The following is a 57,375-nucleotide window of genomic DNA, read 5'->3' as shown; positions in this document are numbered from 1 at the left end:
GCGCGTTCCTTGAGCACGTCGGGCAACACCGTGCTGGCGCCCAGGTCGAAGGACACCTCGGCGCGGCTGTCCGTGGTGTTCACCGACTGCCCGCCGGGTCCGGAGGAACGGGAGAACCGCCACGACAGCTCGGCGGCGGGTATCAGCACGCCGCGAATGTCGAGATCTGTCGTCATACGCACATGATCCCGCGTCGGACCGGCCCGGGTCGACCCGGTTTTCGAGGGTCTTGCCGGATGCTTTCCCGGCGCCGGGCGGCGAGGATCGTGGGATGAGTGCCGACATGAACACGGAAGAGACCCACACCCACGGTTCCTGGCCCTCGCCGATCACGGCCGAGCGGCTCGTGGAGGGGGCCGCCAGTCCCGGCGGGATCCGGGCCGACGGGGACGAGGTGTGGTGGTCGGAGGCCCGGCCGGCGGAGGGCGGGCGGATCCAACTGGTCCGGCTGCGGCCGGGCGGCCCGCCGCAGGACGTGCTGCCCGAGGGCTTCTCGGCGCGCACCCGGGTGCACGAGTACGGCGGGGCCGCCTGGACGGTGCGGGCCGGCGTATTGGTGTTCGCGAACTGGACGGATCAGCGGCTGTATCGGCTCGCCCCCGACGACCCGGCGCCGGTCGCGATCAGCGCCGAGCCGCAGGTCGAGGCGGGCCTGCGCTACGCCGACGCGACGATCGTGCCGGCCGGGCAGTGGGGGGCGGGGCAGTGGCTGGTCGCGGTGCGCGAGAGCCATGAGCCGGCCGCGGTCAAGGCGCACGGGGAGGCGGTCAACGAGATCGTCGCGCTGCCCCTGGACGGGTCGGGCGACGAGGTGGTCCTGGTCACCGGGCCGGACTTCGTCTCCTCGCCGCGCCCCGCCGCGGACGGCTCGGCGCTGGCCTGGACCCAGTGGTCGCACCCGGACATGCCGTGGGACGCGGCCGAGTTGATGGTCGCCGCGATCGAGGCGGGGCCGCGCCCGACCGGCGCGCAGGCGGTCGCGGGCGGCGGGCGCGAGTCGGTGGTCCAGCCCGAGTGGGGGCCCGACGGCGCGCTGTGGTTCGGCTCGGACCGCACCGGGTGGTGGAACCTGTACCGGGTCGGCGCGGGTGGCCAGGTGGAGGCGGTCGCGCCGATCGAGGCGGAGATCGGCGGCCCGCAGTGGGTCTTCGGCGAGCGCTTCTACACCTTCCTCGACGACGGCCGGATCGCCTGCTCGGTCAACACCGGCGGCTTCATCCACCTGGGCATCGTCGATCCGACCCGCCCCGAGCAGCCGCCGGCCCGGGTGGAGACCGGGCTGACCTGGCTGTCCGGACCGGCCGCGGTGCCCGGTGGGGTGCTGCTGATCGGCGGTGGGCCGGACGACGAGGACGCGCCGCGTCGGGTCCGCCTGGCGCCCGCCGGCGCGACCGCGTTGCAGATCGAACGGCTGCGCCCGGCACGGGACTTCGGCTTCGACGAGCGGTGGTTCAGCCCGCCGCGGGCGATCGAGTTCGAGTCCGCGGCCGGTCGTACCGCGCATGCGCTGCTGTATCTGCCCAGGAACCCGGACGTATGCGCCCCCGAGGGCGAGTTGCCGCCGCTGATCGTGTCCATTCACGGCGGGCCGACCGCACAGGCACCGGCGGTGCTCAGCCTGCGGACCCAATACTGGACCAGCCGGGGCTTCGCGGTCGCCGACGTCAACTACGGCGGCAGCACCGGTTACGGCCGGGAGTACCGCAACCTGCTCTACGACTCGTGGGGCATCGTCGACGTCGAGGACTGCACGGCGGTGGCCCGGCACCTGGCCGACACCGGTGTGGTGGACGGCACCAAGCTGGCGATCCGCGGCGGTTCGGCGGGCGGGTACACCACCCTGGCCGCGCTGGTGGGCAACGACGTGTTCACCGCCGGCGCCAGCCACTACGGCGTCGCCGACATCGCCGCGCTCGCGCAACACACGCACAAGTTCGAATCCCGCTACCTGGACCGCCTGGTCGGCCCCTACCCCGAGGCCGAGGCGGTCTACCGGGCCAGGTCGCCGATCAACCACACCGAGCACCTGTCCAGCCCGCTCGCGGTCTTCCAGGGCCTGGAGGACGAGGTGGTCCCGCCGGCCCAGGCCGAGCTGCTCGTGGCGGCCCTGAAGGAGAAGCAACTCCCGTACGTCTACCTGACCTTCGAGGGCGAGCAACACGGCTTCCGACGCGCGGAGAACATCATCCGCGCATTGGAGGCCGAACTCTGGTTCTACGGAAAGGTCTTCACCTTCACCCCGGCCGACCCCATCGAAACCCCACCGGGCGGGGGCTTCTGACCCCTATCCGAAGCGTCCGACCCGCGGCGTCCCGCCCGAAAGCTTCGGGAGGGGCGCCGCGTCGTCGTGTCGCGCGCCGGGCGGTCTTCGGCGATGCGGAGTGGGTCGATACCCTCTGTTCGCCGACTCGCCGATGAGAACCGGATCCTCGGGCTCGGCGGGCGACCGCCCGACAGGTTTCGGGCGGTTCACCACGGATAGCGTCGGCTCGAATCCGGTCGGTCGCGCGACCGGCGACAACCCATCCTCGAGAAAGCCGATCATGACGACCTTGCCCGAAGCGCCGTCCGTCGAAAAGCCCTCATCGGCTCCTTCGGCTCACGAGTCCCGGCCCGACTCCGAGGCCCCGGTTGCCGCTGCCCGCCACGCCGGTCGCACCCGCTTGTACGCGCTCGACGTGCTTCGGTTGTTCGCCGCCCTGGCCGTACTCTCGTTCCACTGGACCGCGGATGCCGGCGTTCCGCAGATTTGGGACGGCCGAACCCCGCAGCACCTCATTCCGAACATTGCCCGGGTCACCCAGTTCGGCTGGCTCGGTGTGGAACTGTTCTTCATCATCAGCGGCTTTGTGATCTGCATGAGTTCCTGGGGGCGGCACGCCGGCGACTTCGTGGTCTCCCGGGTAGTGCGTCTGTACCCGGCGTTCTGGGCGGCCATCCTGCTCACCGCCACGGTGTTGCACTTCGCCCCGCGGCTGGGCCGGCCGGCGGCGCGCGACGGTATCGACCTCAGGACCGTGCTGGTGAATCTCACCATGTTCGAGGGCAGGCTCGGCGTCAAGGACGTGGACGGCGTCTATTGGACGTTGTGGCTGGAACTGCAGTTCTATCTGTTGTTCGCGATCGTGGTGGCGATGGGGCTGACCTACCGCCGAGTGCTCGCCTTCTGCGGAATCTGGTTGGTCGTGGCGATGCTTGCGAGCGGCAGCGGGGCTCCGATCGTGGAAGAGCTCGCCATGATGCGTCAGGCACCGTACTTCGTCGCAGGAGTAACGATTTATCTGATGCATCGCTTCGGGCCGAATCTGTTGTTGTGGGCCATGGTCGGCTTTACCTGGCTGATGGCGATGGCCGACGTGCCCGGCCTGAAGAAGGTCTACGACGACGCGGTCGGACACCCGATGTCGACGGCGGCGGTGTCGGTGGCCATCACCCTGGCCTACGCGGTGGTCATCGCGGTGGCGCTGGGGTGCTTCGACTGGGTCCGCTGGAAGGGCCTGGCGGTGTTCGGGGCGCTGACCTACCCCCTCTACCTGATTCATCAGGAAGCCGGCTGGACGCTGATCCACTGGTTGCGTGACCGAGGGCTGGGGGACCGCACGGCCATCGGTGTGGCCCTGGTTGCCGCGCTGACCGTGGCGTGGTTGTTGCATCGTCTGGTCGAGCGTCCACTCGGTCGGATCATGAAGCGGGGCTTCGACAAGTCCCTCAAGAGCATGCGCGAGGCGTCCGATCCGATTCCGCGTTGAAGCCTGTTGCGGACGCCCGGCGGGTGGGCGTCCGCAACAGGCTTCAGGGTCCGCCTCGTTCACCCGCTCACGGGACGTCGGTGAGCGTGAGGGTTTGGATACGTCGCGTTGACATACCTCGATTCGCGGGGAAACACGTGGGGGTCAGGCTTCGACGGCAACGGGACGGTGGGGCCGATGGTCGAGGGCCGGGCGAGTCGGCTGTGTCGTTCGAGGGCGTCATACCGGACGTCGAGGTCGATCTCGGGATGTTCTCGGTGTGTGGGTGGCGGGAGGGTGGTCGTGGTGTCGGTCGGAAGTTTGTCGATGGGGCCAGGTTATTTTCTGTTCTGATTGCGCCCGCTTGCTTATTGACGGAGGGTCAGGGAAAGCTGACTTACCGTCAGGATGTAGAACTGTGACTGCGGTGACCGGCCAGGACCGACATCGACACGTTACGACCAGTAATGGGGTGGTACTCATGGGTGCTGGACTTCTGCTCCTCGGCGACTCCCGGCTGCCGGCCGGCGGTTACGCCCACTCGGGCGGTCTGGAGAGCGCCGTGTTGCGCGGCGAGGTGCACGACCTCGACACGCTCACCGAGTTCCTGCTCGGCAAGCTGTACTCCACCGGCGCGGTACAGGCGGCGTTCGCCGCCGTCGCGGCGCTGACCGCGGGTCCGTACACGCTGCCCGAACACGGGCCGTGGGCCGAACTGGACGCCGAACTCGACGCCAGGACCGCGTCCGCGCCCGCGCGGGCCGCCTCGCGGGCCCAGGGCCGGTCGTTGCGCCGGGTGGTCAAGGCGGCCTGGCCGACCGAGCCGTGGGCCGCGCTCGGGGTGTCCCCGCACCACGCGATCGTGCTCGGCGCGGCGGCCACGCGGGCGCGGTTGGACGCGCGCGAAGCCGGCGTGCTGGCCGCCACCAATGTGGTCAACGGTCCCGCGTCGGCGGCGGTGAAACTGCTCTCCCTCGACCCGATCTCGGTGACCGTGGTGCTCGCCGAGATGGCCGGGCACTGCGATCAGGTGGCCGAGGAGGCCGCCGACGCGGCCCGCACCGTGTGCGCCGACGGCGACTGGGACCGGCTGCCGTGCTGGTCCTCGGCGGGCCTGGACGTGTGCGCCGAACTGCGCGTCCACGAGGACGTCGTCCACTTCGCGTCTTGACCACGCCCCGGCGACGGTGGTGCGGGTTCGCGTGGCGGTGGTGGGGTGGCGGGGAACTGCCGTGGTTCGCACCGGAGTCGCGCACGGCCGCTCGGTGTCGACCGCGCCGCGCGGGTGTGTGCCGTTGGTGCCGCGTGAGATGTCCGTGCCGGGCTGCCGCCGCGGTGGTCCTGACCGGTGACGGTACGTCGGCCCGGCAGTGGGTGGATCCGCCGATCGCCGAGGGTGGTGCGCTCGACCGGTTACCGGGGTCGGTCGTGGTTGTTGCGCGGGCCACTTTCCATACCGCCGTGCGTGGGCCGAACCGGCGTCGGGCGCACGGCTGTTCGCCCGGGAGATGCTGGGCCTGGGGTGCGCCGGCAAACCCTGTGGCGACAATGGCGACCCGCTGGGACGTACCGGTGGCCGGCGCGCGGTGCTGCGCCGGCGGAGCGGATCCGGGCCCGCGGCGCCCCGTGCGGTGGCGGGTCAGGTTTCCAGGGCGATCAGTTCCGAACCGGCCGTGCCCAGCAGCAGGACGCCGCCCGCGCCGCCCGCCGGAGCCGCGGTCAGGTAGGTCGGGAGGGGGTGGGTCCAGCGGCGTCTGCCGGTGAGCGGGTCGAAGGCGTGCAAGACGTCGGTGCCGCCCGCGTACGCCGTACCGCCCACCAGTGCCACCGGACTGGGCACCCGCGCGCCGGTGGTCTGCCGCCAACGCTCCGCGCCGGTTTGCGCGTCGAGCGCGTACAACGTGCCGACATCGGTCGTGTAGACGAGGTTCTCCGCCACCACCGGCGCGGTCATGTCCGGGGTGCCCTGGAAGCGCCAGCGGATCTCGCCGTTCGCGATGTTCAGCGCGACCAGGGTGAACCCGGTGACCACGTAGACCAGATCGCGGATCACGCGTGGGGGACGGGTGATCGGTCCGGTGAGGTGGATGCTCCAGTTCGGCAGCGGCAGATTCTCCCGGATCGCGCTCACCGTGCCGTCGTTGTAGGTCAGGTAGAGGAAGTCGCCACCGGTCGCCACCGGAGCCGGCATCACCCCGCCGTGCGCCACCGAATCGGTCCACTGCCAGCGATGCGCGCCCTGTGCCATGTCGATGCCCACGACCCGGTTGTCCCGGGTGCCGACCACCAGGGACGAGCCGTAGAGCACCGGCGCGCCGAGGATCTGATCGCCGGCGTACTGCTGCCACTGGCGTTCGCCGCTGCCCGGGTCGAGCGCGCTGATCTGCCCGGCCACACAGGCCACGAACACGGCGGTCCCGGAGACCACGGGATCGGCCCACACCATCGATTCGGTGCGCGCGGTCCACAACGCGACGCCGGTCTCCGTACCGAGCGCCATCACCACGTTGTCCGTGGTCGTGCAGTAGGCGACGTTGTCGAACACCTGAAGGGTGGTCACCCGCCCGTCCACCGCGCGCCGCCACCGGGTCTTCGGCCGGCGCGGCCCGTCGTCGACGAGCCGGGCGAACGCGACCCCGGCCGAGGTCACGGTCGCCGCGGCCAGCGCCAGGCCGCCCGCGACGAACAGCCGCCGTCGGGTCGGCCCGCGTCCGGTCGGCGGGTCCTGCGCGCGGGCCTCTTGCGGTGTGTCGGCGGGCTCGTCGACCAGGGCGGGCGGCGGGACCAACACGGCGGGCCGGGGGGTGAGTACCCGGTCCAGGTCCGCCGCCGTCGGCCGCCGGCCGGGATCGGGGTCGAGGCAACGGCGCAGCAGCGGGTCCAGTTCGGCGGACGCGGTGCCGCCGCCGGCGAGGGTGATCAGCACGGCGAACGCGTACACGTCCGCCGAGGGATCGCCGCCGCCGTCCGCGTCGGAGCGGCCCGCGAAGCCGATCACCCGGGGGCCGTACGGGGTGAGCAGCACCTGGTCCGGACCCAGCCGCCCGTGCACGAGACCGATCGCGTGCACCCGGGCCAAGGCGTCCGCGATCCCCGCCGCGACCTCGCGCAGCGGCCCCGCCGCGAGCGGGCCGTCGTGGTCGAGCACCTCACCGAGCGTCCGCACCCCGGGCATCGCCCACGCCCCTCCGGGACCTGTCGACGTGCTTGCCGGAGAGCAGAGTAGGGCCTGCGCGGTGGCACGGGTAGAGCCCGGAAAAACGATCCGGAAACGGTTCTTCGACACGACACGACACGACGCGGACGCCTGGCCGCCCGAGGCGGCAGGGGCGAAAGGGGCGGAGGGCCGCCGTGGAACGGGCAACGAACCCGGCGACGGAACCCGGCAACGAAACCGGGCAACGGAAACAGGCGACGGAACCGGGCAAAAGAAAAGGAGGCGCCCGGCCAAAGGCGCCTCCTTCGCGAACCGCACAGCGTTTCGCGAGCAGGACGATCATAACCCGCCCGCGAGCCGCCCTCCGCCGGGCCCGACCACCGACCGCTCCTCGGCCTCGAGCCGCCGCCGGCGAGTCGTCGCCGTTGCGTGTCGAGCCGATCCCCCGTCGATGTCCCGCGCGTCGATGTGGTCTGATCAGTGGGCAATCGCACGTGGAGGTCAGCACCATGCCCGGCCGGGTCGAGAACGTTGCCCATGACATCGCGGACACGACCCTGTCGGGTCTGCTCGCCCGCCCCGCGCCCGGCGTGCCCGTTCGCGGCCTGCTGCTCGCGATCCACGGCGGCGGTTCGCGCGCGGCCTACTGGCATCGCGACAGTGCCGCCGAGGACTCACTCCTGCTGCTCGGCGCGGCGCTCGGCTGGACCGTGCTGGCGATCGACCGACCCGGCTACGGGGCATCCGCGGGACTGGCCCGGGAGCGGCAGGGGTTGGCCGCGCAGGCGGACACGTTGTTCGCGCTGCTCGACGCGCAGGCCGACCTGTCGGGCGACCCGTCCGAGGGATCCGGCCGGCCGCCGGTGTTCGTCGCGGCGCACTCGATGGGCGCGATCCTGGCGCTGCGGATGGCCGCCGACAAGCGTGGCCGGGACCTGCTGGGGCTCGCGGTCGGCGGCGTGCCGCTGCGGTACACCGCGGACCGGCTCGCCGAGTTCGCCGCCGTCCCCACCGACGGCGACTTCGTGCCCTCGACCGGCGGCGCCGCCCCGGACACCTTCTTCGGGCCGCCCGGATCCTACGATCCGGCGCTGCTCACCCGGGCGGGACGGGTGGTCGCGCCGGTGCCGATGGCCGAGTTCGTCGACGTACGGGAGAGCCCGCGGACCCTGCCGGGGGTGCTCGCGCGGGTGTCGGCGCCGGTGCACTGGACCGTCGCCGAGTTCGAACGCTCCCATCCGGCCGGGCCGGAAATCCTGGCCGAGGTCCCGGAGTTGCTCGCCGGGGCGGCTCGGGTGGAGACGCACACGCAGCGCGGCGTCGGCCACAACATCAGCCTGCACCACGCCGCGCGCGCCTATCACCTGCGCATCCTCTCCTTCGCCGAGGAGTGCCTGATCGGCCAGGGGCCGTAGCCGCGCCTCAGGACCCGGTCGGCCACGGTCGGTCGGGCAGGGTGAACCACACCACCTTGCCGGGCGGGAGCCGGTCGGCGCCCCAGCCGTGCGCCAGGCCGTCGATCATCCGCAACCCCCGGCCCGACTCCTCGTCCCAGTCGCCGATCCGGGCGATCGGCATCCGCGGCGACGAGTCGCGCACCTCCACCCGCAGCAGCGCCCCGTCGTGCAGCAGGGTCAGCGCGTGCCAGGCCCCGGGCCCGACGTGCACGAGGACGTTGGTCAGCAATTCGGTCAGCAACACCTCGGCCACGTCCACCAGTTCGGCCAGTCCCCAGTCGTGCAGGACCTTGCCGGTGGTGCGGCGGGCCCGGCCCACCGCGGGCGCCGAGGCGGCGAGCTGAACGCAATAGTGACGGACGTCCTCCGCCATCACCGGCATGTCGACCTCCGGACGTGCGGCAGGGGGTCGCCCGGACCCGGGTATGCACCCAGAGCGACCCGTGGACAACATTAAGTCATGCCCGGCATGGAGCGTGCCCGGTCGACAACGAGTGTGCAACTCCCACTCTTGGATCGTCGGGAAGTTTTCGGTAGTCGCCACACTTCCACCCGCAGTAGGGCACACTGTCCCCCGATCGGACGCGCCGACGTTCCGGTTCGGTGCGTGAACAGCGTGTAAGTGGAGGTGCGGCGTGGCCATGGCGCCCAATCCGACCGTTCGCCAGCGCAGGCTCGGGGCCGAGCTGCGCCGGCTGCGCGAAGTACGCGGCCTGAGTCTCGAGGACGTCGCCGTACGCCTGGAGTGCTCGGATTCCAAGGTCAGTCGGATCGAATTGGGGCGCAGCGGAGTGCGGCCGGTGGATCTGCGCATTCTCCTGGACCTCTACCAGGTCGCGGACGAACGTGAGCGCGACTCGCTGCTCACGCTGGCCCGCGAGGCCAAGAAGCGCGGCTGGTGGCACAGCTATTCGTCGATCCTGCCCAGCTCCTACGCCGAACTGCTCAGCCTGGAGGCCGAGTCCTCCGGGATGCGCGGATTCGAACTCTCGCTCATTCCGGGCCTGTTGCAGACGCCGGACTACGTCCGCGCGGTGATCGCGGCGGTCCGCGAGGACATGCCGCCGGACCAGGTGGACATGCTGGTGCGGGTGCGTCAGGAGCGGCAGGAGGTGCTGGACCGGGTCGGCTCGCAGGGCGAGTACACGTTTCGGCTCAGCGTGGTGATCTCGGAGTCGGTGCTGCGCACCGTGGTCGGTGGCCGCGAGACGATGCGGGCCCAGTTGGAACATTTGATGGCCGCTTCGGCCCGACCGCATGTGCGAATTCAGATTCTTCCGTTCTCCGCGGGCGCACACCCCGCGATCGAGGGTTCATTCGCGATCATCGGATTCCCCGCGCTTTCCGATCTGGATGTGGTCGTCCTCGACACGCATACGAGTAGCCTCTATCTGGAGGAACCCGAACACGTCAGTGTCTATGAGCGCATGTTTGAGGACATCCGCGCGTCGGCGCTGTCCTACGGGGAATCCTTGTCCATGATCGAGCTCACAGCAAAGGAATTGTCTTGAGCAACGCAAAGCAGGGTTCGAGTTTCCCATTCGATTCCCGGAGTATCACTGCGGATTCCCACTTCGACGGGAAAGTCGCAGGTCAGGGCGCCGGAACTGGTTACGCTTGGCGGCGGAGCACCTACAGTGGTGCGACCAGCAATTGCGTCGAGACCGCTCCCGTCGCGAGTGCGGTTCTGGTTCGCGACTCGAAGGTCGCGGCCGGTCCCGTGCTCGCTCTGGAAGCCGGTGCGTGGCAGACCTTTATCGGTGACATCGGCGCCTGAACCGGGTTCGGCGCCGATACCGAACGGTTGATTGTTCGTGTTCCTCACTCCCACGGGTGGGAATTAATCCCACGAAAGAGTGAATTCTCCAGATGATCGTCCCGGGTTCCCGTGCCCCGGGGCGCTCCCAAGACGCAACTCTCCGTCGCCGAGCCCTCACCACATCCCGTGTCCGACCGTCCGGCCCGCTCCGGCGGCGCGCCGGGATGGAAGAGTGGTGGGGTGCACATCTCGGTGCTTGGCCCGCTCCAAGCGTGGGACGACGACGGTCGATCCGTGACGATCGGCGGCGCGCGCCTGCGCGCGCTGCTGATCCGCCTCGCCCTGGACCCCGGCCGGCCGGTCTCCGCCGACCGGCTGATCGCCGCCGTGTGGGGCGACGAGCCACCCGCCGGGGCGGGCAACGCGCTGCAGTCGCTGATCTCGCGGCTGCGCCGGCAACTGCCCGCCGCGCTCGACTCGGGCCCGGCCGGCTACCGGCTCGGCGTGTGCCCCGAGGACGTGGACGCGCACGAGTTCGCCGCCCTGGCGGTCCGCGGGCGCCGGCAACTCGACGAACGTGACCCGGCCGGCGCCGCCGAGACGCTGGACCGCGCGCTCGCGCTGTGGCGGGGACCGGCGCTGGCCGACGCCGCCGACGCGCCGTTCGCGCTCGGCCCCGCCGCGCGCCTGGCCGAACAGCGGCTGGGCGCGATCGAGGACCGGGCCCAGGCACTGCTGGCACTGGGCCGCAGCCAGGGGCTGGCCGCCGAGCTGGAGCAGTTGACCCGCGAACACCCGCTGCGCGAGCGGCTGTACGGCCTGCTGATCCGCACGCTGCACGAGGAGGGCCGCCGGGCGGACGCGCTGACGTTGTATCAACACCTGCGCGAGCGGCTCGCGGACGAGCTGGGCATCGACCCCTCGCCCGACCTGGAGGCGGCCTATCTCGCGGTGCTGCGCGGCGGCGAGGCGGGCCCGGCGACCCCGACCGCCCGGCCCGCGCCGGCGCCCACGGTCGCCGCCGCGCCGCCGGTCGCCCCCCGCTCGACCCCGGGCAACCTGCCCTCCCGGTTGACCACGTTCGTCGGCCGCGAGGACGAGGTGGACCGGGTCGGCCGGCTCCTGGGCGAATCGCGCCTGGTCACCGTGGTGGGCCCGGGCGGCGCGGGCAAGACCCGACTGAGCACCGAGGCCGGCGCCCGACTGGCGGCCCGCGGGCAGGGCGTCGACGGCGGCGTCTGGTTCGTCGAACTGGCCCCGGTCCTGGACCCGTTGGACGTGCCGCAGGCCGTGCTCGGCGCGCTCGGCCGGCGCGAGGTGGGCGTGCTCGACTCGCATCTGCCCGCCTCCGGGCGCGATGTGGTCGAGCGGATCGTGGACCTGCTCGCCGGCCGGCCGAGCGTGTTGATCCTGGACAACTGCGAACACCTGATCGCCTCGGCCGCGGCCTTCGCCGGTCGGCTGCTCGTGCGCACCCCCACCCTGCGCATCCTGACCACCAGCCGCGAACCGCTCGGCATCGACGGCGAGATGTTGTGTCCGCTCGGCCCGCTGGCCCTGCCACCGGTCGGCACACGCGCCGCGAACGCGCTCGACTACGCGGCGGTGCGGCTGTTCGCCGATCGGGCCCGCGCGGTGCGCCCGGGCCTGGTGATCGACGACGCCACGATCGGCGCGGTCGGCGAGATCTGCCGGCGCCTGGACGGACAACCGCTGGCCATCGAACTCGCCGCCGCCCGCACCCGCTCGCTCACCCCCGCACAGATCGCCTCCCGGCTCGACGACCGGTTTCGGCTGCTGACCGGAGGCAGCCGGACCGCGCTGCCCAGGCACCAGACGCTGCGTGCGGTGGTCGAATGGAGCTGGGACCTGCTGGAGGACCGGGAGCGGGCGGCGCTGCGCCGGCTCTCGGTGTTCGCCGGGGGCACCACCCTGGAGGCCGCCGAAGCGGTGTTGCCGGACGGCGACTTCGCCGCCGCCGACGTGCTCGACCTGCTCGCCGGACTGGTGGACAAGTCGCTGGTGGAGGTGGTGGGCACGACCGAGACGCGCTACCGGCTCCTGGAGACGATCCAGGCCTACGCGAGCGAGCAGCTGGCCGAGGCGGGCGAGCACGCGGCGACCACGGCCCGGCACGTGCGCTGGTTCACCACCTTCGCCGAGGCGGCCGGCGCCCGGCTGCGCGGGCCCGGCCAGATCGACGCGATCACCGTGTTGACCATGGAGCACGACAACCTCGCGGTGGTGCTGCGGCACGCGGTCGACCACGAGGACGCGGACACCGCGATCCGGCTGATCGACGCGCTGTCCTGGTTCTGGGCGATGACCGGCAACCACGGCGAGGCGTACGCGTGGGGCAACGAGGGCCTCGCGCTGCCCGGCCCCGTGCCGCAGGACCGGCTCGCCGGCTCGCTCACCTTCCACGCGCTGCACGCGTTCTCGGCGGGGGAGCGCACCGCCGCCCTGCGGGCCTTCGCCCGGGCCCGGCTGATCATCCGCCGGGAGGACTTTGCCGAGATACCGGAACTGCCGATCTTCATGGCCATGTTGACCGCGGTGATGCGTGGCGACCATCGGGCCCTGGCCGACGCGCTGGTGGCGGCCGACACGCTCGGCGACCCGTGGACCCAGGCGCTGGTGCGGCTGATGCGCGGGCACTTCGCGGTCAACCTCGGTCACCCCGAGGACGCGGTGCACTACCTCACCGACGCGCGGGACCGGTTCGCCGCGATGGGCGATCGCTGGGGCCGCGGGTCGGCTATCGCGGGTCTGGCCGAACTGCTGATGTTCACCGCGGACTATCCCGGCGCGCTGGCCGCCGTCGACGAGGCGCTCGTGTTGCTGAACGAGTTGGGGGCCGAGGACGAGATCCCGCAACTGTTGGTCCGCCGCGGGATGATCCACGCCCGGGCCGGCGACATCGAGCAGGCCCGCGAGGCGATCGCGGGCATCGCCCGCCGGGCCGACCCGCACGGCACCTCCCTCGCCGACCTGCTCATCGAGCTGGGTCAAGCCGAACTCGCACGCCTGGTCGGGGACTTGGCCGAGGCCGAGCGGTACTACGCGCGGGCCCTGGTGGCATTGCCGCAGACCCGGCTGATGCCCCCGCAGTTGCTGTCCACGCTGCACGTCGGGCGGGCCCACGTGGCCTGCGGACTCGGTGACCCGCGGGCCGCGCGCGCCGCCTTGGCGCAGGCGCTCCCGCACGCCCTTGACAGCCAGGACATGCCGGTGCTGGCCGCCTGCTTCCAGGGCTTCGCGGCGTTGGCCGAGGCCACCGGCGAGTACGAGCGCGGCGCGATCCTGCTCGGCGCGGCGCACATGGTGCGCGGCCACCCCGACTTCGGCGACGTGGACGCCGACCGGGTCGCCCGGGAACTCGAAGCACACCTGGGCGCCGAGGAGTTCGCCCGCGCGGAGGCGGTCGGCGCAGCGCTCGGCCGGGCGGAGGCGCTCGCGCTGATCGGCGCGCACTTGCCCGCCGGCCCGACCCGGTGAGCGGGTCGGACGGCGGGCGCGGGATGGACGGTGGTCGATGGGTCAGACCCGGCGGTTGTACTGACGTAGCGTCAGCGGGATGAACACCAGCATCAGGCCCAGCGCCCACAGCAGCGCCACGGTGGCGTGCTGGGCCACCGGACCCCCGGTGAGCAACCCGCGCGAGGCGTTGGTGACCTCGGTGATCGGATTGACCTTGACCCACGCCTGCAACCAGCCCGGCAGGGTCGAGGTCTTGGCGAACAGGTTCGAGCCGAAGGTCAGCGGAAACATCATCAGGAACGAGACGCCCTGCACACTGCGCGGCTGCTTCATCGTCACCCCGAGCAGCGCCACCACCCAACAGAACGCGAAGGCGAAGACCAGCACCAGGCCGACCGCCGCGGCCACCGCGAACACGTTGGTGTGGAACCGGAAGCCGATGATCGTGCCGAAGATGAACACCGACGCGATCGCCACCAGGAAACGCAGCACATCGCCGAGCACGGTGCCCGCCAGCGGCGCGATCCGCGAGATCGGCAGGCTGCGGAAGCGGTCGAACACCCCCGTGGACATGTCGGTGCACAGTCCGACACCGGTGCCCACCGACGCGAACACCACGGTCTGCACCAGGATCCCGGGCAGGACGAACTGGAGATACTCGTGCGTGCTGCCCTCGATCGCGCCACCGAAGAGGTAGACGAACATCACGATGAACAGGATCGGTTGCAAAGTCAGATCGATCAGTTGCTCGCTCTGCTTCTTCAACTTCACCAGGCTGCGCCAGGTCAGGGTGAGGGTGTGGCGGACCAGGGCGCCGGGATCGCTCCCGCGCGCCGCGGGCGCGACCCGGTCGGGGCCCGGCGCGGAGGTGTGCTCGGACGGGCGGACGGTGGTGGTGGTCATCGGGAGGCTCCAAAGGCGTGGGCCAGGCGGGAAATGGTGAGCAGGACAAGGGCGAGCACGGGCATGACCCGGGTGCCGTAGTGGTCCGCGGGGCGTGTCACGCGGCCCGCTTGTCGTCGGCCGGCCCGTCGTCGCGCTCGGCCGCGTCCTGGCTGCGGTGCCCGGTCAGGGTCAGGAACACCTCGTCCAGGCTGGGCAACCGCAGGGCGAACTCGGTGGCCCGGATGCCCGCCTCGTCGAGCCGGCGGACCACCACCGGAAGCAGGTCCTCGTCGGCGACCGGCACGGTGATCTGCCCGCGCTCGCTCTCCAGGATCGGCTCGCGGCCGGTGAGTTCGCGCAGCAGCGCGACCGCGTCGGCCAGCCGGGTCGGATCGGCCGGGCGGATCTCCAGACTCTGCCCGCCGACCTGGCCCTTGAGCTGGTCGGAGGTGCCACTGGCGATCACCGAGCCGTGGTCGATCACCACGATGTCGCTCGCGAGTTGATCGGCCTCGTCCAGATACTGCGTGGTGAGCAGCACGGTCACGCCCTCGTCGCGGACCAGTTCGCGCAACATCTGCCACACGTCGCCCCGGCTGCGCGGGTCCAGGCCCGTGGTGGGCTCGTCCAGGTACAGGAACGCCGGCCGGCCGACCAGCGAGGCGGCCAGGTCCAGCCGGCGGCGCATCCCGCCCGAGTAGGTGTCCGGGGTGCGCCCGCCGGCCTCGGTCAGATCGAATCGGGCCAACAGTTCCCGGGCCCGCGCCTTGGCCTGGGCCCGCGGCAGGTCGAGCAGCCGGCCGAGCAGGAGCAGATTCTCGAAACCGGTCATCTCCTCGTCCACCGACGCGTACTGGCCGGTCAGCCCGATCTGCCGGCGCACGTCCTGCGCCTGGCGGACCGTGTCGAAGCCGCCCACCCGGGCGATGCCCGCGTCCGGCTTGATCAAGGTGGCCAGCACGCGCACCATCGTGGTCTTGCCCGCGCCGTTGGGACCCAGCAGACCCAGTACGGTGCCCGGCTCGGCCCGCAGGTCGACGCCGGCCAGCGCGGTGGTCGCGCCGTATCGCTTGACCAGGCCCTCGGTCTCGATCGCGTATGTCATGGGTTGCTCCCCGTCGGATGTCCGTCGTACGTGTGCCACGAGTTGCGCGCCCGGTGTTCGACCGGTGCTCGTCGTGCGTCGGAATCAGCCTCGCCGCACCCGCCGGCAGCACGCGCACACGCCGCCGGCACGGCCGGCACCGGGCCGGCCCCGGTGTGCCGGCCGGCATCGCCCTCGGCAGCGGTAATGTCCTGGCCCTGAGGGGGTCTTGCGGGCAGAACGAGGGAAGACCATCGGGAGCCGCAACCGGCTCGCGATAACTTCGAGGTACCTCGTTCACCGGCACCTCGGCGGTCGACGGTCGGCGCGGCCGTGGTGTCGGGTCGACCGGCAAGGGGCACACGCGACAGTGGGGGAGGCAGGGCGTTGGCGGCAGCCGTTCCGATTTCGCAAGCACCGGGTCCGGGAGTGCCCGCGCCGGGCACCGGCCGTTCGGCCAGGGTGTTCCTACCGCGTCGCATATCCGTGCGCCGGCTGATTCGAGTCGGCGGCACCACCCCGGGGCGCATGCTGGTGATCGGCGTCGCGCTGGTATTGATCAGCCTGCTGTCCGGATTGTTCGCGGTGTTCGCGGTGACCCAGCGCGCCGACGCGGCCAAGGCGGTGGCCCAGGGCAGCGAACCGCTGGGCCTCAAGACCCAGGAGATCTATCGAGCCCTCGCCGACGCCGACGCGACCGCCGCGGCCGGCCTGCTCGAAGGCGGCGTCGAATCGGCCGCCGTGCGCGAGAACTACCAGCGCTCCATCGACTCCGCCTCGCGCACCCTGATCGACGCCACCGCCGCCGGCGCGACCGGCGACGTCGCCGAGCAACTTCGGGTGATCGGCGTGCAACTGCCCGAATACGCGCGCCTGGTCGAGCGGGCCCGCGCGGAGACCCGGCAGGGCAACACGGTCGGCGCCGCCTATCTGCGCTCCGCCTCCCAGAACGTGATGCGGGCCAAGATCCTGCCCGCCGCCACCTCGCTGCACGACATGGCCGAGAAGCGGCTGGCCGCCGACCACCGCGACGCCACCTCGACCCCGTGGGTCCCGCTGACCCTGCTCCTGGTGAGCCTGGCCTCCTGCGGCGGCGCGCTGTGGTACTTCGCCCGGCGCACCCACCGGCGGATCAACATCGGGCTGCTGATCGCCGGGCTCGCCACCCTGGTGTCCATCGGGTGGTTGTGGATCGCCGCCGACACCTCGCGCGGCGACCTCGACCGCAGCCGCAGCGACGGCTGGGGACCGGTCGAAACCCTCGCCCAGGCCCGCATCCTGAGCCTGAAGGCGCGCGGCGACGAGAGCCTGACCCTGGTCATGCGCGGCAGCGACAACGGCACCTACGAGAAGCACTTCCAGGACATGTGGGGCCAATTGGCCGGCATCCTGCCCAAGGCCGAGCGGGTCACCCGCGGCGATCCGACCACGGTGGCCAAGGTCCGGGCCGCGCAGGCCGCCACCGCCGACTGGAAGAAGGCGCACGAGGAGGTGACCTCGCTCTACGAGAGCGGCCAGTTCGAGCAGGCCGTCGCCCGGGTGACCAAGGCCGACGGCGCCGCGCGGGTCGCCTTCACCCGGATCGACCAGGCCCTCGAGGCGGCGATCAGCGAAGACCAGGGCCACTTCCGCCGGGCCGTGGGCGACGGCCGGGGCGCGTTGAACAGCCTCGACATCGCCCTGGGCGTGCTGGCCCTGATCGCCGCCGCGGCAATCGTGGACGGTGTCCGGCGCGAGGTGGGGAGGTACAACCGACCATGACCACCCGCACCGCCTGGTCCACCCTGGCCTGCGCGCTCGTGCTGACCGTCGCCGGCTGCGGGGCCGGCGCGGCCGAACGCGGCGCCCGGCCGATCGAGCGGCCCCCGGCCGCCGTACCGAGCGCCCCCGGGCCGGACCCGTCCTGCCCGAACGTCACCGCGAGCCTGCGCCCGCCCGGCACCCTGCCCGCGCCCACCGAACTGCCCGCCGGCAGCACCATGGACACCCTGCGCAAGCGCGGCTTCCTGATCGCCGGCATCGACCAGAGCAGCTTCCCGTTCGGCTTCGTCGACCCCACGACCAACACGCTGCGCGGCTTCGACACGGACCTGCTGCGCGAGGTGGCCAAGGCGATCTTCGGCGACGCCGAGCCCAACCGCATCCACTTCCGGGTGGTGACCAACAACGACCGCGCCGCCGCCGTCGAGCGCGGCGACGTGGACATCGTCGCCGAGACCATGACGATCAACTGCGAACGCCGGACGAAAGTGGACTTCTCCTCCGTCTACTTCGAGGCCGGCCAGCGGCTGCTCGTGCAAAAGGACGGCGTCGCCGACCGCGCCGACTACCGCGGCGGCCTCGCCGCGCTGCCGCGCGGCATGCGGGTGTGCTCGGTGCCCGGATCCACCTCGATCGCCCTGCTGAGCGCCCGGGCGCCCCAGGTGAGCGTGGTCGAGGGGGACACCTGGGCGGGCTGCCTGGTACTGCTCCAGCAGGGCCGGGCGGACGCGGTCACCACCGACGACACGATCCTGGCCGGCCTCCAGGCCCAGGACCGGATCTTCACCGTCGTGGTCGGCGACAAGCTCACCTACGAGCCCTACGGCATGGCGATCGCCAAGGACCGCGCCGACTTCGTCCGGTTCGTCAACGCGGTACTCGAACAACTGCGGCACAACGGCCGGTGGAAGGAGCTCTACGACCAATACCTCGGCAAGTCGTTGGGCGACACCACCCCCGAACCGCCCGCCGCCCGCTATCGGGACAGTCCGTGAACCGAGCCCCCCGCGTGCTCGGCCGCGACGAGATCGACGAACTGATGGTCCGTCATGAAAGCGAGTACGACGGCGTCACCGCCGGCCTGATGGAACTGGAGAGCCATCCGGGCCGGCAACTGCTCGACGGCGGCACGCTGATCGGCCGCACCGCCGAACAGTGGGAGACCGGCCGACGGGCGATCACCCTGCTGTGGGGCCACCGCGAGGCATACGGCGCGGTCCTGGACCGGGCCCGCGAACTGCGCGCCCGCCGGGGCCGGCCGCTGCGCCCGGAGCTGGAGGAGCTGTCCTTCCTGCTGCTCGGCCGATCCGCCGAACTGGCCGCGCGCGACGTGCCGATCGGACAGCGCGGCCTGACCGACCCGGCGCTGCACGTACGCCGGCTCAGCCTGGCCGAACTGATCGAGGACATGGCGCCGGCCTGGCGCGAGGTGACCGCGGTCGTCGAGGCCGCCGACGCGGTGTGGACGCGCCTGGTGCCGACGCTGGACCGGGTGGACGCGGGGATCACCGAGGCCGAGGCCGGGATCGGCCGGCTCGGCGGTTTGGACGCGGTGCCGGAGCAGGCCGAGGCGCTGGCCGGGATCCGTCGCCGACTGGAGGCGGCCCGTACCCTGGTGGCGAGCGATCCGCTCGCGCTCGGCTCCGGCGATGATCGGCGCATCGGCACCGTGGATGTCGCCGACCTGGATGCGGAGCTGCGTCAAGTCGCGGATGCCGTACGGCATTTGACCGTCGTCCGGGGTCGCTTCCAGGAGCGGGTCGGGCGGCTGACCGCGATGCTCGACGAACTGGACTACCAGGAGGGCGACACGATCCGGCGCCGGGCGCACGTACAGACCCGGATCAGCGACAAACGGGTCCCGGAGGTGCCGTTGCGGGCGGCGTCGCTGCGCGAACGGATGGGCACGGTGACCGGGCTCGGCGGGCGCGGCGACTGGGTGCGCGTCTCGCGCGAGCTGAGCGCGCTGGAGAACGACGTGCTCGGCGCCCGCGACCGGCTCGCCGCGACCCGCGGACACATCGACGCGCCGCTGGCCCGGCGCGACGAACTGCGCGGCCTGCTGCAGTCCTACCGGGCGATGGCCGCGCGCGGCGGACGCGGCGAGGACCCGGTCCTGGAATCGTTGTACAGCGGCGCCAAGGAGATGTTGTGGCGAGCACCGTGTGAACTCGAAGTGGCGGTACGGGTGGTGATCCGCTATCAGAGCGCGGTGATCGCCGCGCTCGACGATGATCGTCCGGACGACGAGGGGGAACAGGGATGACCAAGTGCAATCGCCCACGTTGCCAGGGCGAGATCGACGACGGATATTGCACGGAGTGCGGGCAGGAACCGCTGGGCGCCGGCGCGACCGTGGCCGAACCCGCGCGGATCGGGACGTCCGGCGTCTCGGGCACCGCGGGCACCGCGGGTTCCTCGTCCGCGCGCAGCGTCTCCGGGCGCAGTTCGCGCCGCTCCGGCCGCACCGCCACCGCCCGGCGCCTGGGCGGCGGTCTGGTGGAGATGCCCACCGTGCCGCGCCGCGACCCGGAGACCGCGCTTGCGCTCGATCCGGTGGTCCCCGAGGAGCGGCGTTTCTGCCGCAAGTGCGAGCAGCCGGTCGGGCGCGGGCGCAACGGCCGGCCCGGCGTGGCCAACGGGTTCTGCCCGCGCGATCGCACGCCGTTCTCGTTCGCGCCCAAGCTCGAACGCGACGCCCTGGTCGGCCAGTATCGAATCATCGGCTGCCTGGCCCGCGGCGGCTTCGGCTGGGTCTACCTCGCCCAGGACACCGCCGCGCACAACATGTGGGTCGTGCTCAAGGGCCTGCTCGGCAGCGACGACGCCGACTCGCGCGACGCGGCGCTCGCCGAACAGCGCGTGCTCACCCAGATCCAGCACCCCAACATCGTGCACATCCAGACCGTGGTCACCCACCCGGACCCGCTCACCGGCCAGGACGAGACCTACCTGGTGATGGAGTACGTCGGCGGCCTGTCGCTGATGGACCGGCTCAAGTCGCTGCGCGAGAGCGACGCCAAGGCCGTACTGCCGGTCGAGCAGGTGCTCGCCTACGCGATCGACATCCTGCCCGCGTTCGGCTACCTGCACCAACAGAACCTGGTCTACTGCGACTTCAAACCGGACAACGTGATCCAGACCGAGGACCAGCTCAAGCTGATCGACCTCGGCGCGGTCACCGACCAGGCCCGGCCGGGCCGGTTCACCTACGGCACGGTCGGCTACCAGGCGCCGGAGATCGAGACCGTGCGGGCCGAACCGTCGGTGGAATCCGACCTGTTCACCGTCGGTCGCACGATGGCGGTGCTCAGCTTCTACTTCGCCGGCTACACCCGCAAGTACAAGGCCGCGCTGCCGCCGGTGGCCGAGGTGCCGCTGTTTGCCGAGTTCGAGTCCTACCACCGGCTGCTGCTCCGGGCCACCCACCCCGACCCGGACCAACGTTTCGCCTCGGCCGCGGACATGGCCGAGCAGTGCCAGGCGGTGCTGCGCGAGGTGGTCGCACTGCGCACCGGCGAGCCGCGGCCGGGGGTGTCCGGCCTGTTCGGTCCGGAGACCCGGGTGGTGCACACGGAGGTGGCCGCGCGCAACACCGAGCCCGGGCTGCTCGCGCCCGCGCCCGATCCCGCGGTGATCGCGGGCGCGTTGCCGGTGCCGAAGGTGGACGCCGCCGACCCGGCCGCGAACCTGCTGGCCACGGTCGCCACCACCGACCCCGACGAACTGCTCGCCGCGCTCGCCGCGGCCGGCATCTCCTCGGCCGAGGGCACCCTGCGCCTGGTGCGGATGTGCATCGAGCAGGGCGACGTGGTGCGCGCCCGCGCGTTCCTGGCCGACATCGACGCCGACGACTGGCGACTGCCCTGGTTCGAGGGCCTGGCCGCGCTGTCCGATCGGGATCTGCCGCGCGCCCACGAGTGCTTCGACGGGGTACGCGCGGCGCTGCCCGGCGAGCCCGCGCCGCGGCTCGCACTGGGCGCCACCCGCGAACTGATGGGCCGCCATCTCGAGGCCGCCGCCGAGTATCGCGGCGTCTGGGCGACCGACCACGCCTACGTCTCGGCGGCCTTCGGACTGGCCCGCTGCCTGCTGGTGGGCGGCGACCGGTCGGGCGCGGTGCGCACCCTGGAGAGCGTGCCGGACACCTCGGCCAACCATGTCGCGGCGCAGACCGCGGCGTTGCGCACCCGGATCGGCGGCCGGGCCGCGGCCGAGGAACTGGGCCCGGACCTGATCGCCGGGTCGGATCGGCTGGTCGCGCTGCGGCTCGAGGGCGAGGCGCACGACCGGCTGGCCGTCGAGCTGTTGGAGACGGCGTTGGAATGGGTGAAGGCGGGCGCGAAGGGTGGGAATTCGGGCACCGGCGACGCGGGTGGAACCGCGAAGGTGCTCGGGAGCGAGTTGAAGGAAAAGCCTCTGCGGTTCGCCCTGGAAAAGTGTTACCGCGATCTGGCCCGGCACGTGACGACGCATGCGGAGCGCATCGTGCTCGTCGACCGGGCGAACGAGGTACGACCGTGGACGTGGGTGTGATCAGAGTGGCTGGATATGGACGACTGGACGCGACCGGGCCCGGGGGCGCCCCGGACGGGGGCGGGACCGCCCCGCCCGAGGTGCCCGCGACGGCCGTCCCCGGAGCGTGTCCGTCGTGCGGTCTCCCCGGCGACGCCGACGATCGGTGGTGCGAGTCCTGTGGCTACGACCTGGACATCCCGGTACCGCCGGTGGCCGAACGCCCGCCGCCGAGGCGCGTGGTGACCCCCAGCGGGCACGGCCCGGTGTGCTCGGCGTGCGGCACCGCGACGATCGGCTCGGACGGCTGGTGCGAGGCGTGCGGGCGGCCGTTCAATCCGCGCGATCACGTGGAGAGCGACCTGGGGTTGGTCGCGATGGTCAGCAACCGGGGCCTGCGACACCGCCGCAACGAGGACTCCGCGGCGCTGCGCGTGTTGCGCATGCCCGACGGCAGCGACCACGTGGTGGCGGTGGTGTGCGACGGGGTGTCCTCCTCGCCGCGCCCCGACGAGGCGTCCGCGACCGCGGCGGAGACCGCGTGCGCGACGATGGCGGCCACCCTGGTCGAGGGTTGCGGGCCGGCCAAGGCGACCAGCGCCGGGGTCGCCGCCGCGGCCAGCGCGGTGGCCCGGATGCCCGGCGCCGAGGACGAGGGCAACGCGCCCGCCTGCACGCTGGTCTCGGCGATCATGACGCCCGGCGAGATCACCGTGGGCTGGGTCGGCGACAGCCGCGCCTACTGGCTGGCCGATCCGGACAGCGGGGCGGACGATCCGGCCGACGGCGACGACACGCTGCCCGGTACGAGCACGCTGCCACGTGGGGCGGCGGGCGAGCCGTACGGGCCCGACGACGACCCGGCCGAGATCCGGCGCACCCCCTCCGCGCTGCTGACCGAGGACGACTCGTGGGCGACCCGGATGATCGCGCTCGGCGCGATGAGCGAGGCCGAGGCGTACGCGGACCGGCGCGCGCACGCGATCGTGTCCTGGCTGGGCGCCGACGCGGGGGAGGTACGGCCCAGGGTGACCAGCCTGCGTCCGTCCGGACCCGGTGTCCTGCTGCTGTGCAGCGACGGGTTGTGGAACTACCTCTCGGTCGCGCCGACGTTGGCCGCGATGGTGCTACCGGACGCGTTGGACCAGCCGTTGGCCGCCGCGCGCCGGCTGACCGGCTTCGCGCTCGACCACGGCGGGGCGGACAACATCACCGTCGCACTGATCCCGTACCACCCGCCCGGGGATCCGGTGCGCGGACCCGACCACGATTGACCCGGACCCGAAGGAGTCGGATTCATGTCAGGCGCCCCCGAATTCACCATCGAGATCAACCAGAACGCCTATCTGCCGATGGGCGGCCACGAGGTCCACGCCGTCGCCCACATCAAGGCGTCCGGGCCGCCCACCGGCGTGCCGTCGGGTGCCCGGGGCGCCGAGGTGATCATGGTCGACAGCTCGGGCTCGATGGACTTCCCCTCCACCAAGCTCAAGGCCGCCAAGCAGGCCACCAAGGCCGCGATCGACACGCTGCGCGACGGCACGTTGTTCGCGGTGGTCGCCGGGACCGGCATGGCGTCGATGGTGTACCCGTTCGGGGAGAGCCTGGTCCCGGCCGACGAGCGCACCCGCAAGGAGGCCAAGCGTGAGGTGGACAAGCTCCGCGCGCGCGGCGGTACCGCGATGGGGCAGTGGTTGCTGATGGCCCGCCGGCTGCTGGAACCGCACCGGGACGCGATCCGGCACGCGATCCTGCTCACCGACGGCAAGAACGAGAGCGAGCGCGAGCAGGACCTGACCGAGGCGATCGCCTACTGCGAGGGCATGTTCGTCTGCGACTGTCGCGGTATCGGCCTGGACTGGCGGGTGGAGGAGGTACGCAAGATCTCCACCGCGTTGCTCGGCGACATCGGCCTGGTCAGCGAACCGGCCGACCTGGTCGCCGACTTCACCACGATGATGGAGAACGCGATGGGCAAGTCGGTGGCCGACGTGGCCCTTCGGGTGCGCACCATCAGCAACGCCCGGGTGAAGTACGTCAAGCAGACATACCCGGTGATCGACGACCTCACCGCCCGGCGCACCGACGTCGGACCGAACGTGGGGGACTACCCGACCGGCTCGTGGGGCGGCGAGAGCAAGCACTACCACGTATGCCTGGAGGTCGAGCCGGACGAGGTCAACCCGGGCGGCCGGCGCCGCCCGTGTCAGATCTCGGTGGTGCTTCCGGACGGTGCGGGCGGCCTGGAACTGGCCAAGGCCGGTGTGTTCGCGCAGTGGACCGACGACGAGGAACTCTCCACCCGGATCAACGGCGAGGTGGCCAAGGTCACCGGCCGGGAGAAGCTGGCCAACGCGGTCCAGGAGGGCCTCCAGGCCCGCAAGGACGGCGACGAGACCACCGCGACCGCGCGGCTGGTCAGTGCCCTGCGGCTCGCCGACGAGGCAGGCGACGAGCACACCGCGAAGTTGCTCCGCCGGGTGGTGGAGGTCGAGGCGGACGGCACCAGCCGACTGCGCAACGACGACGAGGGCATGATGATCATCGACGTCGAGTCGCACAAGACCGCCCGGGTGGGACCGCGCACCGAGGGCTGAGTCCGGGCCGGGACCGGGGAGTTCGTGCGAGGCAGGCGTCGGGTTGGGTACGGGAGAGGAAGGAGGTCCGCTCATGCAGATCTGTCCGGTCGGTCACCAGTCCACCGCCGCGGACTATTGCGACGAGTGCGGGCGCACGATGCCCGGCGCGGGAGATCCGCCGCCCGACGGCCTCGTCGGGTCGGACCCGACGGGGGCGCCGCCGCTCGGGGAGGTACTGATCTGCCGGTTCTGCGCGACCGAGTACACGGCGGACGACCAGTTCTGCGAGGGCTGCGGACACGAGAACCCCCAGCCGGGGGGGCCGGTCGGCGGACCGCCCGAGGTCGAGCCCAAGATCGTCGAGCACGACCCGATCATTGGTACGTTGCCGCCCGAATCGGACACCCGTACGTCGTGGACGGCGCGGGTGATCCCCGACCACGACTACTTCCTGCGCGTCCTGGAATGGGACGGCCCGGATGCGCAGAACATGCGCTTCCCGCACGAACAGGAGCCGTGGACGCTGGAGTTGACCGGCGAGTCGATGCGCGTCGGCCGGCGCAACTCCAGCACCACCTCGGCGCCGCCGGAGATCCCGATCGGCGACCCGGGTGTCTCCCGCAGGCACGCGATGTTGCTGCGCTGCGGTGACGGCACCTGGGAGGTGATGGACCTGGGCTCGGCCAACGGCACCACGATCAACTCCGGCTACGACCGGGTCGGCCGGGACCCGGTACACCTCAAGGACGGCGACCGAGTCCACGTCGGCGCGTGGACGACGCTGGAAATCCGCCGGGTCGACGGGTAGCCGACCGGGCGCGGTTGCGTTGCACTTGGCTCGGGAGGGTGTACCCGCCCGCTCCACCCGTTGCGTTCATCCCGATGGCTGCGGCTTTAGAGGCTGCGGGGCGGCCCGATCCGGCCCCGCGGCCCGGGCGCGTCAGTGCCCACGCCCATGGCCGCCCCCTACGCCGCAGTGGCCACCCCCGGGGCCAGTGCCGTCAGGATGGGGGTCGGGTCGGCCTTGGCTTCGGCTGCGGTCAGTCGGGCGGTTACCCGACCCGTGGACAGCACCGTCAAATGGTCCGCGATGCCCTGGACGAAGCCCAGTTGGGGGGCGGCGACCAGGATGGTCAGGCCCTCGTCGGCGAGGGTGGTGATCAGGGTACGGATCTGTTCGGCGATCACCGGGGACAGGCCCTCGGTGGGCTCGTCGAGCAGGACCAGGCGTGGGCCGCCGAGCAGGGCTCGGGCGATGGCGAGCATCTGCTGCTCGCCGCCGGAGAGTTGGGACCCTCGGTTGCCCGCTCGCTCGCCCAGCCGGGGGAGCAGCTCCAGGATCCGAGCCGGTGTCCAGGCGGCGTGTTTGCGGTGGGCCAGGCGCAGGTGCTCGGCCACGGTCAGGCTCGCGAACACCCGCCGGCCCTGCGGGACCAGACCGATGCCCGCGTGCGAGACGCGGTGCGCCGGGCGCCCGGCCAGGTCCTTCCCGGCCAGCACCACCCGGCCGCCGGCGGGCCTGAGCAGGCCCGCGACGGTGTGGATCAGGGTGGTCTTGCCCGCCCCGTTGGCGCCCAGGAGCGCGTGTACGGTGCCCTCGGGGACGCTCAGGTCGACCCCGTGCAGCACCGAGCCGCCCTGGTAACCCGCCGTCAGTTCGCCGATCTCCAGCACGATTCAGCCCACTTCCTGGTGCTCGGGCTCGGACGCGCCCAGATACGTGTCGCGTACCGCCTGGTTCGCCGCGATCTCGTCCGGCGTACCGGTGGCAAGCAGTTGCCCGGACGCCAACACCGTCACGGTGTCGGTGACCTCGCGCACCAGCGCGAAGTTGTGTTCGACCAGGACCATGGTCACCTCGGCCGGCAGCGCCTTCAGTACGACGGCCAGCCGCTCGATGTCGGTGTCGGTCAGCCCCGCGGCCGGCTCGTCCAGGAGCAGCAGCTCGGGATGTCCCGCGAGGGCCATCGCGATGTCCAGCAACCGCCGCGACCCGTGCGAGAGTTCGCCGGCGATCTCGTCGGCCCGGTCGGTCAGCCCGACCGTCTCCAGGTGCGCCGAGGCCTCGCCCGCGAGAGCCCGATAGCGGGCCGGGCGCCAGGCGGTGCCGCGGACTCGGGCATGCCGCCAGGCGGCCAGCGTCACGTTGTCCAGGACGGACAACGACGGCACCACCGCGGGCTGTTGGAACGCGCGCGCGATGCCGAGCCGGGAGCGCCGGGCGGGCGCCAGATGGGTGATGTCGCGCCCGGCGAAGACGATGTTGCCCGAGGTCACCGGGGTCGCCCCGGCGATCATCCCGAGCACGGTCGACTTGCCCGCGCCGTTGGGCCCGAGCAGCGCGTGCCGGGCGCCGTGCCGCACGGTCAGGTCGAGCCCGTCCACCGCCGCGAGCGCGCCGTAGCGGCGGGTCAGCCCGGTGATGGTGAGCAGCGCCTCCGGATCGGCGGCGGGCGCTTGCGTCGGCGTGGCCGACTTCGTCCCGGCCGGCTTCGCCCCGGCTCCTTCGTCCGGTCGCAGCACCCGCCCGAGCCCGCGCCACGCGGCGCGCGGACCGCCCGCGACCACGCCGGCGAGCCCGTTGGGCAGCGTGTACACCGCGATCAGGAACAACACGCCGAGCAGCAGTGGCCCGTGCCCGGGCCAGGGGCCGGAGAGCCAGTCCCGGGTGAACACGATCAGCGCCGCGCCGATCATCGCGCCGACCAGCGACGCGCCGCCGCCGATCACCACCGCGAGCAGCACGAGGGAGGACGTGTCGAAGCCGATGTGCGCGGGCGAGATGTAGCGCTGCACCGCGATCAGCAGCGCGCCCGCGACGCCCGCGATCGCCCCCACGCCGATGTAGGTGACGGTCAGATAGCGGGTCACCGGATGTCCGGTCGCCCGCATCCGGGTCTCGTTCTCGCGCGTCCCGTCGAGCAGCAGACCGGACGGCGAGCGCAACACCAGGGCGGTCAGCGCGAGCACCACCAGGGTGGTGATCAGCACGTACCAGTAGGTGTCCACGTCGTCGGCGAGATCGCCCATGCCCCAGAACGGCTCGATCGGCGGGACGCCGGACTTGCCGTCGGTGCCGCCGGTGACCGACTTCCACTTCTCCGCGGCGGTGCGCACCAGTTCGCCGATCGCCAGCGTGATCATCAAGACCGTGACGCCGCGCGTGCGGACCACGATCGGTGACACGACCGCGTTGAACAGGGCGCCGGCGGCGGCCGCGACCAGGGTGTGCACGAGGCCGATCCGCATGCCGTGATCGGCCAGGATCGCCGCCGTGTAGCCGCCGACCGCGTACGGTGCGACCTGCCCGAGCGAGGGCAGCCCGGCGCCGCCGCCGAGCACCGCGACGCTGGCCGCGAGCAGGCCCAGGGACAACGCCTGGGACAGCAGGATGACGGTGAACAGGCCGACCAGGTAGGGCGCCGCGAACAACCACACGATCGCGGCGACGGCCAGGATGCGACCCGCCAGGATCGCGCGCGGCGAGCGCAGCGCGGTGCGGGCGCGCAGGGCGGCGGTGCGCGCGCGCAGGGCGAGGGTGGTCATACTCGGCTCCCCGTCGGGCCGAACCGCGCGGTGCGCAGGATCAGCATCACGGCCATCGTGGCGTACATCAGATACGGCGCGAAGTCGGGCATCAGCACGACCCCGAGGGTCTGTACCTCGCCGACCAGGATCGCGGCGAGCAGCGCGCCGCCGACCGAGCCGAGGCCGCCGATCACCACGACAAGCAGGGACTGCAACAACACGGTGTTGGCGACCGACGTGGACGGGCCGATGATCGGCGCGCCCAGGCCGCCCGCGAGGCCGGCCAGCGCGCCGGCGGCGATCAGGACACCCGAGCGCACCCGGGCCGGCGAGATGCCGCCGGCCGCGAGCATCTCGGGGTCGTCCACCGACGCGCGCACCGCCGCGCCGATGCGGGTGCGGGCCATCAGGTACCAGCCGCCGACGCCGAGCACGATCGCCACCACGATGAACGCGAGCCGGTAGCCCGGGTAGTTGTGGCCGAGCAGCGACACCGGCTTCTCCAGCGCACCGGGCACCGAGACCTGCGGGTCGTTCTTGCCGAACACGGTCATCAGCAGATCGCCGCCGACCAGGGCCACCCCGAAGGTCAACATCGCCTGCGCCAGGTGTCCTCGGCCGGCGATCGGCGCGGTCAACACCGCGAGCACCCCACCACCGGCCGCGCCCGCCGCGATGCCCGCGAGGACCGCGAGCGCCAGGCCCACCCAGGACCCGTCGGCGACCTCGGTCGCGGTGTAGGCGGCGAACGCGTAGAGCGTGCCGTGCGCCAGGTTGAGGACTCCGCCCGAGCCGAAGGCCAGAGTCAGGCCCGCGGCCACGACGAACAGCAGCAGCCCGTAGGCCACACCGTCCACGGCCGGGATGAAATTGTCGTCGAACCAGCCCACGGCACGCTCCCTTTCGCTCCGAGTCCGCCGCTAGCCGAGCGTGCCGAGTTCGCGGACCATGACGTTGCTCAGCGCGGTGCCGTCCTGGCGCACCTCACGCAGGTACCACTTCTGCACCGGGGCGTGCGTGGTCGGGTTGAACTCCCAGGGCCCGCGCGGGCTGTCCACCTTGCCGGTCTTGGCGATGGCGGCGTTGACCGCCTCCGGGGTGACCTTGTCGCCCGCGGCGGCGATCGCCTTGTCCAGCACGGCGGCGGCGTCGAACATGGTCGCGGACATCATCGTCGGCAGGGATTGGTACTTCGCCTGGTAGGCGGCGACGAACGCGCGGTTGGCCGGCGCGTCCAGCGTGGGCGTGTAGTTGAGCGAGGTGAACACGCCCTTGGCCGCCTCACCCTCGCTGTCGAGCACCGCGCCCTCGGTCAGGAAGCCCGCCGCGTAGAGCGGGATGTCCTTGATGTCGGACTGCTTGTACTGCTTGACGAAGTTCACCGCCGCGGTGCCCGCGTAGAACGTGTAGACCGCCTTGGCACCGGAGTTCTTGATCTCGGTGAAGTACGGCTGGAAGTTGGTGGTCGCCGGGAACGGGGTCCACTTGGTCTTGCCGTCCGGGTTCGCCAGCTTGCCGCCGAGCTGGTCGAACGTCTTGGTGAAGCCGCCCAGCTGGTCGTAACCACCCTGGTAGTCCGGGCCGATCGCGTAGACCGGGCCCTGCACGGCCTCCTTGATGTACGGCGCCGCCGCCACGCCCGGCTCCTCGGAGAGGTAGCTGGTGTGCCACACGTAGTCCAGCGGGTCGATCTTGCCGGGGCGACCGACGGCGCCGATCATCGGCACCTTGGCGTCGGTGACCTGGCGCACGTTCGCCGCCAACGAGGCCGCGTTGGACAGGCCGACCACCGCGGTGACCTTGTCCTGCTTGATCAGCTTGGTCACCGAGGGCACCGAGGTCGGCGGGCCGTCGCCCTCGTCGGTGATCACCAGTTCGACCTTGTGCCCACCGAGCTTGCCGTCGTGCTGGTCCAGGTAGCTCTGGAAGCCGTTCTTCAGGTCCGGGCCGAGCGCGGCGTAGACGCCGGTCAGCGGGATCGTCAGGCCGATCTTGAGCGTGCCCGAGGACGAGCCGCCCTTCTTGTCGTCCGCCGCGCTGCCGCTGCACGCGGCGGTGAAGGTGAGCGCGCCGGCCAGCAGGCCGGCCGCGCCGATGCGGAACGAGCGTCGGGATATGGGACTTGCCGGGGTCATGTCGTGCTCCAGGGTCGGTACGGGGGGTACAGCTGTCGGGCAGTCGAAATGGGCCGCGTCGGGAGGGACACGAGCCGCGTCGGTCAGCCCAGCGCGCCGCGTTGTACGTGCAGGAAACGCTCGCGGGCGGCGGGGGTCAGCGCCGGGCCGACCTGGTTGATCAGCTCGGCCATCTCGAACGAGACCTGACCGATGTCGCACTCGCGCGAGGCCAACACCAACAGCGAGGCGCCGTCGCTGACCTGCATGGAGAACATGAACGCGCCGTTCATCTCGGTCAGGTTGCTGGCCACCGGGTCGGTGCCGAACAGGCGAGCGGCGCCCGCGAGCAGGCTGACCAGGCCGGACGCGACCGCGCCGAGCTGGTCGGCGCGGTCCTGCGGCAGCGAGCTGGTGTTGGCCACCACGAGACCGTCCGCGGACACCGCGACGGCGTGCAGCACCTCGGGCACCCGGGTGGCGAAATCGTTGAGCAGCCAGCTGAGATCGGCTGCGGAGGGGTGGGTCACGATCTCTCCTTGGGATCCGGTTCGCCGCCGTCGGGACGGGGCGAGGGGGCGCGGCGGGCCCGGCTGTGCCCGATGCCCTGCGCGAAGGCGGACATCGCCGCGGACACCTGGCGGGCGTCGCGACGGTCCGGCGTGGTGTTCGCCCGGGCGGGCGTCCCGGGGGAGCCGACCAGCGGTGCGGCGGGCGCCGGCGGTGTGCCCGGATGCACGGTCGGGGTGTCCCGGCGGACCCGCAGCGGCAGGCCCGTGTTGGTGGTGCGACCCTCCTCCGGCGCCGACTCCGCACCCGAGCGCGTCGGCAACGGTTGTGCCGGGCGCCCGGCGGGTTCGACCGCACGCGGCGGGACGGCCGCGGGCGGGGCGAGGGTGGGCGGGGCCGGCGGGGTGGGCACCGGAGGGCGGGCGCCGGTGAAGCGCAGACCCGAGGGTGCGGGCTCGCGCGGACCCGGCGCGTTCGCGTCGCTGACCGGTTGTTCCGGTCGGGTCGGCTGCTGCGGCCGAGTCGGCTGCGGCGGGATCGCCGGTTGCGGCCGGCTCGGCTCCTGCGGCTTGGCCGGCCGGAACACGTCGCCCACCGGCTCGAACGGACCGGGGTCCGGGTGGCCGCCGGCGCGCACGCCGACGTCCAGCGCCGGGCGACCGGGGGCCGCCGGCAGTGGGGCGACCTCGGGCTTGGGCGTGCCCCGGTGCCGGCCGGGGCGATCGCGGAAGACCACGACCGACTCGGGCAGGTCCACCTCGGCGACGGTGCCGCCCTGCGGACCCGGCTTCAGGGTGACCGTGATGCCGTAGCGCGAGGAGAGGTGACCGGCCACGGTCAGACCCATCGTGCGCACCGCGTGCACGTCCAACTGGGCGGGAGCGGACAGTCGTTCGTTGAACGCGGCCAACCGCTCGGGGGTGATCCCCACGCCGTCGTCGGTCACGGTCAGTACCGCGCCCTCGCCGCGCCGGTTGGCCTGGAGTACCACCCAGGTCTCCGGCCGGCTGAACTTGGTCGCGTTGTCCAGCAGTTCGGCGAGCAGGTGCGCGACGTCGTCGCGGGCCCGCCCGGCGATCAGGATGCGCGGGTCCACCGCGCCCGGGTCCACCCGGGTGAACCGCTCGATGCGGCCGATGGCCGCGCGTGCGACGTCCAGGAGCAGGGCGTCCTCGCGCACGCGCGCGGTGCCCTCGCCGCCGAGTACGAGCAGCGAGGTGTTGTTGCGACCCATGCGCTGGACCAGGTGGTCGAGCGCGTACAGCCGCTTGAGCCGGTCCGGATCGTGCTCGTGCGCCTCGGCCTCGTCGAGGACCTTGACCAGGCCGTCGGTGAGCCGCTGGTTGCGGCGGGCCAGGGCGACCAGCACGGTCGCGATACCGGCGCGAAGCACCGCCTGTTCGGCGGCGATTCGCACGGCGGAGGTGAAGACGGTGTTGAACGCCGAGCTCACCTCGGCGATCTCGTCCTTGCCGCGCACCTCGATGGGTTGGCCGGCGCGTTCGGCGATCTCGTCGGCGGTCGCGCCGTCCAGGGCCCGGCCCTGTTGCAGCTTGGCGACCGCTTCCGGCAGACCGGTGTAGGCCACCTCGTGCGCGGTGTCGCGCAGCCGCAGCAGTTCGCGGGTCATCGGTCGGCCGAGCCGCAACACCAGGAGTACGGCGGCGGCCAGCGCGAAGAGCACCGCGGCGGCCTGGCCGATCGCCCACCAGCGGCGCGAGTCGCGTTCGTCGCCGACCGCGGACAACACGGCGGCGTCCACGCGGCGTTCCACGTCGCTGATCCGGGCGATCCGGTCCGCGGTCGCCTTGGTCCACGCGTCGTCGGCGATCGGGACGGGCATGTCCACCTTGGCCCGGGCCACGGTGTCCTCGAGCTGGTGGACGGCGAGGATCTCCGGGCCGGTCTGGGCCTGTTCCAGCCAGTCCAACCACTCCGGGTCGCCGAGGGAGGTGAAGGACGCCTCGCTCTCGTCGTAGCCGGTCCGGGTGACCAGGATGTCCTGCTGCTGGGCCGCCGAGATCTTCTTGGCGGCCAACGCGCGCAGTACCGCCGTCTGTTGCTGGCCCAGCCACTCGGTGGCGTGGGACAGTGCGGCGGCGGAGCGCAGCCGGTCCGAGTTGTCCGGTCCCGCGCCGCCGGCCTGGGCGACGCTGTCGCGGTAGTCGAGCGCGCTGGCGATCAGGATGCGGTAGCGGAAGATGACGGCGGTCAGCGAGGTGCCCTTGGGCGCCTGGACCTGCACGCGCAGCGCGGTCAGCTCCCCGAGGCCCGCGTCCAGCCGGCGCAACCGTTCCTTCGTGTTGCCGGGGATCGAGCCGAGGTCCTTGCGCGCCTTGCGGTAGCGCGCGGCGCTCTCGTCCGTCGCGGCGGTGCGCTGGTGGTAGGCCGCCAGGGCGCCGGGGCCGGCTTCGGGCCACAGCACCGCCGACGCGGCGGCGCGTTCGCTCTGCAACCGGTGCGTGAGCTCGCCCGCCTCGGCCGACACCTTGGTCAGCGAGCGCAGGTTGTCCGCGTCGAGGGCCTCGCCGACCGTGGTGGACACGGCGAGTCCCGCGGAGCCCACCATCACGGTGAGCGGCACGGCGACGAGCAGGACGAGTTTCCGAGTGATGTTCAGTTTGTCCACCACCAGGTGGGTGCCGAGGTGGGGAGAGGCAGGGATACGGAGTCGAGTATTCCGCTTGTCAAGTACGTCATTTTCCCGATGATTCGCACTTTCCGGTCTTGCGCTTTCGGTGACGCGGATCGCGTCCTATTCCGTGCACGACGGGCAGAGCCTAGCGGCATTCGCACGTGTGCTCGCAGTGCCCGGTGGGTAAGGACCTTGTCAGCGCACATACGCTACCGAATGTTGACGCGCGTAAATTAACGGTGCGAAGCAAATCGGATTGTGGGTCACGGCGATACAGGTCCGGATATCGAGCGATTTGCCCTTCGTGATCCGTCGTCGGTTCGCTATATCCGTATTTCGACACCCACCGGGCGATGCCCGTTTGCCAACCATTCGTTGGGATTTACCGGATCGTTGCCCTCCGTTTTGACCGCACGTCGGCCAACCGGATCGTCGCCTTCGGCTGCCCGGACCGGGCGCGGCCGACCCCGGCGAACCGATATGGGAGAAGTCGCATCCTGCGTCGACGCGCCCCGGCTTTCTTGGTCGCCGTGCCGATCGCCGCCGCCGGGGCCGGCGGGTGGGTGACCGACGCGACCTCCTCGGGGGGCGGATCACGGTCGAACCGGGACGGACCGGGCCCGGGTTCGAGCTCGGGGCCGGTGCCGGGCCTCGCTCGGGTCCGCGCCCCGGCCGACCCCGCGCGCCCCGCGCCGGGACGGCTCAGCGGCGGACCGCGCCCGCGGTCAGGGCGATGATCGCCACCAGTACCGCCGGGATCGCCAACGCCGTGGTCAGGCCGGTGCGGTGGGCGATGAAGCCGATCACCGGCGGGCCCGCGAGCAGCCCGAGATAGGCGATGCCGGTCACCCGCGAGATGGCCCAGGCCGCCGGTACGCCGGGGGTGTTCCCCGCCGCGCTGAACGTCACCGGAGCGACCGGGGCCACCCCGACGCCGAACAGCGTGAAGCCGAGCACCGACACCGCCGGCCACGGGGTGACCAGCGCGAGGGTCATGCCCAGCGCGGCGATCAGCGCGCCCACCCGCAACACCCGGACCGGCCCGAACCGTTCGACGACCCGATCACCCGCGAACCGGCCCACCGACATGGCCACCGACATGCCCGCGAAGCCCAACCCGGCGACGCCCGCCGAACTGTCCAACGTCTCGCGCAGATGCACCCCGCTCCAGTCGGCGACCGCCCCCTCGCCGACGAACGAGCACAGCCCGATCAGCGCGAGCAACACCACCGCGCGATAACCCGCGAGCAGCCGGACCAGACCACCCTCGGCCGGCGCCGCCGCTCGATCCGGATCGGCCGCCGACACCGGTTCGCGCACGTGCGGATCGTCCGCGGCGCCCAGCAGCGCCCGCGAGCCCGCCCACACCGCGACCGCGAGCACCCCCGCCATCACCGACAGATGCACCCGGGGTGTGACGCCGAGCGCCGCCGCACCGGAGCCGACCAACGCGCCGAACAGCCCGCCGAGGCTGTAGCCGCCGTGCAGGCTGTTCATGATCGGTCGGCGCAACTGCTGCTCGATCGCCACCCCCTGTGCGTTCGCCGCGACGTCGGTGAAACCCATCAGCGCGCCCAGCACCAACAACCCCACCGCGAGCGAGGGCAGATCCCAGGCGAACGCGGGCAGGAACAGCGCCAGACACCCGCCGGTCACCGACACCCGCGCGACCCGCTTGCTGCCCCACCGTCCGGCGGCGGTCCCGGCGAGCTGGACCGCCACCAGCGCACCCACCGGCGAGCCGAGCAGGGCCAGCCCCAACTGCGCGTCGTCGAGGTCGAGATCCTCCTTGAACTGCGGGATCCGGGCGAGGAAGTCGGCGACCGCCGCGCTGAACGCGAAGAAGACGAACAGCGCCGCGTAGCGCGCCCGGCGCAGCCGCTCGGCGGACAGCTGCCCGGTGGCTTCCCCGGGCGCGCTCACACCGCGCAGGAACCGTCGGCGCACGCGTCGTCGTCACCGGCCGCCGCGGTCGGCGCGGACGACGCGGTGTGCTGCTCCCGTACCTGGTCCCGGACCTGTGCCAACACCTGCAGGAACGTGGACGCCTCCTGGGCACCCTGCACGGCCCACTTGCCCTCGAACACGAACGTCGGCACCGCCGTGACGCCGATCTCCCGGGCCCCGGCGATCTCGCGCCGGACCTCCTCGACGCCCTCGGCGGAGGCGAGGAAGGCGACCACCCGATCCCGGTCCAGACCGGCCTCGACCGCGAACTCGGTCAGCCGGGCGTGGTCGGCGACATTCTCCCCCTCGGTGAAGTACGCCGCGAGGAGGCGATCCTTGAGCGCGGCCTGCGCCGCCGGGCCGTATTCGGTCAGCGCGAGCCACAACACCCGGTGTGCGGTCAGCGTGTTCGCGGACAGCGCGTTGTCGAGGTCGAACGTGATGCCCTCGCCGGCGCCCACCTCGACCAGCCGCGCGTTCATCCCCTCCAGCTCGGCCGCGCCGAACTTGGCGGCGAGTCGCTCGCGCAGCGGCGCGGGCTGCTGCGGCGTGCTCGGGTCCAGTTCGAAGGGGCGGTACGTGACCTCGATGTCCTCGGCACCGGGGAACGCCGCGAGCGCGCGCTCGAAGCGCCGCTTGCCGACATAGCACCACGGGCACGCGATATCGCTGTAAATCTCGACCTTCACTTGCTCTCCAGCTCCCATGGTCACGGCGGCGGACGCACCGGAGTCGAACAACATCGGGGCAGCCGACCCCATTCCCCAACCGACCGTATCGCCGGCCCGCGCCCGGGCATAGCCTGACGGCGCCCGTCGTTCGTCACCCGGAAGCACGCCGCGTCGGCGCGGCGTCACCATCCCGAGGAGCCCTCCGTGGACCAGATAGCCCAGTACCGGCGCGCCGTCGAGGCCTTTCGCCCGCTGCTCGCCGAGGTCGGCGAGGAGCAGTTGGCGCTGTCCTGTCCGTGCGACCAGTGGGACGTACGCGGCCTGCTCGCGCACATCACCGGTGCGCAACGCGGCCTGGCCGCGGCGCTGACCGGGCCGAGCGAGCCGGTCTCCGAGGACCCCCGGGAGGACTTCGAGGCGGTGGTGGAGACGATCCTCGCCACCTTCACCCCCGAGCGGGTGGCCGCCTCGATCAAGACCCCGTTCGGCGAGCGGACCGGCGGTTTCCTGCTCGGACTGGCCACCGGCGACATCTTCGTGCACGCGTGGGACCTGGCCCGGGCGCTGGGCGAGCCGACCGACCTGGACCCCGAACTCGCCGAGACGCTGCTCGACGGGATGCGCGAGACCCTCCCGGACGCGGCGCGCGGGCCCGGGCGGGCGTTCGGCCCGGAGCAGCCGGTCGCCGCCGACGCGCCGGCCGCGGACCGGTTGGCGGCGTTCACCGGCCGCCCGGTGAACTGACCCCCAAAGCGCCCAACCGGCCCGGGACATCCCGGGCAAGCCGCCACGGAAGCGGCAACTGACGGGTCGTCAGGCTGCGCCGAGGGTGGTCGGCGGTGTAAGCACGTCAACGCACACCCCCAGTCGATCGGGAGTATCGATGAGCACGTCGCAGCACGATCACGGCCGGATGGACCCGCCTCGCGTCCAGGAGGTGGCCGACGGCGCCTACGCGTACATCCAGCCGGACGGCACCTGGTGGATCAACAACACCGGCTTCCTGGTCGGTCCGGAAGGCGTCGTCGCGATCGACGGTTGCGCCACCGAGGCCCGCACCCGGACGTTCCAGGAAACCATCGCCAAGCACACCGACGCACCGGTGCGCACACTGATCAACACGCACCATCACGGTGACCACACGAACGGGAACTACCTGTTCGACTCGGCCACGATCGTCGCGCACGAGAACACCCGCACCGAGATACTCAACCTCGGGATAATGGAGGTCGAGTCGATCTGGCCGGGCGTCGGGTGGGGTGGCGTCCGCGCGGTGCCGCCGTTCCTGACCTTCACCGACAGCGTCACCGTGTACGCGGGCGAGCTGCGGGCGCAGGTACGGCACTTCGGGCCGGCGCACACCTCGAACGACTCGGTGGTGTGGCTGGAGGAACAGGGCGTCCTGTACACGGGCGACCTGATCTTCAACGGCGGTACGCCGTTCCTGCTGATGGGCTCGCCGAGCGGCTACCTGGAAGTGCTGGAGCGGATCAAGGAGTTGGGCGCCACGACGCTCGTTCCCGGGCACGGCGAGGTGTGCGGGCCGGAGCAGATCGACTACGCGATCGGGTACACCAACTTCCTCCTCGAGACGGCTCGCAAGGGGCACGAGGCGGGCCTGGACCCGCTGAGCCTGGCGCGGGAGACGGACCTCGGCGAGTACGCGGCGCTGTCCGACTCGGAGCGGATCGTGGGCAACCTGCATCGCGCGTACGCGGAGTTGGCGGGGGTGGAGCGGGCCGGCGCGATCGACGTTTACGCTGCGCTCGGGGACATGGTGACGTTCAACGACGGGAAGCCGCTCAGCTGCTACGCGTGATGTCGCGGGTGGGGTGGCCTCAATCGCCGGCCGGGCTGGTTTTGGCCTCAAACGCCGGCCGGGCTGGTTGACCCGGCCTTCGGCCGAGGTGGCCTCAAGCGCGCCCGAGTGGGCTGGTTTGACCCGGCCTCCGGCCGAGGTGGCCTCAAGCGCCGGCCGGGCTACTTGGCCTCAAACGCCGGCCGGGCTGGATTTTTGCTGCGGTCGCGCTGATCGGCTGGGCTTGGCGGTTGGTTGCGGTCAGGCTGATTGGCTCGGCCGGCTGCGGCTTGAGGCCGGTCGGGTTGCTCGGCTTTGTGCGCCGGTTGGGCTGCGTTTGCAGTCCGGCCGGCGCTTTGGCGTTTTTGGGGCTTCCGGTGGGTGGAAGGTGGCCGGTCGGGCGTGGGGGTGGGTGCGTAGCTTCGGGGGACGGTGGGTTGGTGGTTGGGAGTGGAGGCGGGATGGACAAGGTGGTGGGGGCGGCCGGGGCCGCGGTGGCCGATATTCCGGATGGGGCCTCGATCGCGGTCGGGGGGTTCGGGCTCTGTGGGATTCCGGCCGTGTTGATCCAGGCGTTGTACGCGCAGGGGGCCGGCGATTTGCGGGTCGTGTCGAACAACTGCGGGGTGGATCGGTGGGGGCTGGGGATCCTGCTGCATGCCGGCCGGATCTCCCGCGCCACCGGCAGCTACGTGGGGGAGAACAAGGAGTTCGCCCGGCAATACTTGTCGGGGGAGATCGAGCTCGAGCTGACTCCTCAGGGGACGTTGGCCGAGCGGCTGCGGGCCGGCGGGTGTGGCATACCGGCGTTCTTCACCCCGGCCGGGGTCGGTACGCAGGTGGCCGACGGTGGATTGCCGTGGCGCTACGACGCGGCGGGCAACGTGGTGGTGGCATCGCCGAAGAAGGAGGTGCGTACCTTCGGCGGGGTCGAATACCTCCTGGAGGAATCGATCACCACCGACTTCGCGCTGGTTCGGGCCGCCCGCGGCGATCGGCACGGGAATCTGGTCTTCGACAAGTCGGCGCGCAACTTCAACCCGCTCGTGGCGATGGCCGGCCGGATCACCGTGGCCGAGGTCGAGGAACTGGTCGAACCGGGTGAACTCGACCCGGACGCCGTGCATTTGCCCGGGGTGTTCGTGCAGCGCGTGGTGGCGCTGACCGCGGCCCAGGTGGCCGAGAAGCAGATCGAGAAGACCACGATCAGCGTGCCCTCGGCGCGCGGGACGGTGCACGACTGATGGCCTGGAGCAGGGACGAGATGGCCGCGCGGGCGGCGGCCGAGCTGATCGACGGCTCCTACGTGAACCTCGGGATCGGGCTGCCCACCCTGGTGCCGAACCACGTCCCGGCCGGGGTGCACGTGGTGCTCCAGTCGGAGAACGGGCTGCTGGGGGTGGGACCGTATCCCACCGAGGCCGAGGTGGACGCCGATCTGATCAACGCCGGCAAGGAGACCGTCACGGTGCTGCCGGGCGCCTCCTTCTTCGACTCGGCGCTGTCCTTCGGGATGATCCGAGGCGGCCACATCGACACCGCGATCCTGGGCGCGATGCAGGTGAGTGCGGCCGGCGACCTGGCCAACTGGACCGTGCCCGGCAAGATGATCAAGGGCATGGGCGGCGCGATGGACCTCGTACACGGCGCCCGTCGGGTGCTCGTACTGATGGAACACGTGACCCGGACGGGCGAGTTCAAGATCGTCGACGAGTGCTCGCTGCCGCTCACCGGCAAGCGCTGCGTCCAGCGGATCATCACCGATCTGGCGGTGCTCGACGTGACGGACCGCGGCCTGGTCCTGGTCGAGACGGCCCCGGGGGTCGGTGCGGACGAGGTGCGGGCGAAGACCGGCGCGAAGCTGCTGCCCGTCGCCGCCGACTCGCCCACCGGTTAGGCCGGCCGCACCCGTTCCGGTCGTCGGTGTGATCATTTGGCCATGATCATTTGGCGGTTCCGGAACAAGGAGTGCTCGGCATGAAGTTCGCCACCTTTGAGCTGGCCGGTTCGACCCGTTGCGGAGTGGTGGCCGCCGCCGGCGACACCGTCGTACATCCGCTGCCGGTGGGCGAGACGTTGCTCGGCCTGATCGAGCGCGGCGCCGAGGCACTGCGCGCGGCGGGTGAGCGGGCGTTGGCGGAGCCCGCGGTGCCGGTTGCCGACGTACGGCTCCTGCCGCCGCTCCAGCCGCCCACCGTACGCGACTTCATCGCGTTCGAGGAGCACGTCGAGGGGGCCATGAAAACCGTCCAGGGACCGGACGCGACCGTGGTGTCGGAGTGGTACGAGCTGCCCACCTTCTACTTCACCAACCCCTACGCGATCATCGGCGCCGGCGACCCGGTACCGATGCCGCCGGGGTCGGCCGTACTCGACTTCGAGTTGGAGGTCGGCATCGTGGTCGGCCGCGCGGGCAAGGACCTGACGGTGGAGCAGGCGGCCGAGCACATCATCGGCTACACGATCTTCAACGACTGGTCCGCGCGCGACCTCCAGGCCCGCGAGATGCGAGTCGGCCTGGGCCCGTGCAAGGGCAAGGACAGCGCGACCACGCTCGGCCCGTGGCTGGTGACGGCCGACGAGTTCGACCGGTATCGGGACGCGGACGGCTTCCTGGACGTGGCGCTGCGCGCGTCGGTCAACGGAGTCGAGGTCGGCCGGGACTCGCTGGTCAACATGGGCTGGCCGCCCGCCGAACTGGTCGCCTACGCGTCGCGCGGCACCTGGATCCGCCCGGGCGACGTATTGGGCACCGGCACCTGCGGCAACGGTGGTTGCCTGGGCGAACTGTGGGGCCGGGGCCGGGAGTTGCCGTCGCTGCAACCCGGTGACACGGTCGTGCTCACGGTCGAGGGGATCGGCACGCTGAGCAACACGGTGGTCGAGGGCGCCGCACCGCAGCCGATCCCGGCCGCACGCAAGCGCCCGCGCACCCGCCGGGACGCCTTCGACGCGTAGCGGGCGGGTGCTGCCGGCCGGGCGATCACCCGCCCGGCCGGCGGCACTTGCCCACGACGTCCCGGTGGTCAGCCGTTCAGGTACGCGAGTACCGCGAGCACCCGCCGGTGTCCCGTGTCGTCGGGGGCCAGACCGAGCTTGGCGAAGATGTTGCGGATGTGCTTGTTGACCGCGCCCTCGGTGATCACCAGGAGCCGGCCGATGTCGAGATTCGACCGACCCTCCGCCATCAGCCCGAGCACCTCACGTTCGCGCGGGGTGAGTTCGCGCAGCGGATCGTCGGAGCGGCGGCGGACCAGGAGTTGGGCCACCACCTCCGGATCCATCACCGTGCCGCCCGCCGCCACCCGGCGCAGCGCGTCGGCGAACTCGCCCACGTCGCCCACCCGTTGCTTGAGCAGATAGCCGGTGGCCCCGCGCCCGTCGGCGAGCAACTCGGCCGCGTAGCGGTCCTCGACATAGGCCGACAACACCAGTACGGGCAACCCCGGTCGGCGCCGCCGGGCCTCGATCGCGGCGCGCAACCCCTCGTCCCGGAAGTCCGGTGGCAGCCGGACGTCGACGATCGTGACGTCGGGGGCATGCCTGGCCACGGCGGCCAGGAAGTCCGTACCGTTGTCCACCGCCTCGGCCACCTCGAAACCCTCGCCGGCCAGGATCAGCGTGAGCCCCTCGCGCAGCAGCGCGTCGTCCTCGGCGATCACCACCCGCACGGCAACTCCGCCCGCAGCCGGGTCGGCCCGCCCGCCGGGCTGGTCATCGTCACCACGCCGTCCAGCGCCGCCGCGCGCCGCCGGATGCCCAGCAGGCCGCCACCGCCCGCGTGTTCGTCCGCGCCGCCGCGCCCGTCGTCCTCGACCTCGATCACCAGCGTGTCCTCCCTGTGTGCCAGCCGGACCGTGACGTGTTCGGCGCCGCTGTGCTTGGCCACATTGTTCAACGCCTCGGCGACGATGAAGTACGCGGCGGTCTCCACGGCGGCCGGCGCCCGGCCCAATCCGGCGGTGTCCACGACGCAGGGCACCGGGCAGCGCGCGGCCAGCGCGGCGGCGGCGCCGTCCAGGCCGCGTTCGTCCAGGATCGGCGGATAGATGCCGCGGACTGCCTCGCGCAACTCGTCCAGCGCGTCGGTCGCGGCCCGCCGGGCGCGCAACACCAGCGGGAGGGCCTGCGCCGGATCGCGTTCCAGGCTCCGCTCGATCAGCCCCAGATGCATCACCACGGCGAGCAGGCGGTTTTGCGTACCGTCGTGCAAGTCCCGCTCGATCCGCCGCAGTTCGGCGGCGTGCGCGTCCAGCGCGGCGGCCCGGCTCGCGGTCACCTCGGCCAGCCGCTCGGCGACCGACCGACCCGCGGGTGGAGTGAGCAGCGGGCGGGTCAGCCGCGCCTGGCCGTCGAGCAGGACCGGTACCAGGGTGGCGGCGAGCGCGGCGACCAGCACGCCGATCGGGAGCATCGCCGCCGCCCTGGGCCACGAGTCGACGGCGAAGCCGACGCCGGAGGGCGGCTGGCCCGGAATGGCCCACCACCACAGCGGCATGGTGAGTTCATTGACCGCGGCCAGGGTCAGGCCCAGGCCGAGCGCGCCGGCGCCGAGCCCGGTCAGCGCGTGTACCGGCAGCCAGCACAGATCGCGCAGGCCGGCCCGGTCGGTGAGGGCGATCCGCGCGCGGGCGGGCCCGGACCCGTCGAGCGGGCGATAGCGCTCCGGCACGGGCGGGCCGCCGAGGACCGCGCCGACCCGCCGACGCTCGATCCCGGCCAGCGCGCGCACCCCACGCAGCGCCGGGAACAGCAGGGGGATGCCGATGCCCACGAGGCAAAGCGCGGCGACCAGGACGAGCACGGGCAGGGCGAGCAGGGCAACCAGCCCGGTGCCGGCGGCCTGCGCGAGTCGGCGTAGTCGGGTGGGGAGGGCCTGGAGTTCGCCATGGAGGCGGGCGGGGAGTCGGTGGAACGCGGTGGAGGGTGGAGCAGGAGGGGGCGGGGACACGGGGCACCTCCTTCCGGGGCCGGTTCATCGTTGCCGTTGCCATGGTCGCCGTCGCCTCGTCCGACCGGCAGCCGGGGCGTGGGTGTTCCGATGGTGGTACGCGCACCACCATCGGAACGGGCGTGGGCGGGCTGCCCACGGGCCGCCTCCGGATTCTACGTTTGTGCAGGTCGACGACCCGGCGTAGGACGAGGCGGTCGGCGTGTACACGGAAGTGAACGGAACGGAAGTGAAGGGAGTCGCAGATGAGCCGAGGAAGGTCCGGACGCCGATCGGTGGAGCGTTCGTCGTGGTCGTGGTTGCCATGGCTGCTCGCGCTCGTGGTGGTCGTCAACGTGCTGCTCACGGTGTGACGGTCGGGACGACGGCTTGCGGGTGCGAAGGCGAGTGCGACTGAGACTGCGCCTGCGGCTGCGGCTGCGGCCTCCGGGTGGGGTCGAGTACCCATAGGAACAGCGCGAGGACGGCGAAGCCCGCGCCGAGCAGGCATACCGCGTACCAACCGGCCGCCGCGTACAGCGCGGTCGAGGCGATCGCGCCGGTCGCGCTGCCGATCGAGTAGCAGATCATGTAGCCGCCGATCAGCCGACTGCCCGCGTCCGGGCGGAGCGGATAGATCAACGTCTGATTGGTGACGTGTACCGCCTGGACGGCCATGTCGAGCAGGATCGTGCCCAGGACCAGCGCCCACAGCGATTGACGGGTGAAGGCCAGCGGCAGCCAGGACAAGGTCAGCACGACCAGCGCGATGCCGGTGAGCCGGTGTGCGTGACCCCGATCGCTGAGCCGACCGGCCGGGATCGCGCCCAGTGCACCGGCGGCACCGGCCAGGCCGAACGCGCCGATCGCGGTATGCGACAGGGACAACGGCGGCTCGCTCAGCGGCAGCGCCATGCTGCTCCACAGCGTGCTGAAGGACGCGAAGATCAGCAGCGCGAAGCCGGCCCGGATCCGGAAGAGGCGTTCCTCGACGAACAGGGCCAGTGTCGAGGCGACGAGCTTGCGGTAGGGGAGCGCAGGAGTGCCGGCGGCGGGCGGGCGCGGGAGTACGCGATGCAAGGTCACGGCCAGGAGCAGAGCCAGCGCGGCGGAGCACAGGTATACCCACCGCCAGCCCGCCAGATCGGCCAGCGTGCCGGAGACGGTGCGGGCGAGCAGGATGCCGATCACCACGCCGCTGGTGACCGCGCCGACCACCCGCCCACGCTGCGCCGGGGCGGCGAGCGAGGCGGCGTAGGCGACGACCGCCTGGGTGACCACGGCCAGGAGGCCGACGGCGATCATCGCGACGAACAGCAGGGCGGCTTGACCGGCCAGTCCGACGGCGGTCAACGCGGCGGCGAGCAGGGCGAATTGGCCGACGATCAGGCGCCGCCGATCGATCAGGTCGCCGAGCGGGACGAGCAGGAACAGGCCGAATCCGTAGCCGACCTGGGTGAGCGTGACGACCAGACCGACCGTGCCGGCGGCGAGGCCGAGGTCGTGGCCCATGGTCACCAGGAGGGGCTGGGCGAGGTAGACGTTGGCGACGGCGACGCCGGCGGCGATCGCGAAGAGGAGGATGAGCGGTCGAGAGATCTGGTTGCAATTTGCCACCAGATGACGGTAAGCGAATTTGGTAGCATGTTGCAACCGCAAGGTTCGCGGGTTCGCGGGTTCGCGGGTTCGCGGGTTCGCGGCCTCGCGGCCTCGCGGCTTCGTGGTCGAGAGTTCGAGAGTTCGAGAGTTCGAGCGGAAGGCGAGTCATGGTGCAGCGGACGCGGTTCGACGAGAGTTCGTGTCCGGTGGCGCGGTCGGTGGACGCCATCGGCGACTGGTGGTCGCTGCTGATCGTGCGCGATGCGTTCGACGGCAGTCGGCGGTTCGGCGAGTTCCAGCGCAGCCTGGGCGTGGCCAAGAACATCCTGACCACACGACTGCGCGCGCTGGTGGCCGGCGGCATCCTGGAGACGGTGCCCGCGTCGGACGGGAGCGCGTACAACGAATACGTACTGACCGCGAAGGGGCGCGACCTGTTCACCGTGATCGTCGCGCTGCGGCAGTGGGGCGAGGCGCACTACTTCGACCCGGACGAACCCCAGTCCAGACTGCTCGACTGCCGCGAGGGCCGCCCGCTGCGCCCCCTGGAGGTACGCGCCGCGGACGGCCGCCCGATCCGCCCGGAGGACACCGAGGTGGAGCGGGTCCAGCGGGTCGACCTCAAGCCCCCGACGCCTCCACGTCGGGTTCCTTGAGCCCCTCGAGCCCCTCGGGCCCCTTGAACTCCCGGAGCCCGAGGAGCCCGAGCAGATCAAAGAACAAATGTTGCACAAACGGATCCCGCTTGAGGCCGAGCAGTTCCAGGATCGGCTCGGGCCGCACGTCGTAGCCGGCCGCCGCCGCCCACCGCACCGCCGCCGCGGCCACACGCGGCCGATCCTCCTCCAGCCACGCCGCGGCCTCGTCCCGGAAGCGGCCGAAGTCGCCGCGCCCGTACGCCCTTTCCCACCGATCGTGGGCAAGCTGCGACGCGGCCGAGCCGGGGTCGAGCCAGCCCTCCCAGAAGTCGTCCGTCCCGCTCAGCCCCTGGACATGCGCGACATCGCTCTCGAACACCCCGCAGACCAACACGGGGGAGCCGGTCCGAGCGGCGAGGTCGGTCAACCACGGCCCCTGGAAGGCGTACGGATCCTCGAAGTGCCGCACATGCACCGCACGCCACCCGTCGAGATACGCCCACTCGCCGTATACCGGATGCCCGTCCCCGCCGACGAAGGGCGCCAGGTCCGCGAGCGGCGAGTCCGCGCGTAATACGACGATGTCCCCGTTGAATCCCATGGTCCACCCCTTCGGTCGCGATGTCCGTTGGACTTCAACGTAGATACCGCGTCCGACAACCGACCGGCTGCCACCACTGCGCGGGGACGCCCCGCAGACGGCTCGACACGCGAACCTACGGCAGGCTGGGAAGCGAGGCGGCATTCGAGTAAAGTAAGATCCAATCTAACTAAGATTGAATCTTAGTAGGATCGAATCCATGTTTTCACGAGCGCGGGAAGTGGAGCTGCCGATGGACTTCACAGGCAGGTCGGCCGACCTGGAGCAGTTGGACCGGCAACTGCGCCTGGTGGCGGACGGCACGGGTGCCACCCGCGGGCAGGCCGTGATCGTGACCGGGAGGCGCCGGGTGGGGAAGTCTCGCCTGGTGCAGGAATTCTGCGACCGGTCCGGGACGCCCTACGTGGTCTTTCAGGCGACCCGGGGCCGCAATGCGGTGGCCGAGCGGGCGGACTTCGCCGCGACGCTCGGGTCTTCCGCGCTGTCCGGGGCGGAGCTGGTGGCCGGGCTCCGGGTTGCCGACTGGAACCAGGCGCTGCGTTCGCTTGCGGTTGCGGTGCCGGCCGATGCTCCGAGTATCGCGGTGATCGACGAGGTGCCGTGGCTGGTCGAACAGGACGGGGAATTCGAAGGGGCATTACAGACGGTCTGGGACCGTCATCTGTCCGCCAAGCCGGTTCTGCTCGTCCTGGTCGGCAGTGACATGTCGGTGATGGAGGCGTTGCAGTCGTACGGCCGTCCGTTCTTCGGCCGGGCGGCGAAGATGACCGTACGGCCGCTGCACCTGGCCGATGTACAGGCGATGACCGGTCTCGACGCGGCGGATGCGGTGGACGCGCAGCTGATCACCGGCGGATTCCCGGAGATCGTCCAGTCGTGGCGGCAGGGCATGAGCCGAGTGGACTTCCTGCGCGAGGCGGTGGCCAATCCGCTGTCGCCACTGTTGGTGGCGGGTGAGCTGTCGTTGCTCGGCGAGTTCCCCGAGGCGTCCCGCTCGCGGGCGGTACTGGAAGCCGTGGGCAGCGGCGAACGTACGTTCTCCACGATCGCAGCGCAGGCCGGTGGGGCGGGCGCACTGCCCGCCGGCACGCTGTCCCCGCTGCTGAATACGCTGCTCGCCAAGCGCGTGCTGGCGGCCGACCTGCCGCTGTCGACCAAGGCGGACACCAAGAACAAGCGCTACCGCGTCGCGGATCCGTATCTGCGGTTCTGGCTGGCCTTCCTGCAGCGCGGGATCCCGCTCATCGAGCGAGGTCGCGGCGATGTCGCCCTGGAACGGATCGAACGTTCCTGGACGAGTTGGCGGGGCCGCGCCGTCGAGCCGGTCATCCGTGAGTCGCTGCTGCGTCTGCTGCCCGATGAGCGGTGGATCGATACCGAGGCGGTGGGGGGTTGGTGGAACCGGCAGAACAACCCCGAGATCGACCTGGTGGGCGCGGACCGCGACCCCGTGGCGGGTGTCGTGCACTTCGTCGGCTCGGTCAAGTGGCTGGAGTCCCAGCCGTTCGGCCGACATGACTACGACGCGCTGGCCCGCGACATGCTCGCGGTCCCCGGCGCCGAGCCGAGCACACCACTGGTGGCGGTCTCCCGCTGCGGCGTCCGGGACGATCTGCCGTTGGCGGCGCGGTGGGGTCCGGAAGACCTCGTTCGGGCCTGGCGGTAGCCGCCGCCGTGCCGGATGCCCTCACCGTCCCGCTCCCTATGCGTTCGGGGTGCCCTGCCCGCGCCATTTGCCGATGTGGCGGGCGTGGCTGGGGAGTTCGGTGCGGCCGGTGCTCCACAGGAGGGTCGGCCAGGGGGCGAAGCCGGTGGGGGCGGCGGGGAACATCCGGGTCGGGACTCGGGTGCAGACCTCCGGGTCGGGTTCGTAGGCCAGGTGCAGTCCGGCGGCCAGGTCGTGCATGTGGACCATCACCTCGACCATGCCCATCGCGGCGAAGCCGTCCGGGTCGGCGATGCCGTTTCCCCATCCGGCGAGTCATACCGGGGTGGGGTGCCGGGGCGCAGGTCGACTCGGGCGAGGATGGGGGCATGACGAAGATCATGCCGATGTTCGCCGACCATGCGGACCAGGTGCTCGAGATCTACGGACTCGGCATCGACACCGGGGATGCCACGTTCGAGGAATGTGCGCCCGACTGGTCCGTCTTCGACGCCGGCAAGCTCCCTGCCCACCGCTTCGTCGCACTCGACGAGACCACGGGTGTGGTGCTCGGCTGGGTGGCGGCGAGCCCGACATCCAAGCGCCCGGTCTATGCGGGTGTGGTGGAAACCTCGGTCTACGTCCACCCCGCCGCCTTTGGCCGAGGCGTGGGCCGCGCCCTGCTCGAGGCCCAGATCACCTCGACGGAGGCAGCCGGCATCTGGACCATCCAGGCCGGCATCTTCCCGGAGAACACCGCGAGCCTGTCCCTGCACACGACCCTCGGCTTCCGCACCATCGGCACCCGCGAACGTATAGCCCGCCACCACGGCCAATGGCGCGACGTAACCCTGCTGGAACGGCGCAGCCGGATGGTGGACTGACCGCGGCGCCACCTTCGCCCGGCGAAGTAGGTGGAGGGTCACCCTCCGGATGTGTTTCGGACGTTACCCGACGGTCCGTCAGATCCCGGTCCCGGTATGCCTTGACCTCTTCGTCGACCGGTGAATAATCGACTTCGGTTGTAGTGACCAAGGATGTGAGTGTTCGGCTTGGGGTGGGCCGGTCCGGGGCGCGGCGAAGACACCTCGCGGCGGGCCGTCCGCTCGGAACGAGGAGACGGTACATGCGCGCGATCCTGCACACCGCCACGGGCGCCGAGATCCGGGACGACGTCACCGTACGTGACCCCGAGGCCGGTGAGGTCCTGGTACGGATCGTCGCGACCGGGGTCTGCCACAGCGACGTCAGCGTGCTGGGGGGCGTGATCGAGTGGCCGACGCCGTCCGTGCTCGGGCACGAGGGCGCCGGCATCGTGGAGAAGGTCGGCGCGGGCGTCGCCACCGTCGCGCCCGGCGACCACGTGGTGATCACCACGATCGCCGCGTGTGGGATGTGTCGGCACTGCCAGACCGGTCACCCCAACCGCTGTCGCCAGACGCTGGGCAATCGGGACACGCCGTTCGCGATCGGCGCCGAGCCGGTGTGGAACTTCGCCGGCGCGTCCACGTTCGCCGAGTTGACCCTGGTCAAGGAGATCCAGTGCGTGTCCATCCCCAAGGACGTGCCGCTGACCTCCGCGTGCCTGGTCCCGTGCGGCGTGGTCACCGGCGCAGGCGCGGTGCTGAACCGGGCCGACGTGCGGCCCGGCCAGACCGCCGCGGTGATCGGCCTCGGCGGGGTCGGTCTGTCCGCCGTCCAGGCGCTGCGGCTCAAGGGCGCCGGCCGGGTGGTCGGCATAGACACGGTGCCCGGCAAGTTCGAGTTGGCCGGCAAGTTCGGCGCGACCGACTTCGTCAAGTCGGGGAAGGACGTCGACGTCGCGGACGAGATCCGCACCCTGTTCCCGTACAGCGACGAGGTCAAGGTCGGCGTGTTCGGCGCGGGCGGCGTGGACTGGATCTTCGAGTGCACCGGCATCCCGGCCGTACTGGAGAACGCCCTGGAGGCGCTGGACTGGGGCGGCACGCTGATCGCCGTCGGCCAACCCTCGCAGACCGCGACCGCCACGATCCGGATCGCCAACCTGCTCCAGTGCGACCGCGGCATACTGGGTACGCGGGCCGGCGGCGTGCGGCCGCACGAGGACATCCGGGCGATCGTCGAGCTGTACCGCCAGGGCAAGTTCGACCTCGACGCACTGGTGTCCAAGGTCTACCCGGCCGACGGCTTCCACGACGTCCTCGACGACATGCACCACGGGCGGATCGCGCGCGGGGTCATCGCGTTCTGAGACCGCCCGGAGCGAGGTGCGGAGCCTGGGGTCGTCCGGTCGGTACACATCGCGTTGCCGGTCGAATCGGGTGTCTCGTTGCTCGAACACCTGTGGTTGACCGAGCTCGGCGAGACGATGGCGCGGGCGGCTACCTATTCGTGCCTGCCGTGTGTATCGCCGCTTTCGGTCACCGGCGCAACAGGCAGCCCCATCAATCCGGTTGCCATTGTCTGATCGTCTGACGACTGACATAGTCCATGGGCAGGTCGTCTCGGTCTCGTTTCCTCCGTCGGGACCGAGGCGACCGCTTATGCCGAGCCCGCCGTGGCCCGGCCCACCGCGCGGATCAGGCGCGGAAATTCCGCCTCCGGAAGATCCGTCGAGGCGCCCGGCGCGCACAATGCGGCACATTCGCGGAATCGCTCGACGGACCCGGAATCCGGCCGGAGTTATGCACGTTATCGCACAGTATTAAATTGACGCAGTCAAGGACTGCTATCATGGTCGGGTGAACTCCACCGAAAACGTCGAAGCGATCCAGCGGGCGCTGGAGGCCCTGCTTCGGCGCCACGCCAGCCGCCGAGTGTACGCGGGCCAGGCCGCCGCGGCGGGCGCGACCATCTCGCAGCCCGCCTATGTGCTGCTGCGCCGCATCGAGAAGCAAGGCCCGCTCCCCATGGGGGAGTTGGCCCGGATGACGAACATGGACCCCGGCGCCACCGCGCGCCAGGTGGGTCAGTTGGAGCGGGACGGCTATGTACGGCGCTCGCCCAGCCCCGACGACGGCCGGGTCAGCCTCGTCTCGCTGACGCCGCGCGGCGACTCGGTCCGGCGTCGGCTCAACGACGTGATGGATCGCCGGATGAGCGAGATGCTGGATCGCTGGAGCGACGAGGACCGCGAGACGTTCGCCACGCTGCTTCAGCGATTCGTCGAGGAAATGGCCCAGGGCGAGATTCCGGCCGTCGTGGAGGATACAGCCGTCTGAGCCCAAGCCTCCTGACTATTCGTCATATCCCAAATTGCCAGGGCCTCTTCTTGTAAGGGGCCCTGGCAATTTGACGTTCTCGGTGAATTGCGGCGCGCGGTGCCTTGAAGCGCGGGATGCCGTCGACCCGTGCGGTGGTGGCGCCGGGGGCGGTGGCCCCGGGGCGGCGGTGCCCGCGTCCGCGCAATCGGCGAAGCGTGGCCGGCCGGGTCTGCGCCGATCAAACCACTTTACTTGACGTACTTCACTTGACGTACTTCACCTGTAGTGCTCTACTTGCAGCACTTCGGGGCGAGAGCCGCGAGGAGCGCGAGAGCGGCGAGTACCGCGAGAGCGGCGAGTACCGCGAGAGCGGCGAGTACCGCGAGGAGGGAGTACGAGACATGCGTCAGAATCCGGCCCGTCGGGCCGCGTTGCTCGACGGTGCCATCGAGGTGCTCGCCCGTGAGGGCGCGCGCGGGCTGACCCAGCGCGCCGTCGACAAGGAGGCGGCGGTGCCCATCGGTACCGCGTCCAACTACTTCCGCAACCGCGACGATCTGCTCGTCCAGGCGGGCGTCCGCGTCTACGAGCGGCTCAGGCCGGACGAGGACGCGCTCGCCGAGATGTTCGACCGGGCGCGGGACGCCGAGTCGTACGGCGCGATGTTGCGGGAGAGCGTCGGCCGGATCGCTGCTTTCCCCTCCGGGCATCTGGCGCTGCTCGAACTGCGGTTGGAGGCCACCAGGCGGCCGGAGTTGCGTACGTTGCTCACCGAGCGGGTCCGCGCCGACATCGACGAGAACGTCACCCGGCACGAGGCCGCGGGCCTGCCCGGCGGTGCGACCGCCGTCCGGCTGATGTACCTCGCGATGAACTGGCTGATCGTCGAACAGCTCACCCTGCCGGACGTCTTCACGGACGCCGAGCGCGACGAACTGGTCACCGGGGCAGTGCAGCGCCTCGTCGCCCCGTTCCGCCCCGTTGCCAAGTGACACCCCACCACCCCCACCACCATCCACCGATCGGCAAAGGACCCCTGTTGCGCAAGCTCGTCTACTTCGTCGCCGCCACGCTGGACGGTTTCATCGCCGGTCCCGACGGCTCCGACCCCACCGGTCCCGGCGGCTTCTGGTCCCCGTCCGAGGACTACATCCGGCACCTCGTCGAGGAGTATCCCGAGACCCTGCCCACCCCGGCCCGGGCCGCACTCGGCATCACCGCCGAGGGCACCCGCTTCGACACCGTCGTCGAGGGCCGCAAGAGCTACGAGATCGGCCTCGCGGTCGGGGTGACCAATGCCTTCGCCCACCTCAGGCACCTGGTCTTCGCCCGAACGCTGACCGAGAGCCCGGACCCCGACGTCGAACTCGTCGCCGGCGACCCGGTGGCGAAGGTACGGGAACTGAAGCGCGCCGACAGCGGCAAGGACATCTGGCTCGTCGGCGGCGGCGAGCTGGCCGGCGCCCTGCACCCCGAGATCGACCGCATGATCGTCAAACTCAGCCCGCTCACCATCGGCACCGGCATCCCCCTCTTCGGCCGCACCGCCGGCTTCGCCCCCACGACCTGGGAACTCACCGAACACACCACCCTCAAAGGCGGCGCGGCCTTCCTCACCTACGACCGCAACCCGGCCACCTCGGAGCCCGCCACGAGGTAGCGGCGGGGGTGCGTCCCGGCCAATACCCGCGCCACGTAGAGCCGTTGTCCGGCTCGCGGGTGAGGATGCCGAGGAGGGCGGGGTCCGCGGCGAGGGCGACGTCGCGGCCGGTGGCGAGGCGGCCGTTGCCCTGCGAGATGTTCCAGTCGGTCGGCGGAGGACGGGACTTCACCGCCTCTTGTACCGGGCCCGCTTGTACCGGATCTTCAACCGTCCGAACTGCATCGACCCGGTGATGCGCACGCGCGGTCCGTTCTTGCGGGCCGTGCGGGGAGGTTTGTGGGACGGCTGCTTCCAGACGGTCTCCAGGTCCTCGAACTCGACGACCGCATCGCGCGGCAGCGTGATCCGGGCTCTGCCGGTGTTCAGCCGCAACTCGATGTCGATCGACGGATACTCGATGATCGCCTGGGAAAGGTCGAGGTCCACGCGCCCGAAGGGCGATTCGATCGTCAGGACCCGAGGCACGCGCCACGGACCGCGCCGCTTGATGCGCCCGGCCATGACCGAGATCTTGACGGCCGGCCCGGTGTCCTTTTCCGGCAACGAGGAGAGGACGGGCACCAGTTCGCCGGGCGTGGTGGCGGTGAGCGCCACTTCGAGGTGCTCGTCCATTTCCTCTCGCGCGAGATGGCCGTCGGCGAAGGCCTCCTGTAGGCGCTGCACGGCTTCGTCGCGGTCGGCTTCACTGATCCGCTGCGGTACGCGATCGGGCGTCGACGTCACCCGATCACTCTAACCCGGTGAACACACCCCGAGTGGACCGAACTTGCACTCAGTGTGAACACGGGTCGGATGCCCATGATCGGTGCGATGCCGCCGACGTCAGCCGTCGCGGCGGGTGATCTCCGTGGGCGTGGGCGTGGGCGTCCAGACGCGCGGGATCGATTTCCGGGACGACGGGCTCGGCCACGGCGGTGTCGCGCACGTGCGGTCGGCTCGGGGGTTCTTCGGGGCTCGGTAGGCGGCCACGATCGGGCGGTGGCCCTGAGGGTTCGGGTCTGGTCGTTGTCCTCGCCCTTGTCGCCGAGTTGCGAGCTGTCGGCAGCCGGGGAAGCCGGCAGCCGCAGGACTCGGGCCCGCGATACCGACGCCGGCCCGCGCCCGTACTCGTGTTGCGAAATCCGCGACCACAACCGGCCTACTGCCAGCCGAGGTTCAGCGGAGCCACGGCGACCGGAGCGGTCGGGGCCGAAGCAACGGGCGGCGTGTTCGGGAGTACCTCGGTGTCCGCGTGGGCCGTCGTGGTGATGGTGAGGGCGGCAACGGCGAGGCCGAGGACCGCGGTGGCCTTGGTGATCGTGTTTCGGCGCATGGCAAAGCCCCTTGGCAGCGATGGGAAGGAGGCAAAACCGATCCGGAAGCGGTCCGCGGTGCCGCGCCGGTGGAGGTTTGCCACCGGCGGTCTCCCGGCCGGCGATCAACAGCTTCGCCGCCGGACGTCGGCCCTGTCAGCAATCCGCCGGGGCCGGAAACGGCCTTGGCACAAGCCGTCCACGCCGGTTGAGCGCACGGTCGGGGACATGCGAAAGGCGCCGCCGATTCCGTCTCGACGACGCCTTGCCCGGCCCCGGAGGTCCGGGGGTCCCGGAGGTCCGGGGGTCCCGGAGGTCCTGGAAGTCCGGAAGTCCGGAAGTCCGGAGCGGTCAGGATCCGCCCCGCTCCTGCGGGTCACACCAACCGCGCTGTGCGGCGTACACGCCGGCCTGGAACCGGCTGCGGGCGCCCAGGAGTTCCATCAGATCGGCGGCGATCCGGCGGGCCGTGCGCGGCGACACGCCGAGTCGTTTCGCGATCGCCTCGTCGGTGAGGCCCTTGCCCAGCAACCTGAGTGCTTCGGCTTCCTGGGCGGTCAGCCCGCGCACGTCGCGGACCTGGACCTCGCCGAGCGGAGTCGCCGTCGTCCACAGGGTCTCGAAGAGGGCGCACAGCGCGGTGATCGTGCCGTGGCCGTGCAGGACGAGCGCACCGCGGGCGGTGTCGTCGCCGTCCACCGGTACGAGCGCGACCCGGCGGTCGATGATGATCATCCGGACCGGCAGTGACGGCACCGTACGGACCTGCCCGCCCTGACCGGCCAGCCAGTTCGCGTACGCGATGCTCGGCGGACTGTTGCGGACGCTGTCGAGGTACAGGCTTCGCATTCGTACGCCGCGCGCCAACACCTCGGCGTCCAGTGGCTTGGACGCCTCCATGTTCTCCATGGTCTGCGCCCCGTCCGGCGAGAAGGACATCACCTCCGCGTCGATCTCGCGCGTCAGTTCGGCGATCCGGTCGCGGATGCGATCGAGCCCGAGGAGTTGTTCCACGTCGGGGGTTCGGTCGGCGGGGCGAAGGTCGGCGTACTGGGCGATCAGCTGCGCCGCCGCGGCCCGGGACTCCGCCACGCGCTGTTGCTGGGAGGCCAGTTCGGCCTGCTGTCGGGCGAGCAGGACCTCCATGCCCAGGTCCGGGCTGATCGCCCGCAGCTGGCCGGGACGCTCGTGCCAGGGCCGCAGCAGGGCCAGTTCGCTGAGCCGATCGAGGGCCGCCCGTACCTGCGGCTCGGACATCCCCGTGCGCCGCGCGAGGTCGGTGACGCCCTCCTCCGGAGCCACGAGCATCGACCGGTAGATGTGCTCGCAATCCGCATCCAGGCCGAGTTGGTCCAGCATCGACGCCCCTCCTGTACGGCAGGTCCCCACCCGCTCGGAACGATTCTGCCAAGACAAACCATCGCGTTGATAGCTTTCCTTTCGATCTCTTTCGTCACGTGTCCGCTTTCGGCCATGGCACAAACCGTCCATGTCGGTCGCACCCGAAGACGAACACGCCGGCCGCACGCTCGAAGGATGTATCTCATCCACGCGCGGCTGCGCCCGCGCGCAGGCCGGGCGCTTCATGACGACACCGGCACGCTCGTGTTGTCCTCGGCCCGTCCCGGGGAGGGAATCGAGCACGTGGCCTTCCATCCCGACGCGAAACCGCTCCCGGTGCTGGGTCTGTTCGTCACGGCGGACTCGCTCGCCGCCGCCGAGGCCACCGCCCTCGCCGTCTGTCGGCGGGCGATCCGGGAGCAGGACGCGCTGCGCGGGATCGATGTGGTCGGCTGCGCCGCGCCGTTGGTGACGGCGTATTACGAGCACCTGGTGTACGGGCGCGACGACGTCCCCTGAGGTACCCCGAGCGGCCTCTGGGTAGGTAGGCGTGCCGACCTGATCCCGCGGATCCCTTGATCTGGTCAAGGATTCGGCCTACCGTCCCAGGGTGATCCAGTTCGCCATTCACGACGGTGTCGCCGTTGTCACGCTCGATCGGCCGGAGCGGCTGAATGTGTTCTCCAGGGGGATGGGTGTCGCCCTGGGGGAGGCGTACGCCCGTTGCGATGCGGATGATGCGGTGCGGGTGGTGGTGCTGACCGGTGCGGGGCGGGCGTTTTGTGCCGGGGCCGACATGTCGCCGGCTGCGGACACGTTCGCGGGGCCGGGGCCGGGGCCGGGGCCGGGGGTGCGGGCAGCCGGAGCCGGAGCCGGCGGTGGGGCGCGGGGGTTCAGCGCGTCACCGGTGCGGCCGCCCGCCTGGGCCGTGCGCAAGCCGGTGATCGCGGCGGTGAACGGGCACGCGATCGGCATCGGGTTCACCTTGGCGATGCAGTGCGACATCCGGATCGTGGCCGAGGACGCCAAGCTCGCGATCCCGCAGGTACGCCGCGGCATGGTGCCTGACGCCCAGTCACACTGGACGGTGCCGACCGCGGCCTCCCGGGCGGTGGCCGCCGACATCCTGTTGACCGGGCGTACGTTCCGCGGCAGCGAGGCACTTGCCCTCGGGCTGGCTTCGCGCGCGCTGCCCGCGGCGGAGGTACTTCCCGCCGCACTCGAGATCGCCCACGACATCGCCACCAACGTGCACCCGGTGTCCGCCGCGCTGACCAAACGCCTCCTGTGGGCGGACGCCGGTCCGGATGAGGTCGAACGACTGGAAACCGCCTACCACCGTGTCCTGATGGGTACCGACGACGCGCGCGAGGGTCCGCGCGCCTGGTCGGAACGGCGCGCGCCGCGCTGGACCGGCACGGTCACCGGCGCGTGGGACCGTGTACTCGAAGCGGAATCCGCGGAATCCTCTGTACGGGAGAACAAGTGACGCCCCCTCAGCTCGATGTCATGGCAGCCGGCCTCACCCTGCGCGGTATGCAACGTGCCGCCGCCGCCACCGAGCGGGCCGGCTTCGACGGGCTATGGCTCACCGAAGGCGGCCGAACCGCGTACACCGCCGCCACCGCGGCGGCCCTGGCCACCGAGAGCCTGACCGTCGGCACCGGCATCGCGGTCGCGTTCGCCCGCAGTCCGATGGTCACCGCGTCGGCGGCGTGGGAGTTGGCCGAGGCCACCGGTGGCCGGTTCGTACTGGGACTCGGCACCCAGGTACGCCCGCACATCGAGCGGCGCTACTCGGCCGAGTTCGACCAGCCGGGGCCGCGACTGCGCGAGTACGTCGGCGCGTTGCGGGCGATCTGGGCGGCGTTTCGGGGTGAGGAACGGCTGCGGTTCAAGGGGGACTTCTACCGGTTCACCCTGATGACGCCCGAGTGGACGCCGGGCGGCTCGATCCCGGACCCGCCGATCTACCTGGCCGGGGTCAACCCGTGGATGTTGCGGATGATCGGCGAGGTCGCCGACGGGCTGCACGTGCACCCGCTGCACAGCGTGCGCTACGTCGAGGAGGTGGTCCGCCCCCAACTGGCCGCCGGCGGCGCGGGCGAGGACTTCGCGCTGGTGTGCCCGGTGATGACGGCGACCGGCGACACCGACGAGGAGATCGAGGCCGAACGGGACAGGTTGCGCCTGCGGTTGGCCTTCTACGGCTCGACGCCGGGCTACGCCAAGGTCTTCGAGACCCACGGCTGGGACGACCTGCAACCCCGCCTGCACCGCCTCTTCGCCGCCAAGGACCGCCCCGGCATGGCCGCCGCGATCACCGACGAGATCCTCGACACCCTCACGGTGAGCGCCCCGTGGGACGGCCTGGCCCAGGCCCTGATGACCCGCTACCGAGGCGTCGCAACCCGAGTCGTGGCCTACTCCGCAGTAAGCACCTGGCGCGAGAACCCGGACGCGGTGGAACGCTGGGCGGGGGTGGCGGGGGCGTTCCACGAGTTGGGGTAAGGGGGGCGGGCGGGGAGGGCGGGGAGGTTGGGCCGGGCGGGCTGGACTGGGTGGGCCGGACTGGGTGGGCCGGGCGGGATAGGTGGGTGGGCTGACTGGGTCGGCTGGGTCCGTTCGGCTTGGGTGATTCGTGGTCGGGGGCGGTTGGCTGCTTGGCGTCGTGGTGTTGGGCTGGTGTGGGGTTGGCCCTGGGTCCGTTCGGCGGGGCCGGGTCGTGGCGGCTGCCCGCGTCTCGTCGTTGCTCGTCCCCTCCGGGGCCGGGTTTTGCTTGGTGCTTCGCATCCGTTGTTGCCCGTCCACTACGTGGCCGTTACTGCCCTGGTCGGCTTCCCCGATTCGTGGTCGGGGGCGGTCGGCCGCTT

The 57,375-nt window shown here is 71.5% G+C and carries 50 protein-coding genes (1 of these 50 only partly in view); 29 read left to right on the top strand and 21 right to left on the bottom strand.

All coding sequences use genetic code 11. From position 1 onward, the window contains the following. Nucleotides 1-176, bottom strand: the start of a protein-coding gene (gene arfB / locus ABIA38_RS41160; RefSeq protein ID WP_424644119.1) for an alternative ribosome rescue aminoacyl-tRNA hydrolase ArfB. It extends 247 nt beyond the left edge of the window; only the first 176 of its 423 coding nucleotides appear in the window; the start codon lies at nucleotides 174-176; the stop codon falls past the left edge of the window. 95 nt (nucleotides 177-271) lie between these two features. On the opposite strand from arfB, the gene ABIA38_RS41155 reads away from it, so the two are divergent. The 3 genes from ABIA38_RS41155 to ABIA38_RS41145 all read left to right on the top strand — a co-directional run bounded on the left by ABIA38_RS41155 (nucleotide 272) and on the right by ABIA38_RS41145 (nucleotide 4,899). Next, nucleotides 272-2,281 carry a prolyl oligopeptidase family serine peptidase gene (locus tag ABIA38_RS41155; RefSeq protein ID WP_424644118.1) on the top strand — a complete coding sequence of 670 codons (2,010 nt, stop codon included), beginning with the start codon at nucleotides 272-274 and terminating at the stop codon, nucleotides 2,279-2,281. 133 nt (nucleotides 2,282-2,414) lie between these two features. After that, a complete protein-coding gene (locus ABIA38_RS41150) occupies nucleotides 2,415-3,749 on the top strand; it encodes an acyltransferase family protein (protein WP_424644117.1) in 1,335 nt (444 codons plus the stop codon). 460 nt (nucleotides 3,750-4,209) lie between these two features. Then, nucleotides 4,210-4,899 carry an urease accessory protein UreF gene (locus ABIA38_RS41145; RefSeq protein ID WP_424644116.1) on the top strand — a complete coding sequence of 230 codons (690 nt, stop codon included), beginning with the start codon at nucleotides 4,210-4,212 and terminating at the stop codon, nucleotides 4,897-4,899. A gap of 468 nt (nucleotides 4,900-5,367) precedes the next feature. On the opposite strand, the gene ABIA38_RS41140 is transcribed toward ABIA38_RS41145, so the two are convergent. Continuing rightward, a complete protein-coding gene (locus tag ABIA38_RS41140; RefSeq protein WP_424644115.1) occupies nucleotides 5,368-6,903 on the bottom strand; it encodes a PQQ-binding-like beta-propeller repeat protein in 1,536 nt (511 codons plus the stop codon). A gap of 491 nt (nucleotides 6,904-7,394) precedes the next feature. On the opposite strand from ABIA38_RS41140, the gene ABIA38_RS41135 reads away from it, so the two are divergent. Continuing rightward, nucleotides 7,395-8,300 (top strand): alpha/beta hydrolase, encoded by a 906-nt coding sequence (locus ABIA38_RS41135; protein ID WP_424644114.1) that lies wholly within the window; start codon nucleotides 7,395-7,397, stop codon nucleotides 8,298-8,300. Between the two features lie 7 nt (nucleotides 8,301-8,307). Here the strand turns inward: ABIA38_RS41135 and ABIA38_RS41130 are convergent, their stop codons facing one another. Then, nucleotides 8,308-8,724, bottom strand: a complete 417-nt coding sequence (locus tag ABIA38_RS41130; protein ID WP_424644113.1) for an ATP-binding protein — start codon at nucleotides 8,722-8,724, stop codon at nucleotides 8,308-8,310. A gap of 259 nt (nucleotides 8,725-8,983) precedes the next feature. Here ABIA38_RS41130 and ABIA38_RS41125 point away from each other — a divergent pair, with 259 nt between their 5' ends. The 3 genes from ABIA38_RS41125 (at nucleotide 8,984) to ABIA38_RS41115 (ending at nucleotide 13,599) form a co-directional block, all read left to right on the top strand. Beyond that, nucleotides 8,984-9,853, top strand: a complete 870-nt coding sequence (locus ABIA38_RS41125) for a helix-turn-helix domain-containing protein (protein WP_424644112.1) — start codon at nucleotides 8,984-8,986, stop codon at nucleotides 9,851-9,853. Next, on the top strand, nucleotides 9,850-10,119 hold the full coding sequence (locus tag ABIA38_RS41120) for a DUF397 domain-containing protein (protein WP_424644111.1): 270 nt from the start codon (nucleotides 9,850-9,852) through the stop codon (nucleotides 10,117-10,119). Before ABIA38_RS41125 ends, ABIA38_RS41120 begins: the two co-directional genes overlap by 4 nt. Before the next feature lie 276 nt (nucleotides 10,120-10,395). Then, nucleotides 10,396-13,599: a BTAD domain-containing putative transcriptional regulator gene (locus tag ABIA38_RS41115; RefSeq protein WP_424644110.1), complete on the top strand. Its 3,204-nt coding sequence runs from the start codon at nucleotides 10,396-10,398 to the stop codon at nucleotides 13,597-13,599. 42 nt (nucleotides 13,600-13,641) lie between these two features. Here the strand turns inward: ABIA38_RS41115 and ABIA38_RS41110 are convergent, their stop codons facing one another. Continuing rightward, nucleotides 13,642-14,484 carry an ABC transporter permease gene (locus tag ABIA38_RS41110; RefSeq protein ID WP_424644109.1) on the bottom strand — a complete coding sequence of 281 codons (843 nt, stop codon included), beginning with the start codon at nucleotides 14,482-14,484 and terminating at the stop codon, nucleotides 13,642-13,644. A 97-nt stretch (nucleotides 14,485-14,581) separates the two neighbouring features. Continuing rightward, complete coding sequence (locus tag ABIA38_RS41105) at nucleotides 14,582-15,571, bottom strand: ATP-binding cassette domain-containing protein (protein ID WP_424644108.1); 990 nt, start codon at nucleotides 15,569-15,571, stop codon at nucleotides 14,582-14,584. Nucleotides 15,572-16,036: 465 nt separating this feature from the next. Between ABIA38_RS41105 and ABIA38_RS41100 the strand changes: the two genes are divergently transcribed. The 7 genes from ABIA38_RS41100 (at nucleotide 16,037) to ABIA38_RS41070 (ending at nucleotide 25,213) form a co-directional block, all read left to right on the top strand. After that, nucleotides 16,037-17,311 (top strand): hypothetical protein, encoded by a 1,275-nt coding sequence (locus ABIA38_RS41100; RefSeq protein WP_424644107.1) that lies wholly within the window; start codon nucleotides 16,037-16,039, stop codon nucleotides 17,309-17,311. Then, a complete protein-coding gene (locus ABIA38_RS41095) occupies nucleotides 17,308-18,306 on the top strand; it encodes a glutamate ABC transporter substrate-binding protein (protein WP_424644106.1) in 999 nt (332 codons plus the stop codon). The genes ABIA38_RS41100 and ABIA38_RS41095 overlap by 4 nt, the downstream gene beginning before the upstream one ends. After that, complete coding sequence (locus tag ABIA38_RS41090; protein ID WP_424644105.1) at nucleotides 18,303-19,577, top strand: hypothetical protein; 1,275 nt, start codon at nucleotides 18,303-18,305, stop codon at nucleotides 19,575-19,577. The genes ABIA38_RS41095 and ABIA38_RS41090 overlap by 4 nt, the downstream gene beginning before the upstream one ends. Continuing rightward, nucleotides 19,574-21,847 carry a tetratricopeptide repeat protein gene (locus tag ABIA38_RS41085; protein ID WP_424644104.1) on the top strand — a complete coding sequence of 758 codons (2,274 nt, stop codon included), beginning with the start codon at nucleotides 19,574-19,576 and terminating at the stop codon, nucleotides 21,845-21,847. The genes ABIA38_RS41090 and ABIA38_RS41085 overlap by 4 nt, the downstream gene beginning before the upstream one ends. Further along, entirely contained in the window at nucleotides 21,838-23,100 is a 1,263-nt protein-coding gene (locus ABIA38_RS41080) for a PP2C family protein-serine/threonine phosphatase (RefSeq protein ID WP_424644103.1), read from the top strand. Before ABIA38_RS41085 ends, ABIA38_RS41080 begins: the two co-directional genes overlap by 10 nt. Before the next feature lie 24 nt (nucleotides 23,101-23,124). Further along, complete coding sequence (locus ABIA38_RS41075; RefSeq protein ID WP_424644102.1) at nucleotides 23,125-24,423, top strand: VWA domain-containing protein; 1,299 nt, start codon at nucleotides 23,125-23,127, stop codon at nucleotides 24,421-24,423. A 73-nt stretch (nucleotides 24,424-24,496) separates the two neighbouring features. Then, nucleotides 24,497-25,213, top strand: a complete 717-nt coding sequence (locus tag ABIA38_RS41070; RefSeq protein WP_424644101.1) for an FHA domain-containing protein — start codon at nucleotides 24,497-24,499, stop codon at nucleotides 25,211-25,213. 158 nt (nucleotides 25,214-25,371) lie between these two features. Here ABIA38_RS41070 and ABIA38_RS41065 read toward each other — a convergent pair whose 3' ends face one another. From ABIA38_RS41065 to ABIA38_RS41030, 8 genes are all read right to left on the bottom strand, one after another. Continuing rightward, nucleotides 25,372-26,079, bottom strand: a complete 708-nt coding sequence (locus ABIA38_RS41065) for an ABC transporter ATP-binding protein (RefSeq protein WP_424644100.1) — start codon at nucleotides 26,077-26,079, stop codon at nucleotides 25,372-25,374. 3 nt (nucleotides 26,080-26,082) lie between these two features. After that, the gene (locus tag ABIA38_RS41060; RefSeq protein WP_424644099.1) at nucleotides 26,083-27,951 is read right to left on the bottom strand and encodes an ATP-binding cassette domain-containing protein; all 1,869 of its coding nucleotides are present in this window, start codon (nucleotides 27,949-27,951) and stop codon (nucleotides 26,083-26,085) included. Beyond that, complete coding sequence (locus tag ABIA38_RS41055; RefSeq protein WP_424644098.1) at nucleotides 27,948-28,823, bottom strand: branched-chain amino acid ABC transporter permease; 876 nt, start codon at nucleotides 28,821-28,823, stop codon at nucleotides 27,948-27,950. The genes ABIA38_RS41060 and ABIA38_RS41055 overlap by 4 nt, the downstream gene beginning before the upstream one ends. A gap of 30 nt (nucleotides 28,824-28,853) precedes the next feature. Further along, nucleotides 28,854-30,068, bottom strand: coding sequence for an ABC transporter substrate-binding protein (locus ABIA38_RS41050; RefSeq protein WP_424644097.1), 1,215 nt, complete (start codon nucleotides 30,066-30,068; stop codon nucleotides 28,854-28,856). A gap of 83 nt (nucleotides 30,069-30,151) precedes the next feature. Continuing rightward, entirely contained in the window at nucleotides 30,152-30,577 is a 426-nt protein-coding gene (locus ABIA38_RS41045) for a roadblock/LC7 domain-containing protein (RefSeq protein WP_424644096.1), read from the bottom strand. Next, nucleotides 30,574-33,186, bottom strand: a complete 2,613-nt coding sequence (locus ABIA38_RS41040) for a nitrate- and nitrite sensing domain-containing protein (protein WP_424644095.1) — start codon at nucleotides 33,184-33,186, stop codon at nucleotides 30,574-30,576. The genes ABIA38_RS41045 and ABIA38_RS41040 overlap by 4 nt, the downstream gene beginning before the upstream one ends. 708 nt (nucleotides 33,187-33,894) lie before the next feature. Further along, complete coding sequence (locus tag ABIA38_RS41035) at nucleotides 33,895-35,115, bottom strand: MFS transporter (RefSeq protein WP_424644094.1); 1,221 nt, start codon at nucleotides 35,113-35,115, stop codon at nucleotides 33,895-33,897. After that, nucleotides 35,112-35,828, bottom strand: coding sequence for a DsbA family oxidoreductase (locus ABIA38_RS41030; protein WP_424644093.1), 717 nt, complete (start codon nucleotides 35,826-35,828; stop codon nucleotides 35,112-35,114). Before ABIA38_RS41030 ends, ABIA38_RS41035 begins: the two co-directional genes overlap by 4 nt. Nucleotides 35,829-36,014: 186 nt before the next feature. On the opposite strand from ABIA38_RS41030, the gene ABIA38_RS41025 reads away from it, so the two are divergent. The 5 genes from ABIA38_RS41025 (at nucleotide 36,015) to ABIA38_RS41005 (ending at nucleotide 40,566) form a co-directional block, all read left to right on the top strand. Then, the gene (locus ABIA38_RS41025; RefSeq protein WP_424644092.1) at nucleotides 36,015-36,554 is read left to right on the top strand and encodes a TIGR03086 family metal-binding protein; all 540 of its coding nucleotides are present in this window, start codon (nucleotides 36,015-36,017) and stop codon (nucleotides 36,552-36,554) included. A gap of 139 nt (nucleotides 36,555-36,693) precedes the next feature. Beyond that, the gene (locus ABIA38_RS41020) at nucleotides 36,694-37,629 is read left to right on the top strand and encodes an MBL fold metallo-hydrolase (RefSeq protein ID WP_424644091.1); all 936 of its coding nucleotides are present in this window, start codon (nucleotides 36,694-36,696) and stop codon (nucleotides 37,627-37,629) included. Nucleotides 37,630-38,069: 440 nt separating this feature from the next. Beyond that, a complete protein-coding gene (locus tag ABIA38_RS41015; protein WP_424644090.1) occupies nucleotides 38,070-38,852 on the top strand; it encodes a CoA transferase subunit A in 783 nt (260 codons plus the stop codon). Then, nucleotides 38,852-39,505 (top strand): CoA transferase subunit B, encoded by a 654-nt coding sequence (locus ABIA38_RS41010; RefSeq protein ID WP_424644089.1) that lies wholly within the window; start codon nucleotides 38,852-38,854, stop codon nucleotides 39,503-39,505. Before ABIA38_RS41015 ends, ABIA38_RS41010 begins: the two co-directional genes overlap by 1 nt. Nucleotides 39,506-39,585: 80 nt before the next feature. Then, entirely contained in the window at nucleotides 39,586-40,566 is a 981-nt protein-coding gene (locus ABIA38_RS41005) for a fumarylacetoacetate hydrolase family protein (RefSeq protein ID WP_424644088.1), read from the top strand. 68 nt (nucleotides 40,567-40,634) lie between these two features. Here the strand turns inward: ABIA38_RS41005 and ABIA38_RS41000 are convergent, their stop codons facing one another. From ABIA38_RS41000 to ABIA38_RS40990, 3 genes are all read right to left on the bottom strand, one after another. Continuing rightward, on the bottom strand, nucleotides 40,635-41,279 hold the full coding sequence (locus ABIA38_RS41000; RefSeq protein ID WP_424644087.1) for a response regulator: 645 nt from the start codon (nucleotides 41,277-41,279) through the stop codon (nucleotides 40,635-40,637). Then, on the bottom strand, nucleotides 41,267-42,559 hold the full coding sequence (locus tag ABIA38_RS40995) for a sensor histidine kinase (protein ID WP_424644086.1): 1,293 nt from the start codon (nucleotides 42,557-42,559) through the stop codon (nucleotides 41,267-41,269). The genes ABIA38_RS41000 and ABIA38_RS40995 overlap by 13 nt, the downstream gene beginning before the upstream one ends. 342 nt (nucleotides 42,560-42,901) lie before the next feature. Then, on the bottom strand, nucleotides 42,902-44,155 hold the full coding sequence (locus tag ABIA38_RS40990) for an MFS transporter (protein WP_424644085.1): 1,254 nt from the start codon (nucleotides 44,153-44,155) through the stop codon (nucleotides 42,902-42,904). Between the two features lie 149 nt (nucleotides 44,156-44,304). Here ABIA38_RS40990 and ABIA38_RS40985 point away from each other — a divergent pair, with 149 nt between their 5' ends. After that, on the top strand, nucleotides 44,305-44,793 hold the full coding sequence (locus tag ABIA38_RS40985; RefSeq protein ID WP_424644084.1) for a winged helix-turn-helix transcriptional regulator: 489 nt from the start codon (nucleotides 44,305-44,307) through the stop codon (nucleotides 44,791-44,793). Here ABIA38_RS40985 and ABIA38_RS40980 read toward each other — a convergent pair. Further along, nucleotides 44,759-45,376, bottom strand: a complete 618-nt coding sequence (locus ABIA38_RS40980; RefSeq protein ID WP_424644083.1) for a hypothetical protein — start codon at nucleotides 45,374-45,376, stop codon at nucleotides 44,759-44,761. The two genes, ABIA38_RS40985 and ABIA38_RS40980, sit on opposite strands and share 35 nt — an antisense overlap. A 232-nt stretch (nucleotides 45,377-45,608) precedes the next feature. Between ABIA38_RS40980 and ABIA38_RS40975 the strand changes: the two genes are divergently transcribed. Then, nucleotides 45,609-47,042, top strand: a complete 1,434-nt coding sequence (locus ABIA38_RS40975; protein WP_424644137.1) for an ATP-binding protein — start codon at nucleotides 45,609-45,611, stop codon at nucleotides 47,040-47,042. Nucleotides 47,043-47,078: 36 nt separating this feature from the next. Here the strand turns inward: ABIA38_RS40975 and ABIA38_RS40970 are convergent, their stop codons facing one another. Continuing rightward, nucleotides 47,079-47,291: a hypothetical protein gene (locus ABIA38_RS40970; protein ID WP_424644082.1), complete on the bottom strand. Its 213-nt coding sequence runs from the start codon at nucleotides 47,289-47,291 to the stop codon at nucleotides 47,079-47,081. 119 nt (nucleotides 47,292-47,410) lie between these two features. On the opposite strand from ABIA38_RS40970, the gene ABIA38_RS40965 reads away from it, so the two are divergent. From ABIA38_RS40965 to ABIA38_RS40945, 5 genes are all read left to right on the top strand, one after another. Next, nucleotides 47,411-47,905, top strand: coding sequence for an N-acetyltransferase family protein (locus ABIA38_RS40965; protein ID WP_424644081.1), 495 nt, complete (start codon nucleotides 47,411-47,413; stop codon nucleotides 47,903-47,905). A 242-nt stretch (nucleotides 47,906-48,147) separates the two neighbouring features. Further along, a complete protein-coding gene (locus tag ABIA38_RS40960; protein ID WP_424644080.1) occupies nucleotides 48,148-49,254 on the top strand; it encodes an alcohol dehydrogenase catalytic domain-containing protein in 1,107 nt (368 codons plus the stop codon). A 490-nt stretch (nucleotides 49,255-49,744) separates the two neighbouring features. Further along, nucleotides 49,745-50,224, top strand: a complete 480-nt coding sequence (locus tag ABIA38_RS40955) for a MarR family winged helix-turn-helix transcriptional regulator (protein WP_424644079.1) — start codon at nucleotides 49,745-49,747, stop codon at nucleotides 50,222-50,224. Between the two features lie 383 nt (nucleotides 50,225-50,607). After that, a complete protein-coding gene (locus tag ABIA38_RS40950) occupies nucleotides 50,608-51,198 on the top strand; it encodes a TetR/AcrR family transcriptional regulator (RefSeq protein ID WP_424644136.1) in 591 nt (196 codons plus the stop codon). 47 nt (nucleotides 51,199-51,245) lie between these two features. After that, complete coding sequence (locus ABIA38_RS40945; protein ID WP_424644078.1) at nucleotides 51,246-51,866, top strand: dihydrofolate reductase family protein; 621 nt, start codon at nucleotides 51,246-51,248, stop codon at nucleotides 51,864-51,866. A 168-nt stretch (nucleotides 51,867-52,034) separates the two neighbouring features. Here ABIA38_RS40945 and ABIA38_RS40940 read toward each other — a convergent pair whose 3' ends face one another. From ABIA38_RS40940 to ABIA38_RS40930, 3 genes are all read right to left on the bottom strand, one after another. Then, on the bottom strand, nucleotides 52,035-52,592 hold the full coding sequence (locus ABIA38_RS40940) for a DUF1707 SHOCT-like domain-containing protein (RefSeq protein ID WP_424644077.1): 558 nt from the start codon (nucleotides 52,590-52,592) through the stop codon (nucleotides 52,035-52,037). A 415-nt stretch (nucleotides 52,593-53,007) separates the two neighbouring features. After that, complete coding sequence (locus ABIA38_RS40935; RefSeq protein ID WP_424644076.1) at nucleotides 53,008-53,181, bottom strand: hypothetical protein; 174 nt, start codon at nucleotides 53,179-53,181, stop codon at nucleotides 53,008-53,010. A 331-nt stretch (nucleotides 53,182-53,512) separates the two neighbouring features. Then, nucleotides 53,513-54,520, bottom strand: a complete 1,008-nt coding sequence (locus tag ABIA38_RS40930; protein WP_424644075.1) for a helix-turn-helix domain-containing protein — start codon at nucleotides 54,518-54,520, stop codon at nucleotides 53,513-53,515. A 177-nt stretch (nucleotides 54,521-54,697) separates the two neighbouring features. Here ABIA38_RS40930 and ABIA38_RS40925 point away from each other — a divergent pair, with 177 nt between their 5' ends. From ABIA38_RS40925 to ABIA38_RS40915, 3 genes are all read left to right on the top strand, one after another. After that, entirely contained in the window at nucleotides 54,698-55,021 is a 324-nt protein-coding gene (locus ABIA38_RS40925; protein ID WP_424644074.1) for a hypothetical protein, read from the top strand. A 91-nt stretch (nucleotides 55,022-55,112) separates the two neighbouring features. Further along, nucleotides 55,113-55,991, top strand: coding sequence for an enoyl-CoA hydratase/isomerase family protein (locus ABIA38_RS40920; RefSeq protein ID WP_424644073.1), 879 nt, complete (start codon nucleotides 55,113-55,115; stop codon nucleotides 55,989-55,991). After that, complete coding sequence (locus tag ABIA38_RS40915) at nucleotides 55,988-57,013, top strand: TIGR03617 family F420-dependent LLM class oxidoreductase (RefSeq protein ID WP_424644072.1); 1,026 nt, start codon at nucleotides 55,988-55,990, stop codon at nucleotides 57,011-57,013. The genes ABIA38_RS40920 and ABIA38_RS40915 overlap by 4 nt, the downstream gene beginning before the upstream one ends. The last annotated feature ends 362 nt before the right edge of the window (nucleotides 57,014-57,375 follow it).

It is taken from the genome of Embleya sp. AB8 (assembly GCF_049739465.1).
Classification (GTDB): Bacteria; Actinomycetota; Actinomycetes; order Streptomycetales; family Streptomycetaceae; genus Embleya.
The sequence above is the reverse complement of the archived record's forward strand: the minus strand, read 5'-3'. Positions and strand labels throughout refer to the sequence as shown.

Coding starts and splice junctions, on each gene's coding strand:
- ABIA38_RS41050 (WP_424644097.1), bottom strand. CDS start 30,068: ATGACCCCGGCAAGTCCCATATCCCGACGCTCGTTCCGCATCGGCGCG.
- ABIA38_RS41060 (WP_424644099.1), bottom strand. CDS start 27,951: ATGACCACCCTCGCCCTGCGCGCGCGCACCGCCGCCCTGCGCGCCCGC.
- ABIA38_RS41070 (WP_424644101.1), top strand. CDS start 24,497: ATGCAGATCTGTCCGGTCGGTCACCAGTCCACCGCCGCGGACTATTGC.
- ABIA38_RS40965 (WP_424644081.1), top strand. CDS start 47,411: ATGACGAAGATCATGCCGATGTTCGCCGACCATGCGGACCAGGTGCTC.
- ABIA38_RS40925 (WP_424644074.1), top strand. CDS start 54,698: ATGTATCTCATCCACGCGCGGCTGCGCCCGCGCGCAGGCCGGGCGCTT.
- ABIA38_RS40970 (WP_424644082.1), bottom strand. CDS start 47,291: ATGGTCCACATGCACGACCTGGCCGCCGGACTGCACCTGGCCTACGAA.
- ABIA38_RS41135 (WP_424644114.1), top strand. CDS start 7,395: ATGCCCGGCCGGGTCGAGAACGTTGCCCATGACATCGCGGACACGACC.
- ABIA38_RS41015 (WP_424644090.1), top strand. CDS start 38,070: ATGGACAAGGTGGTGGGGGCGGCCGGGGCCGCGGTGGCCGATATTCCG.
- ABIA38_RS41010 (WP_424644089.1), top strand. CDS start 38,852: ATGGCCTGGAGCAGGGACGAGATGGCCGCGCGGGCGGCGGCCGAGCTG.
- ABIA38_RS41130 (WP_424644113.1), bottom strand. CDS start 8,724: ATGCCGGTGATGGCGGAGGACGTCCGTCACTATTGCGTTCAGCTCGCC.
- ABIA38_RS41020 (WP_424644091.1), top strand. CDS start 36,694: ATGAGCACGTCGCAGCACGATCACGGCCGGATGGACCCGCCTCGCGTC.
- ABIA38_RS40985 (WP_424644084.1), top strand. CDS start 44,305: ATGGTGCAGCGGACGCGGTTCGACGAGAGTTCGTGTCCGGTGGCGCGG.
- ABIA38_RS41075 (WP_424644102.1), top strand. CDS start 23,125: ATGTCAGGCGCCCCCGAATTCACCATCGAGATCAACCAGAACGCCTAT.
- ABIA38_RS41095 (WP_424644106.1), top strand. CDS start 17,308: ATGACCACCCGCACCGCCTGGTCCACCCTGGCCTGCGCGCTCGTGCTG.
- ABIA38_RS41155 (WP_424644118.1), top strand. CDS start 272: ATGAGTGCCGACATGAACACGGAAGAGACCCACACCCACGGTTCCTGG.
- ABIA38_RS40980 (WP_424644083.1), bottom strand. CDS start 45,376: ATGGGATTCAACGGGGACATCGTCGTATTACGCGCGGACTCGCCGCTC.
- ABIA38_RS41150 (WP_424644117.1), top strand. CDS start 2,415: ATGAGAACCGGATCCTCGGGCTCGGCGGGCGACCGCCCGACAGGTTTC.
- ABIA38_RS40950 (WP_424644136.1), top strand. CDS start 50,608: ATGCGTCAGAATCCGGCCCGTCGGGCCGCGTTGCTCGACGGTGCCATC.
- ABIA38_RS41125 (WP_424644112.1), top strand. CDS start 8,984: ATGGCGCCCAATCCGACCGTTCGCCAGCGCAGGCTCGGGGCCGAGCTG.
- ABIA38_RS40975 (WP_424644137.1), top strand. CDS start 45,609: ATGGACTTCACAGGCAGGTCGGCCGACCTGGAGCAGTTGGACCGGCAA.
- ABIA38_RS41005 (WP_424644088.1), top strand. CDS start 39,586: ATGAAGTTCGCCACCTTTGAGCTGGCCGGTTCGACCCGTTGCGGAGTG.
- ABIA38_RS40935 (WP_424644076.1), bottom strand. CDS start 53,181: ATGCGCCGAAACACGATCACCAAGGCCACCGCGGTCCTCGGCCTCGCC.
- ABIA38_RS41085 (WP_424644104.1), top strand. CDS start 19,574: ATGACCAAGTGCAATCGCCCACGTTGCCAGGGCGAGATCGACGACGGA.
- ABIA38_RS40930 (WP_424644075.1), bottom strand. CDS start 54,520: ATGCTGGACCAACTCGGCCTGGATGCGGATTGCGAGCACATCTACCGG.
- ABIA38_RS41145 (WP_424644116.1), top strand. CDS start 4,210: ATGGGTGCTGGACTTCTGCTCCTCGGCGACTCCCGGCTGCCGGCCGGC.
- ABIA38_RS41110 (WP_424644109.1), bottom strand. CDS start 14,484: ATGACCACCACCACCGTCCGCCCGTCCGAGCACACCTCCGCGCCGGGC.
- ABIA38_RS41105 (WP_424644108.1), bottom strand. CDS start 15,571: ATGACATACGCGATCGAGACCGAGGGCCTGGTCAAGCGATACGGCGCG.
- ABIA38_RS40960 (WP_424644080.1), top strand. CDS start 48,148: ATGCGCGCGATCCTGCACACCGCCACGGGCGCCGAGATCCGGGACGAC.
- ABIA38_RS41140 (WP_424644115.1), bottom strand. CDS start 6,903: ATGCCCGGGGTGCGGACGCTCGGTGAGGTGCTCGACCACGACGGCCCG.